The organism is Companilactobacillus bobalius (assembly GCF_009764355.1).
Genome location: NZ_LNUA01000010.1, coordinates 1 through 57,671, shown reverse-complemented (window position 1 = coordinate 57,671; position 57,671 = coordinate 1). Strand labels below are relative to the sequence as shown.

At 34.9% G+C, this 57,671-nt stretch carries 56 protein-coding genes and 2 pseudogenes (1 of these 58 running past the window's edge); 38 read left to right on the top strand and 20 right to left on the bottom strand.

Translation table 11 applies throughout. The annotated features are described in order from the left end of the window. The 5 genes from ATN92_RS01795 to pcp form a co-directional block, all read left to right on the top strand. Positions 1-329: the 3' portion of a zinc metallopeptidase gene (locus ATN92_RS01795; protein WP_025085738.1), read on the top strand. 367 nt of this gene lie to the left of the window's left edge; only the last 329 of its 696 coding nucleotides appear in the window; its start codon lies off the left edge, out of view; it ends in the stop codon at positions 327-329. A 112-nt stretch (positions 330-441) separates the two neighbouring features. After that, complete coding sequence (gene cls / locus ATN92_RS01790) at positions 442-1,908, top strand: cardiolipin synthase (RefSeq protein ID WP_056954715.1); 1,467 nt, start codon at positions 442-444, stop codon at positions 1,906-1,908. A 137-nt stretch (positions 1,909-2,045) separates the two neighbouring features. Then, on the top strand, positions 2,046-2,702 hold the full coding sequence (locus tag ATN92_RS01785) for a DUF969 domain-containing protein (RefSeq protein WP_056954717.1): 657 nt from the start codon (positions 2,046-2,048) through the stop codon (positions 2,700-2,702). 17 nt (positions 2,703-2,719) lie between these two features. Continuing rightward, entirely contained in the window at positions 2,720-3,637 is a 918-nt protein-coding gene (locus tag ATN92_RS01780) for a DUF979 domain-containing protein (protein WP_056954719.1), read from the top strand. A gap of 15 nt (positions 3,638-3,652) precedes the next feature. Continuing rightward, positions 3,653-4,300 (top strand): pyroglutamyl-peptidase I, encoded by a 648-nt coding sequence (gene pcp, locus ATN92_RS01775; protein ID WP_056954721.1) that lies wholly within the window; start codon positions 3,653-3,655, stop codon positions 4,298-4,300. Positions 4,301-4,364: 64 nt separating this feature from the next. On the opposite strand, the gene ATN92_RS01770 is transcribed toward pcp, so the two are convergent. Continuing rightward, positions 4,365-4,643 (bottom strand): hypothetical protein, encoded by a 279-nt coding sequence (locus tag ATN92_RS01770; protein WP_056954723.1) that lies wholly within the window; start codon positions 4,641-4,643, stop codon positions 4,365-4,367. Positions 4,644-4,795: 152 nt separating this feature from the next. Here ATN92_RS01770 and ATN92_RS01765 point away from each other — a divergent pair, with 152 nt between their 5' ends. The 3 genes and pseudogenes from ATN92_RS01765 (at position 4,796) to ATN92_RS01755 (ending at position 8,198) form a co-directional block, all read left to right on the top strand. Next, entirely contained in the window at positions 4,796-5,446 is a 651-nt protein-coding gene (locus tag ATN92_RS01765) for an endonuclease III domain-containing protein (protein WP_056954725.1), read from the top strand. Positions 5,447-5,669: 223 nt separating this feature from the next. Next, a pseudogene (locus tag ATN92_RS01760) lies at positions 5,670-6,592 on the top strand (ABC transporter ATP-binding protein). Next, on the top strand, positions 6,582-8,198 hold the full coding sequence (locus ATN92_RS01755; protein ID WP_056954727.1) for an ABC transporter permease: 1,617 nt from the start codon (positions 6,582-6,584) through the stop codon (positions 8,196-8,198). Before ATN92_RS01760 ends, ATN92_RS01755 begins: the two are co-directional and overlap by 11 nt. A 30-nt stretch (positions 8,199-8,228) precedes the next feature. On the opposite strand, the gene ATN92_RS01750 is transcribed toward ATN92_RS01755, so the two are convergent. Then, positions 8,229-9,026 (bottom strand): hypothetical protein, encoded by a 798-nt coding sequence (locus ATN92_RS01750; RefSeq protein WP_056954729.1) that lies wholly within the window; start codon positions 9,024-9,026, stop codon positions 8,229-8,231. A gap of 127 nt (positions 9,027-9,153) precedes the next feature. Between ATN92_RS01750 and ATN92_RS01745 the strand changes: the two genes are divergently transcribed. Further along, complete coding sequence (locus tag ATN92_RS01745) at positions 9,154-10,149, top strand: aldo/keto reductase (protein WP_056954731.1); 996 nt, start codon at positions 9,154-9,156, stop codon at positions 10,147-10,149. Between the two features lie 443 nt (positions 10,150-10,592). Here ATN92_RS01745 and ATN92_RS01740 read toward each other — a convergent pair whose 3' ends face one another. Further along, positions 10,593-12,179: an ATP-binding cassette domain-containing protein gene (locus tag ATN92_RS01740; protein ID WP_056954733.1), complete on the bottom strand. Its 1,587-nt coding sequence runs from the start codon at positions 12,177-12,179 to the stop codon at positions 10,593-10,595. 222 nt (positions 12,180-12,401) lie between these two features. Then, the gene (locus tag ATN92_RS01735) at positions 12,402-12,722 is read right to left on the bottom strand and encodes a bacteriocin immunity family protein (protein WP_082604605.1); all 321 of its coding nucleotides are present in this window, start codon (positions 12,720-12,722) and stop codon (positions 12,402-12,404) included. A gap of 175 nt (positions 12,723-12,897) precedes the next feature. On the opposite strand from ATN92_RS01735, the gene ATN92_RS19455 reads away from it, so the two are divergent. The 3 genes from ATN92_RS19455 (at position 12,898) to ATN92_RS19450 (ending at position 14,776) form a co-directional block, all read left to right on the top strand. Beyond that, positions 12,898-13,572: a CPBP family intramembrane glutamic endopeptidase gene (locus ATN92_RS19455; protein WP_056954736.1), complete on the top strand. Its 675-nt coding sequence runs from the start codon at positions 12,898-12,900 to the stop codon at positions 13,570-13,572. Between the two features lie 23 nt (positions 13,573-13,595). Then, a complete protein-coding gene (locus ATN92_RS01725) occupies positions 13,596-13,934 on the top strand; it encodes a bacteriocin immunity protein (protein ID WP_056954738.1) in 339 nt (112 codons plus the stop codon). Positions 13,935-14,005: 71 nt separating this feature from the next. Then, positions 14,006-14,776, top strand: coding sequence for a CPBP family intramembrane glutamic endopeptidase (locus ATN92_RS19450; RefSeq protein ID WP_056954739.1), 771 nt, complete (start codon positions 14,006-14,008; stop codon positions 14,774-14,776). Between the two features lie 64 nt (positions 14,777-14,840). Here the strand turns inward: ATN92_RS19450 and ATN92_RS01715 are convergent, their stop codons facing one another. From ATN92_RS01715 to ATN92_RS01705, 3 genes are read right to left on the bottom strand one after another with little or no spacing between them, the layout of a single operon-like run. Further along, positions 14,841-15,182: a bacteriocin immunity protein gene (locus tag ATN92_RS01715; RefSeq protein WP_056954741.1), complete on the bottom strand. Its 342-nt coding sequence runs from the start codon at positions 15,180-15,182 to the stop codon at positions 14,841-14,843. Positions 15,183-15,205: 23 nt separating this feature from the next. Further along, on the bottom strand, positions 15,206-15,499 hold the full coding sequence (locus ATN92_RS01710; RefSeq protein ID WP_056954743.1) for a bacteriocin immunity protein: 294 nt from the start codon (positions 15,497-15,499) through the stop codon (positions 15,206-15,208). Between the two features lie 16 nt (positions 15,500-15,515). After that, complete coding sequence (locus tag ATN92_RS01705; RefSeq protein WP_054642900.1) at positions 15,516-15,830, bottom strand: bacteriocin immunity family protein; 315 nt, start codon at positions 15,828-15,830, stop codon at positions 15,516-15,518. 600 nt (positions 15,831-16,430) lie between these two features. Here ATN92_RS01705 and ATN92_RS01700 point away from each other — a divergent pair. The 3 genes from ATN92_RS01700 (at position 16,431) to ATN92_RS01690 (ending at position 19,044) form a co-directional block, all read left to right on the top strand. Then, complete coding sequence (locus tag ATN92_RS01700) at positions 16,431-17,321, top strand: sensor histidine kinase (RefSeq protein ID WP_158106612.1); 891 nt, start codon at positions 16,431-16,433, stop codon at positions 17,319-17,321. Next, positions 17,318-18,073, top strand: coding sequence for a LytR/AlgR family response regulator transcription factor (locus ATN92_RS01695; RefSeq protein ID WP_056954746.1), 756 nt, complete (start codon positions 17,318-17,320; stop codon positions 18,071-18,073). Before ATN92_RS01700 ends, ATN92_RS01695 begins: the two co-directional genes overlap by 4 nt. Positions 18,074-18,747: 674 nt before the next feature. Further along, complete coding sequence (locus ATN92_RS01690) at positions 18,748-19,044, top strand: bacteriocin immunity protein (RefSeq protein WP_056954748.1); 297 nt, start codon at positions 18,748-18,750, stop codon at positions 19,042-19,044. Positions 19,045-19,270: 226 nt separating this feature from the next. On the opposite strand, the gene ATN92_RS01685 is transcribed toward ATN92_RS01690, so the two are convergent. Continuing rightward, a complete protein-coding gene (locus ATN92_RS01685) occupies positions 19,271-19,738 on the bottom strand; it encodes a hypothetical protein (protein WP_056954750.1) in 468 nt (155 codons plus the stop codon). 274 nt (positions 19,739-20,012) lie between these two features. On the opposite strand from ATN92_RS01685, the gene ATN92_RS01680 reads away from it, so the two are divergent. Next, positions 20,013-21,416: an Nramp family divalent metal transporter gene (locus tag ATN92_RS01680; protein WP_162255723.1), complete on the top strand. Its 1,404-nt coding sequence runs from the start codon at positions 20,013-20,015 to the stop codon at positions 21,414-21,416. A 168-nt stretch (positions 21,417-21,584) separates the two neighbouring features. Further along, a complete protein-coding gene (locus tag ATN92_RS01675; protein ID WP_056954754.1) occupies positions 21,585-22,355 on the top strand; it encodes a TerC family protein in 771 nt (256 codons plus the stop codon). Between the two features lie 14 nt (positions 22,356-22,369). On the opposite strand, the gene ATN92_RS01670 is transcribed toward ATN92_RS01675, so the two are convergent. The 3 genes from ATN92_RS01670 to ATN92_RS01660 all read right to left on the bottom strand — a co-directional run bounded on the left by ATN92_RS01670 (position 22,370) and on the right by ATN92_RS01660 (position 25,202). Next, positions 22,370-23,773, bottom strand: coding sequence for an APC family permease (locus ATN92_RS01670; protein WP_025085911.1), 1,404 nt, complete (start codon positions 23,771-23,773; stop codon positions 22,370-22,372). A gap of 196 nt (positions 23,774-23,969) precedes the next feature. Then, complete coding sequence (locus ATN92_RS01665) at positions 23,970-24,815, bottom strand: helix-turn-helix transcriptional regulator (protein WP_056954756.1); 846 nt, start codon at positions 24,813-24,815, stop codon at positions 23,970-23,972. A 27-nt stretch (positions 24,816-24,842) separates the two neighbouring features. Continuing rightward, positions 24,843-25,202 carry a DUF488 domain-containing protein gene (locus ATN92_RS01660; protein WP_056954758.1) on the bottom strand — a complete coding sequence of 120 codons (360 nt, stop codon included), beginning with the start codon at positions 25,200-25,202 and terminating at the stop codon, positions 24,843-24,845. Between the two features lie 169 nt (positions 25,203-25,371). Here ATN92_RS01660 and ATN92_RS01655 point away from each other — a divergent pair, with 169 nt between their 5' ends. Then, positions 25,372-25,809, top strand: a complete 438-nt coding sequence (locus ATN92_RS01655; protein WP_056954760.1) for an Hsp20/alpha crystallin family protein — start codon at positions 25,372-25,374, stop codon at positions 25,807-25,809. 94 nt (positions 25,810-25,903) lie between these two features. Next, a complete protein-coding gene (locus ATN92_RS01650) occupies positions 25,904-26,341 on the top strand; it encodes an Hsp20/alpha crystallin family protein (protein WP_056954762.1) in 438 nt (145 codons plus the stop codon). Between the two features lie 253 nt (positions 26,342-26,594). Here the strand turns inward: ATN92_RS01650 and ATN92_RS01645 are convergent, their stop codons facing one another. Both ATN92_RS01645 and ATN92_RS01640 read right to left on the bottom strand, forming a co-directional pair. Beyond that, complete coding sequence (locus ATN92_RS01645; protein WP_143444265.1) at positions 26,595-27,977, bottom strand: MATE family efflux transporter; 1,383 nt, start codon at positions 27,975-27,977, stop codon at positions 26,595-26,597. Between the two features lie 172 nt (positions 27,978-28,149). After that, a complete protein-coding gene (locus tag ATN92_RS01640; RefSeq protein ID WP_056951861.1) occupies positions 28,150-30,852 on the bottom strand; it encodes a glycoside hydrolase family 65 protein in 2,703 nt (900 codons plus the stop codon). Between the two features lie 201 nt (positions 30,853-31,053). Here ATN92_RS01640 and ATN92_RS01635 point away from each other — a divergent pair, with 201 nt between their 5' ends. From ATN92_RS01635 to ATN92_RS01615, 5 genes and pseudogenes are all read left to right on the top strand, one after another. After that, a complete protein-coding gene (locus ATN92_RS01635; protein WP_056951862.1) occupies positions 31,054-33,021 on the top strand; it encodes a PTS sugar transporter subunit IIABC in 1,968 nt (655 codons plus the stop codon). A 68-nt stretch (positions 33,022-33,089) separates the two neighbouring features. Then, positions 33,090-33,625: pseudogene (locus ATN92_RS01630) on the top strand (GNAT family N-acetyltransferase). A 458-nt stretch (positions 33,626-34,083) separates the two neighbouring features. Then, positions 34,084-35,619, top strand: a complete 1,536-nt coding sequence (gntK, locus tag ATN92_RS01625) for a gluconokinase (RefSeq protein WP_056951863.1) — start codon at positions 34,084-34,086, stop codon at positions 35,617-35,619. Positions 35,620-35,676: 57 nt separating this feature from the next. Next, entirely contained in the window at positions 35,677-37,029 is a 1,353-nt protein-coding gene (locus ATN92_RS01620; protein WP_056951865.1) for a gluconate:H+ symporter, read from the top strand. Positions 37,030-37,274: 245 nt separating this feature from the next. Beyond that, entirely contained in the window at positions 37,275-37,970 is a 696-nt protein-coding gene (locus ATN92_RS01615) for a LysM peptidoglycan-binding domain-containing protein (RefSeq protein WP_056951867.1), read from the top strand. Positions 37,971-38,044: 74 nt separating this feature from the next. Here ATN92_RS01615 and ATN92_RS01610 read toward each other — a convergent pair whose 3' ends face one another. The 3 genes from ATN92_RS01610 to ATN92_RS01600 form a co-directional block, all read right to left on the bottom strand. Further along, positions 38,045-38,692 carry a TetR/AcrR family transcriptional regulator gene (locus ATN92_RS01610; protein WP_056951870.1) on the bottom strand — a complete coding sequence of 216 codons (648 nt, stop codon included), beginning with the start codon at positions 38,690-38,692 and terminating at the stop codon, positions 38,045-38,047. A gap of 76 nt (positions 38,693-38,768) precedes the next feature. Continuing rightward, a complete protein-coding gene (locus tag ATN92_RS01605; RefSeq protein WP_056951872.1) occupies positions 38,769-39,038 on the bottom strand; it encodes a hypothetical protein in 270 nt (89 codons plus the stop codon). Positions 39,039-39,192: 154 nt separating this feature from the next. Then, complete coding sequence (locus ATN92_RS01600; RefSeq protein ID WP_056951874.1) at positions 39,193-40,050, bottom strand: MurR/RpiR family transcriptional regulator; 858 nt, start codon at positions 40,048-40,050, stop codon at positions 39,193-39,195. A gap of 139 nt (positions 40,051-40,189) precedes the next feature. Here ATN92_RS01600 and gnd point away from each other — a divergent pair, with 139 nt between their 5' ends. The 3 genes from gnd (at position 40,190) to ATN92_RS01585 (ending at position 44,079) form a co-directional block, all read left to right on the top strand. Then, positions 40,190-41,092, top strand: coding sequence for a phosphogluconate dehydrogenase (NAD(+)-dependent, decarboxylating) (gnd, locus tag ATN92_RS01595; protein WP_056951876.1), 903 nt, complete (start codon positions 40,190-40,192; stop codon positions 41,090-41,092). Between the two features lie 28 nt (positions 41,093-41,120). Continuing rightward, positions 41,121-42,656: a gluconokinase gene (gene gntK, locus ATN92_RS01590; protein ID WP_056951878.1), complete on the top strand. Its 1,536-nt coding sequence runs from the start codon at positions 41,121-41,123 to the stop codon at positions 42,654-42,656. Positions 42,657-42,726: 70 nt separating this feature from the next. Next, complete coding sequence (locus ATN92_RS01585; RefSeq protein ID WP_056951883.1) at positions 42,727-44,079, top strand: gluconate:H+ symporter; 1,353 nt, start codon at positions 42,727-42,729, stop codon at positions 44,077-44,079. Positions 44,080-44,135: 56 nt separating this feature from the next. Here the strand turns inward: ATN92_RS01585 and ATN92_RS01580 are convergent, their stop codons facing one another. Further along, positions 44,136-44,504, bottom strand: coding sequence for a hypothetical protein (locus tag ATN92_RS01580; protein WP_056951885.1), 369 nt, complete (start codon positions 44,502-44,504; stop codon positions 44,136-44,138). A gap of 139 nt (positions 44,505-44,643) precedes the next feature. On the opposite strand from ATN92_RS01580, the gene ATN92_RS01575 reads away from it, so the two are divergent. After that, on the top strand, positions 44,644-44,829 hold the full coding sequence (locus ATN92_RS01575) for a helix-turn-helix domain-containing protein (protein ID WP_158106611.1): 186 nt from the start codon (positions 44,644-44,646) through the stop codon (positions 44,827-44,829). Between the two features lie 43 nt (positions 44,830-44,872). Here ATN92_RS01575 and ATN92_RS01570 read toward each other — a convergent pair whose 3' ends face one another. Continuing rightward, the gene (locus ATN92_RS01570) at positions 44,873-45,763 is read right to left on the bottom strand and encodes a helix-turn-helix domain-containing protein (RefSeq protein ID WP_056951889.1); all 891 of its coding nucleotides are present in this window, start codon (positions 45,761-45,763) and stop codon (positions 44,873-44,875) included. A gap of 194 nt (positions 45,764-45,957) precedes the next feature. Between ATN92_RS01570 and ATN92_RS01565 the strand changes: the two genes are divergently transcribed. The 5 genes from ATN92_RS01565 (at position 45,958) to ATN92_RS01545 (ending at position 52,329) form a co-directional block, all read left to right on the top strand. Further along, complete coding sequence (locus tag ATN92_RS01565; protein WP_056951891.1) at positions 45,958-47,148, top strand: MFS transporter; 1,191 nt, start codon at positions 45,958-45,960, stop codon at positions 47,146-47,148. 15 nt (positions 47,149-47,163) lie between these two features. Further along, on the top strand, positions 47,164-48,207 hold the full coding sequence (locus ATN92_RS01560; protein ID WP_179207692.1) for a family 43 glycosylhydrolase: 1,044 nt from the start codon (positions 47,164-47,166) through the stop codon (positions 48,205-48,207). A gap of 60 nt (positions 48,208-48,267) precedes the next feature. Next, entirely contained in the window at positions 48,268-49,830 is a 1,563-nt protein-coding gene (locus ATN92_RS01555) for an alpha-L-rhamnosidase-related protein (protein WP_056951895.1), read from the top strand. A gap of 114 nt (positions 49,831-49,944) precedes the next feature. Then, complete coding sequence (locus ATN92_RS01550) at positions 49,945-51,372, top strand: C69 family dipeptidase (RefSeq protein WP_056951896.1); 1,428 nt, start codon at positions 49,945-49,947, stop codon at positions 51,370-51,372. Positions 51,373-51,480: 108 nt separating this feature from the next. Beyond that, positions 51,481-52,329, top strand: a complete 849-nt coding sequence (locus ATN92_RS01545) for an alpha/beta fold hydrolase (protein ID WP_082604507.1) — start codon at positions 51,481-51,483, stop codon at positions 52,327-52,329. A 278-nt stretch (positions 52,330-52,607) separates the two neighbouring features. On the opposite strand, the gene ATN92_RS01540 is transcribed toward ATN92_RS01545, so the two are convergent. Then, a complete protein-coding gene (locus ATN92_RS01540; protein WP_054643742.1) occupies positions 52,608-53,042 on the bottom strand; it encodes an ACT domain-containing protein in 435 nt (144 codons plus the stop codon). Positions 53,043-53,184: 142 nt separating this feature from the next. On the opposite strand from ATN92_RS01540, the gene ATN92_RS01535 reads away from it, so the two are divergent. The 5 genes from ATN92_RS01535 (at position 53,185) to ATN92_RS01515 (ending at position 56,210) form a co-directional block, all read left to right on the top strand. Then, positions 53,185-53,877: an NAD(P)H-dependent oxidoreductase gene (locus tag ATN92_RS01535; RefSeq protein ID WP_056951900.1), complete on the top strand. Its 693-nt coding sequence runs from the start codon at positions 53,185-53,187 to the stop codon at positions 53,875-53,877. Between the two features lie 2 nt (positions 53,878-53,879). Beyond that, positions 53,880-54,062: a hypothetical protein gene (locus ATN92_RS01530; protein ID WP_056951902.1), complete on the top strand. Its 183-nt coding sequence runs from the start codon at positions 53,880-53,882 to the stop codon at positions 54,060-54,062. A 133-nt stretch (positions 54,063-54,195) separates the two neighbouring features. After that, positions 54,196-55,059 carry an SDR family oxidoreductase gene (locus ATN92_RS01525; protein ID WP_056951904.1) on the top strand — a complete coding sequence of 288 codons (864 nt, stop codon included), beginning with the start codon at positions 54,196-54,198 and terminating at the stop codon, positions 55,057-55,059. 110 nt (positions 55,060-55,169) lie between these two features. Further along, positions 55,170-55,802, top strand: a complete 633-nt coding sequence (locus ATN92_RS01520; protein WP_476728488.1) for a DUF6198 family protein — start codon at positions 55,170-55,172, stop codon at positions 55,800-55,802. 132 nt (positions 55,803-55,934) lie between these two features. Then, positions 55,935-56,210, top strand: a complete 276-nt coding sequence (locus ATN92_RS01515) for a hypothetical protein (protein WP_025086376.1) — start codon at positions 55,935-55,937, stop codon at positions 56,208-56,210. 81 nt (positions 56,211-56,291) lie between these two features. Here the strand turns inward: ATN92_RS01515 and ATN92_RS01510 are convergent, their stop codons facing one another. Continuing rightward, on the bottom strand, positions 56,292-57,542 hold the full coding sequence (locus tag ATN92_RS01510; protein ID WP_056950777.1) for an ISL3 family transposase: 1,251 nt from the start codon (positions 57,540-57,542) through the stop codon (positions 56,292-56,294). Positions 57,543-57,671 lie beyond the last annotated feature (129 nt).

Here is a 57,671-nt window from a genome sequence, read left to right as displayed (position 1 = left end):
TGGTCCCTGCTGTAAATCTTGGATCTAACTTCTCAATTCCAATCATCTTATTAGGTGTTATCTTGGGTGCAAATCAAACTCTGATTCAAATCGGAATTTGGTTATTCGCTTTAGTTGTTTTGTTTCAAGTTGTCACTCTACCAGTTGAGTTCAATGCTTCTGGTCGTGCCGTAAAGATCTTAAGTTCCAGTACACTTGTCGATAGTGACGAAGTGCCAATGGTTAAACAAGTTCTTTTCGCCGCTGCTTTAACTTATGTGGCCGCTGTTATCTCAACTGCCTTACAACTATTACGTTTGATACTAATTTTCGGTGATAACAGAAATTAAGTAAAAGTCGCGAAAGCGGCTTTTTTTATTACCAAATTATATTCAATAATTAGATTTTATTAGTATTTTGAAGTAAACTTTCTTTATAAATAAATAGAGGGGAATTTATTTTATGATTGATACTTGGATCATCTGGCTAATTCTCATAATTCTAACAGTCAATACTATATCCGCACTTATTACTGTTTTCCATAGACCTCGTAATATCGTTACTACTTGGGCTTGGATTTTAGTTCTTGTTCTACTACCAATTTTGGGGTTCCTTATCTATGCATTTCTGGGACGTGGGATTGCTCAAGAAAAGATATTTAATATCAGTAAACAAGAGCACTATAGTTTAAGCCAGCTGAAAAGAATGGCTATTGCCGCTCAAAAACGTCCGCAAAACGCCTCACGTTACGATGAGACACATTATGCGGACCACATAATAAGATTCTTCAATGAGACTGAAGAAGCACCGTTAACTCGTCATAACGAGATCAAACTTTATTTTGATGGACAAGAAAAGTTCAAGGGTATGTTTGAGGACATCCGTCAAGCTAAAGAAACCGTTCATGTCGAATACTATGCTTTTATTAAGAGTGACATTGGAGACAAATTTCTTGATCTCTTAACACAAAAAGCTAAAGAAGGATTAGAAGTCCGTATCCTATATGACCCATGGGGTTCTGGTGGAACTAAGCCAAGATATTTCAAGGAATTTCAAGCTGCTGGTGGTGAAGTCTTACCTTTTATCACTTCTAAAAATGTCATTGCTAAAACTCGTTTGAACTATCACTTGCACCGAAAGATCGTTGTTATTGATGGTACAACTGGTTGGATCGGTGGGTTTAACGTCGGTGACCAATATGTCAATACGACTGAAAAGTTTGGTTATTGGCGTGACACCCACTCCAGAATTTTTGGTGCCGCTACCCTCTTGTTACAGGAGAGATTTTTCCGTGATTGGAATGCTTCCCTAGACCGTAACGCTGAACCTTTAGCTTTCTTGGAAAAATACTTTCCATCCGATAAATTTAATTCTGATGCTAATCTGCCAATTCAGATTATTTCTGATGGACCCGATAGTCGTGAAGAAATTTTAAAAGACGGATTCATTGATATGATTGTCAGTGCTAAGAAGAGCGTTTGGATTCAATCGCCTTACTTGGTACCAGATGATGCTATGTTTACCGCTCTAACAATTGCTGCCCGTTCCGGAGTTGATGTCAGAATCATGATTCCATGTATGCCTGATCATCCCTTCATTTATCGTGCAACGCAATACTATGCCAATTTATTGACTACTTATGGTATCAAGATTTACAGCTACCAAAAGGGATTCTTGCACGCTAAGACTTCTGTCTTTGATGGCAAGATTTGTTCCGTTGGTTCAATGAACCACGATTTTAGAAGTTACTCGCTAAATTTTGAAGCTAATGCCTTTATCTACGATGCTAAAGTGGCTCATCAAATTGCTCGTTCATTTGAGAATGATATGAAAGATTCACTATTATTAACTCCAGAAATTATTAAAGAACAAGGAATGTGGCTTCATTTCAAACAACGCTTCTCTCGTTTGTTATCACCTATCCTTTAAATTCAACTTACGTAAAGACACAACCGATAATATCTTGGTTGCGTCTTTTTTTATTAGACTTTTTTTAATCATTCTAACTTTTATTAAATAATGCGTGCTAAAATAGGGAATAAATTTAATAATTAGGAGGAAACAGAATGGAATATTTAAAATTAATTGGAATCGTTATTATTATTCTTGGCTTTGCTTTCAAATTAGATACTATAGCTGTTGTTGTCGCTGCCGCTCTGGCAACTGGTTTAGTTTCTGGTATGTCCATAACTCACGTACTGACAATCCTTGGAAAAGGGTTTATGGATAATCGTATGGTTTCACTATTTTTCCTCACTCTACCAATGATTGGTGTCGTTGAAAGTCATGGTTTGAAGCAAGCTGCCGTCAACGGTATTAGCAAAATTAAAAATCTTTCTGCTGGAAAAATATTCAATCTTTATTTAGCAATTCGTGAAATTACCGATGCTATGGGTATCGCACTTTCTGGTCAAGTTCAATTCATCCGTCCTTTAATCAATCCAATGGCTCAAGCCGCTGCTAGTGTCAAAAAGCCTTTAACCGATAAACAAGTTGATTTGATCAAAGCTCGTGCCGCCGCAACTGACAACTTTGGTAACTTTTTCTCACAAAATCTATTCATCGCTTCAAGTGGTGTCCTCTTAATGTCTAGTACCATGAAATCACTCGGCTATACTGCCACACCAGCTAACATCGTACTTTACTCAATTCCAATGGCTGTCATCACGTTCTTAATTACCGCTTATTACAACAGACGTTTTGATAAACAATTTGAAGTCTAATAAGCGAGGTTAAATATATGAATGTTAATAATATTCTAGAAATCTTCTACGTTCTAATTGGTTTGATTATGGTCTTCGCCAGTATCGAATCATTCCGTGACAAAGATAATTCAGCTCGCATTGGTACCGGATTATTCTGGTTAATCATGGGCATTATCTTTGCTGTTGGAAAATACTTACCTAATCTTGTCATCGGTCTCTTGATTGTTTTTGTGGGTGTACTTTCCTTACTCAAGCAAATCAAAGTCGGTAAGCTAAAGGAAGTTAATAAAGAAATTGCTGAAAAATCAGCTAAGCGTTTAGGGGCTTGGTTATTCTTCCCTAGTGTTGTTCTTGCTATCTTCTCTATTCTAATCAGTCAGTTCACTAAATTAGGCGGTCAAGTCGGAATCGGTATTGCTTCAGTAATTGCCTTGATTATTGCTATGATCATATCTAAAACTGATGCTAAAACTACTTATCATGATAGTGAAAGAATGGTTCGTTCCGTCGGAACTGCCGGTGTATTGCCACAGTTGTTGGCTACACTAGGTGTTATTTTTACTGCTTCTGGTGTTGGCGATGTTACTTCCAAAGCCATTTCAGGTGTCTTCCCAGCAGGTAATCACCTCTTAGGAGTAGTCCTATATTGTGTCGCTATGGTAATTTTTACCATGGTAATGGGAAATGCTTTTGCTGCCTTTGCCGTTATTACAGCTGGGATCGGTATTCCCTTTGTTGTAGCTCAGGGCGGTAACCCTGCTGTAGTTGCTGCATTAGGTATGACATCTGGTTATTGTGGTACTTTAATGACACCAATGGCTGCTAATTTCAATTCTTTACCTGTAGCATTGCTAGAAATGAAAGATAATCTAGGCGTCATAAAACAACAATATCCAATTGCACTAACTCTATTAGTCGTTCAAATTATATTAATGTACTTTTTAGCATTTTAAGGAGGAAGTTTTATTATGAAAATTCTTGTAACTGGTTTTGATCCCTTTGGTTCTGACAAAATTAATCCGGCTATTGAAGCTGTAAAGAAATTACCCGATACAATTGCTGGAGCTGAAATTATTAAAGTAGAGATTCCAACTATCTTCAATAAATGTGCTGAAGTCGTTCATCAAGCTATTCTTGATAATAAACCCGATTACGTTTTGGACATTGGCCAAGCTGGTGGTCGTTACGCTTTAACACCTGAAAGAGTTGCCATCAATTTTGACGATGGTCGAATTAAAGATAATGCTGGTTACCAACCTCGTAATCAACCAATCCATGAAGATGGACAGACTGCTTATTTCACACAATTGCCCGTTAAAGCTATGGCACAGGCGATTATCGAAGCTGGAATTCCTAGTCAAGTTTCCACAACCGCCGGAACTTACGTCTGCAACCACATCATGTATCAAGTTCAATACATGATTGATAAAGAATTCCCTGACTTAAAGGCTGGTTTCATGCACATTCCCTTCTTGCCTAATCAAGTTTTGAATCGTCCTGAAACACCTTCTCTTTCACTAGCTGACGATGTTAAGGGAATTACTGCCGCCATTACAGCCATTGTTGAGCGCGATGGTAAAGGTGATATTGAAGTTATCGGTGGTAGTTTGAATTAAACGCTATCAAAAAAACAAAAAAAGTTCTAAACAAAGAATTTACTCTTTGCTTAGAACTTTTTTACTATAGATTACTTGATTCATAAACCTTGTGAACGACTCTTTGGTGATACAAGTCGTTTCCTTGTCCCCAGAAAATAAAACTTAGCGATACGTAGATGATCGCAAGTAGAATATTTGTAGCGTTGAATTGCATTAGGCTAGATAACATCAACCAGACGATAAATCCAATTGATAGTACCGGCACAATAGCTCCTAACCATACATGTGAATTATTTGCTAAAACATATTTCTCAAGAATCAAGGAGGCTATTGAACCAATCACAAAAATTGTCCCTAACATAATTACACCCCCTGTAATTAACTCAGCGATAAATATGATAACACTATTTATTTTCTGAAATAAAACCATATGTCTATGAAAACGTCTCCAAGAAGTAATTCCGGACAAATTTAGCCGGCAAGTGGATAATAACGTTTAGGGGGATATTCACTTTGTACAAACAAATTACGATTTATGACTTATTAGATATACTGCACCAAAAATTGGGCGAGCAAAACTGGTGGCCCGCTGAAAATACTGAAGAAATGTTAACTGGTATGATTTTGATTCAAAATACTAACTGGAAAAACGCCGATCGTTCGTTAGCTAATCTCAAGCAAGTAACCAACTTTGAAGTCGATAAAATGCTAGCTGTACCACAAGATCAATTGCAAGAATTGATTCAACCTAGTGGCTTCTTTCATAATAAAGCCATCTACTTACGTTCTCTACTGACGGCCTATCGAAATAATTTTGCTGATTGGGAGAAACTCCCTACCAACTTGTTGCGTAAACGATTAGTTGCTCTCAAAGGCGTTGGCAACGAAACAGCTGATGTCCTATTACTCTACTACTTTCATCGTCCTACCTTTGTCGCTGACAATTATTCCATGAAGTTATTCCGTCATTTGCATACTTTCATTGAAAAACCAACTTACATGCAATTGAAAAATGCCGTTGAACGAGATTTCAAATTAACATCCAAGCAAGCTGAAGAACTTCACGCCTTGATTGATGAATTCGGTAAGCTCAAAAGTGACTTCTTCGACGATTATCAATTACGTTTACCATATTTAACGCCCAATAATACTGTAAAAGAATAGATGAATAACGCCATTTTCATGAGTACTTAACTTGTGATACTCGGGCCTCTTTAGCAATTTCTGCTATAGAAGCCTTTTTGTTTCTGATATCCTCCAAAAAGATCGTCAAAATGATTTATTTCCAACTTTCCTTCTTATTGACATGCTTATTTTCTGGCTCTAATATACTCGATAAATAATGAACTATTCAGGAATATATATTTCATTTTTAGGGGTAATTATTATGGATAATGCAAAAATTCCTACTTTACATATTGAACATCTTCAAAAGAAATTTGGTAAATTTGAGGCCTTAAAAGATATTACTTTCGACATCTATCCGGGAGAAGTATTTGGCTTCATTGGTCCAAATGGAGCTGGCAAGTCGACTACCATTCGTACTTTATTAGGTATTCTACGCGCTAGTGGTGGCAAGGCTACTATTTTTGAACAGGATATGTATTCAAAGATGCCGTTGCCATTCACCGTCGACTTGCCTATGTTCCTGGCGATGTTTATCTTTGGCCTAATCTCAGTGGTGGTGAAATTATCGATCTTTTTTTAAAATTAAGCCACACTAAACATTCGGCAAAAACTGACCAATTGATTAAATCCTTCCAATTAGATCCAACTAAGAAAGCACGTACTTATTCTAAAGGGAATCGTCAAAAAGTAGCGTTAATTGCTGCATTCTCAACTGATGCTGATTTCTATATCTTCGATGAACCGACGAGTGGTCTTGATCCTTTAAACGAAGAAATCTTTCAAAAAGAGGTTCTCCAGTTAAAAACTAAGGGCAAAGCAGTTCTTTTATCCAGCCACATTCTCTCTGAAGTGGAGAAAATGTGTGATCGTATCGGTATCATCCGAGAAGGCAAAATTGTTGAGACCGGTACTTTGGAACAAATGAGACATCTAACTAGAACCATTATTAAAGTTCAAACCAAAGCAGCTATACCCGATATTCAAAACCTAACGGGAGTTCACAATGTGAATTTTGATAATAACGGCGTTACAACTTTGGCGGTTGATTCAGAAGAACTTGATAACATCATGAACTACTTAGCTCAAAAACAGATTCTTTCATTACAAGCAACTCCACCTACTCTTGAAGACTTATTCCTCCGTTATTATGACTCGAATGAGGTGTCAGATAATGCCAAATGATAAATTTCAAAAAACGCTTTTTCTTACTCGATTCAACTTAAAACGTGATTGGGTGAAACTTATACTTTGGGCCATCATCCTTATTGGATTGTTCGTTGGCGTAGCTAGTAAATTCACTAACCTCTATGGTAATAAGTCCTCAATTGATCAAATAATCAAGACTCTGAAATCACCCGCTATGATCTCACTCTTTGGTAAAATGCCAGCTGGTCCTTATACGACTGCCGATGTCTTTGCTTCAGAAATGACTGTCTTTATGGCTATCGTTACTGCCATCATGAACTACTACTTCGTTATTCGTAATACTCGTGGTGAAGAGGAAAACGGCATTCTAGAAATGATTCAGGCCCATTCCGTTGGTCGCTTGTCTAATCTTTCAGCAACTTTACTAGAAAGCTTTATTTTGAATTTTGGAATTGGTTTGGTTTATGCCTTGGGGCTGGAGTTTGCCAATCTGAATGGAACCGATACTAACGGTAATTTTCTTTTAGGACTAGGATTGGGTGCTTGTGGTTTTATGTTTACCAGTATTGCTGCTGTAATATCCCAATTGACGGATAATGCACGAACGGCAACCATCCTCTCCTATATAGTTTTTGGTCTCATGTACCTTCTACGAATGATCACGGATGTGACTAAGCCTAGTTACACTTGGTACGTTCCTATGGGTTGGGTAGAAAAATTCTCAACTTACAAAGATAATAATTGGCTCCCAGTTTTCTTAATGTTACTACTATCGATTTTTCTAATATTGATTGCCTTCACACTTAATGGGCATCGTGATATTGGTTCAGGATTAATTGCCACTAAACCTGAAAGAAAGGAAGCCAGTGTCTTATTGCGCGGACCGTTTTCCCTACTTTGGCGTTTAAATCGACTGAACATCTTAGTTTGGTTCTTTGGTGTGATGATCTTGGGTGCTAGCTATGGTTCAGTTTTCAACACTATCGGGGATATTGTCAAAACCAATCCCATGTTCAAACAATTACTTGATACTAAGGCTATCAATGCGGCCAATATCTTAATCATTAAGCAGTTCCTATCGATTCTAATGATTGTCTTCGCTGTTCTTGCTTTAATTCCGGGAATATCTTTGATCAACTATCTCAAGACTGGAGAGAACAAAGGATACTTAGAAATTATCCATTCAACATCAACCAGTCGTCTCAAACTCTATGCTTCAACCATCTTGCTTGCTACAATTACTAGTTTGCTGATCTTTCTAGCTGGAAACTACGGTCTCTATGCCAGTGGTAACGCCGTTATGAAGCAACACTTAGTCTGGTATATTTTCATGCGTGGATTCTGGGGTTACACTCCTCCAATTATGATTTTTCTCGGAATATCAACCTGCTTAGTCGGTTGGCTGCCAAAACTCATCACTTTAAATTACGGATATTTGATTGCGGCTTTCTTCGTTCAATACTTTGGAAAACTGCTCAAATTGCCCGACTGGTTAAATAAATTAACACCTTTTGGATATATCACTAAAGTTCCCGTTAAGAACTTTGATCCCACTACCTTTTGGTGGCAGTTATCAATAGCAGTTATTTTAATCATTATTGGTTACTTAGGTTATCGACGTCGTGATTTGATTATTAATTAAAAAACTCTCAACTTTTCGGCTGAGAGTTTTTTACTCATTCCAGTAATCGGTCAACGCATAAAGATTCTTAAATTCAATATTATCCTTTAGCTTTTTAAATTCAGGATTATTCAAAACAAATCGTTTCTTATCTTTAACCCACAAATTAGTTCTTGGATTCTTCAATAGATAGAATTGATCAAATTTGATTCCATACTTATTACCATAAATACTTTGACGAGTTGAATCATAAGCCTCACTAGTCATCTTGAAGGATTTAAAAGAACCAATTATCACACTTCCTATCTTAGGAACAGGAATATCTTTTCGAACCATTAATACTTTTTGGTCCGGATCGAATTTTTTATTCAAGTATTCACCTTCAATACTGCTAAAAGCATATTTGGCCTTTGTTATACCGCTTCTAAAGACAGTGTAAATACGCTTATTTTTGACTGACTGGTCGCCATGCCACACTTTTTTAACCAATATAGTTGCTTTCGTCTCAACCATTTCTGACATAGGCTCTAAATTTAATATCACTCCTTCAAAAATAGTTGGATTACCAGTGTAAAAATGATCTTTCAACGAAAACTTATCCTCATACTTTGAACTATGACCATCTTTAGGATTCTCATAATTCATCTGTATCTTTTCTAACAAGGACAAATTATCATGATAAGCAATCTGAGGAATATCTTTAGTTAACCTCTTCCATTGGACTTCGTTCTTAACCAACTCTTCAGAATTCTCACTTTTATTTGCTTCTTTGGTTCCATTAAACTTTGTAATATTTATAGCTAAAATAATTATCAATAAAAATATCAAAGAAATACTAATTTTTTTCAACCTTCTCCACCACCTCCTCAATCAAGTTATCAAAAAGATGTTTAAAGATTGTATAATCGAAATTTGCGTAAACGTTTCCAGTGACATATTATTGAGCTAATGAGTTTTTTTACGAAAGGATGATTCTATGTTTAAAGCTTCAGATAGTCGTTATCAAGGAAAACATATTCGTCATGCTGGTAAAACTGGTTTGATGTTGCCACCAATCTCACTTGGACTCTGGCATCACTTCAGTAGTGCTGATCCATTGAGCGAACGTAAACAAGTTATTTTGCATGCCTTTGACAAAGGTGTTTTCCATTTCGATGTTGCTAACCATTATGGCGACGGCACTAAAGATGGTTTAGGCAGTTCCGAGACATTGTTGGGACAAATCTTAAACAGTGACTTGAAACCATACCGTGACGAATTAGTTATCTCAACTAAGGCCGGTTATGAAATACACGATGGCCCTTATGGTGTTGGGACTTCAAGAAAATCATTGTTACAAGACATTGATGGTTCCCTAGAAAGACTTCAATTAGACTATGTTGATATTTTCTACGCTCACCGTTATGACGATACAACTCCAGTCGAAGAAACCGTCAGAGCCTTAGATGATATTGTCAAATCTGGTAAAGCTCTATATGTTGGAGTTTCCAATTTCGAAGTTCCTGAAATGAAACAAGCTATTAAGATGTTTAAAGAATTAGGCACACCATTTGTTTTGGATCAAATGAGTATGAATATCTTGAATCATCATGTTGAAGATAGTGGTCTAATCGATGTCCTTAAAGATGCTGGTGCCGGTGCTATCGCTTATGGACCTCTATCCGAAGGATTATTGTCAGATAGATATCTTAACGGTATTCCCGAAAGCTTCAAGATTCATCCTACTAACGAAGAACTCTTCGCAGATGGTAAAGATGCTCTAGTTAAAAAACTAAATAAGCTTAACGACATCGCTCAAAGTCGTAACCAAACGCTTAGTCAATTAGCACTAGCATGGTTATTAAGAGATCCTGTTGTTGCCAGTGTCATCATTGGAATAACCAACGTTGATCATTTAGATGACAACCTCAAAGCACTAGATAATCTTGATTTCAGTAGTGATGAAGTATCAGCTATCACAAACATTCTTTAATAAAAAAGAAAAATAATTTAGTCTAATAAGACGAAACGGCCTCAATTAAGAAATTCAAGTAGAAGATATATCTTGAATACTTAATTGAGGCCGTTCTTTTGATTTAATTTCTATATTCGTAGATTAAAAATACTAAAATATCCATAATACTAGAACTAAGGAACCAGTCGGTAGTAAAAAATTTGTGGGCCCTCAGTGGTGCAATTTTACTTAGCTTGCGTAGCAAGGTTAGTAAAAGACCGAGCTTCAAGATCCATGATTTCGCACAAAGTGCGGAATTATTAGCTTGAAGTCGTGTCCACCACGTTCCAGTGGCCCACAGATTTTTTGCGGACGACGGCATATTTCAACCATATTAGTTGGTATTTAGCTACAACCAAATTTAAGAAAGAACCGTAATTTGATTACCTGCTATTATTTGTTTTAAACACAAAAGATTTTTATCACTCAAATTGAATTATACGATCAAACATAGACTTCTCTTGTTCAGAAATTTTATGTGCAACTTCAATAACCGCAATTTGAGGATTTTTCAATATTGTATTGTGGATTGCCAATGATAATTCTGGATCCAAAGCACTAGTTGCTTCATCTGCCAACAGAATTGGTCGTTTAGAAAGTAATGCTCGTGCAATCTCAATTCTTTGAATCTGACCACCAGAAAGATTGGCTCCATTTTCACCAACTTGATAATCCCATCCTTTTTCCCCAACTAAACTAAATAATCCTGATTTTTCAACCACTTCTTCCATTTCAGAATCAGTTACTTTTCTCCCCAAAGAAATATTGAATTTCAACGTATCATCAAAAATGAATGGTTTCTGATTTACATAGCTGAAACTGTCATGAGCCTTTTGCCAATCACCTGTTACGTCCATTTTATCAATATAAATTTTTCCATCGTTAGGTTTGAGTTTACCCAGTATTAATCTCAAAAGAGTCGTTTTCCCCCAACCACTAGGTGCCATCAATAAAACTTTTTCATTCGGATGTACTGAAAGTCCCAAATCCGAGAATAAAGTCTTATCTTTAAGTTTATAAGTTAGATTATCAACATCCAATCCTGTAAACTTCGTATTATTAACTGATACAGGTTTTGCTTCATCAAATTTCAAAGCTTTCTCAACTTTATCCCACATGGGTTTAGTTGATTGAATTGAATTAATCTGTTGAAAAATATTGATAACTGGATTAACAAAATCATTGGAAAGCTGAACAATCATGACCAAAGTACCAGCACCGATATGACCTTGGAACATCAAAATGGCACCGACTAAGAAAGGAATAATAAAACTAAAAATCTCCGCTACGGCCATAATAATTTCACCCGCTACGGCTTGAGTATAATTCAAACTCTTAAGCGCATTTTCCATTCTCTTAGCACCATCAACGACTCTACCGACGATTGGGATTTGAACATCATACAGATCAGCAGTTGCGGCACCATTTAAACCATCGCTGACATTCTGGGTATAACTAGCATTAGCCTTTTCCCAAGCTTCTGATTTGGATTGAATCTTTTTGGTAAAGAATTTCTGAACAAAGCCTGGAATTACCGTTGTAACGATGAATAGTAATGTTAAAATCCAAGAATTAAGTAAACCAACTGTGACTGAGACTACAAAAGACATGAATTCAGTAATTATGGTTAATTCGTTCAATATTTTTAAAGTTTCAATTTGTTTAACGTCATTCGTCATCAGACTCAGACCATCTTTTTGCGAATCATCCTGTTGTTCAATCAGGTAGGCCATTGTCTTTGCTTTCAAATGTACATTGATGTCTTTGACAATATCAAATTTGAGGTAACGATAGGCAAAATTGAAAAACATAATTAGAATAATTGCTAAAGCACCACTTGCTGCGACTGTTATTAATTGTTTGACACTTCCTTGCCGATATTGTGCCATGTTCAACATGATCTTAGTAATATAAGCGATGACCACATTTCCAAAAGCATACACAATCGATAGTAGAAAGTACAAAATCATCTTCCCTTTAGAAGTGAAACGTAACGATAAATTTGCCATAGTTCCCCTTTTCCAAATATCATAACGAGAGATATTTTGCTTCACTTAGCAATCAAGTATTAAAAACATTTAATAATCAATACCCCACAAATACCAATATATAAACATCATCTTGATTTAATTATATATTCTACTACTGGATAATTAGAATTCAAGCAACCATATTAAATTATTTCTAATTACGAATTGTACAAAAAAAGCAAGCCTCAACAGGTTTGCTTTTTAATTTATTGAACCGAAAGTAATATTGGTTGAAATCAATCCATAACCCAGATTCAAATCACGCATTTCTTTTTCACTAGGGTTATGTAACTTATCCTTTATATATTGATACAGTGCTCGATTATTCCTAGGCAATCCCATAGGAACAATGTAATTGTCGTGGCAACTTTGGTAAATATCGGCACATACCTCAACTTCTTTTCCACCAGCTAACAACTTTTGAGCAGCTTTCAAAAGTGAATCCTTGTACTCTTTAGGTTGCTCAGAAAGATCCTCATTATATGCCGTATCGATTAGATCGAACAATTCTTGATTCTCCATACTCACATCCCCAATCTTTAACTTCTAACTATATTATAAATCATGCCAAATATTTCTCACGTTTATACGGCTTTTCCCAACGTTAATATCCTTTTAAATCAAAGGATTATTATTTCTACTATAATTAAACCTATCTTCCTTTTTATCAAAAAAGAACACGGGGTTAGCAATTAATATGAATAAAGTAAATTACAGAGTTTTTCCGATAATACTTATATATATGTTTGTCACAGAATTTCTTCTGAAGATATTAGAGCAATTTTTAAGTCAAACTACTTCAAGTTTGATATTCACAGCACTTCATATTCTTATATGCATATCTTTGATCTATCTATTAAGAAGTAATTTCAAAGATGATTTGAATCATCTATTTAGAAGTTTTAAAGCCATATACATTATTCCAATATTTGTGGTTCTAGATTTGGCCTATCAAATCATAATTCAAAATATCATTCCAGCAAATCCAAGTAATCAAAGCGGATTAGAGAAAGGCGTACATTCCAGTGGTTCTATTGGCGTCTTAATACTATTCATTCTTATCGCTATTACCGGCCCAATAGTAGAAGAGGTAATTTTTCAATATTTTATTCAACATACACTACTCAAAGGATTCCTCTCACGATTCAATTTAAATAGAAAAGCAATCGCCATTATTAGCATCGTAATCACAACAATTCTATTTATGATATTTCATATTAACAAATTGAGAGACATACAAAATATTTCTTTCCTACAATATTCTGATTTGATTTTCTTCGCTATCATATACGAATACTCAGATGATAATTTAATGTATCCAATACTCATGCATATTATTTTAAATATAATTGGATTCATTTCGATATTATAAATAATTACTATAGAAAGGATTCCATGCGTAAATCTCAAAAGATCAACGAAATAAAATCATTAAACAAATTACTCAAAGAACTAAATTCATCTCTACCTCCCAATGCGGACAATCTCAAGTCCACAATTCAAAAAGTATACCTTCAAATAAATAAGTCCGATAACGTCAGTAAAAATTATAACGAAATTCACGATGCCCTTATTACTTTAAATAACGCATTACAGCAGGCTGCTCTAAAGAAGACATACCACTTCAGTCCTGAGCAAAATAAGATTATACATGAGATTAACTCTGTAGAACACAAGTCATTTTGGCAACAAATTTCTACTGTAATAAATGGTCCAGCATTCTTCCACTCCTAAACTATTTAGCAACCCAGTAGCTAGAGTTATCACACAATTATTAAACAACTTAATTAGATTGGTAGTGAATTATGACAAACACAATAAGGTTCCCTAAAAAACAAATAATCTTTTTTGTACTATTAGTAATATTCGACAATTTTATATCCAGACCAATTTTTGATTATTTCAAAATAGATAATTGGCAACATATAATTGCATTTAAACTGGTTGAACTTATATTTGGACTAATTCTAAATAATTTGATATTTCGTCAGAAAATCTACTTTAAATTATCAGTTGGTAAGAATACTAAAATATTTTCAATAACGCTCATATTGATTTCAATATTGTCATCAATATCTAATACCAATCACCTTTTTATTTCGTTACTTATTGGATTATGTGCAGCAATCCCCGAAGAATGCTTATTCAGAGGCATAGTCCTAGGTAGTCTCTTAAATGATAACAATAAAAATATGGACAAAAGAAAGTTACTATTCTGTTTAATTATATCTAGTATCTTTTTTGCCCTTTATCATATCGGAAATATTCATTCACAGAATTTGACCATGACTATAATGCAAGTATTTGAAACATTTGGAATGGGTTGTCTATTTGGCGCCGTATATATACGTAAGGGAAGTATTTTGCTATCTTTCTTACTACATTTCTTCATAGATTTCACTGGAACTATTGGAAACGGACAGATAGTCAATAATTCTCCGTCCCAATATAAATATTCTATCGTTATCTCCCTTATATATATGCTTATCTTTTCCATCATTGCCTTCAATATCTTAAGCATTGATAACAAATCAAAGTGGGAACTGCCTATTAGAATCAGACTTTCAAACCAATAACAAAAAATACTCTTAAAGTCATCAGACACAGGTCTATTAACTTTAAGAGTATTTTTACTATCCATTAACGACGAGGCATTTTTTCAAACAAACCGTAAAATTGAGATTTATCATTAAAGTTTGCTCGATTTCTACCATTGAGTCCCGATCTCTTTGAGAGGTCGCCCAACTCAATCAAAAGATTATCTTCTTCCCTAGAAAAATGAACTCGACCGAAAGCTTCCATATATATGTAATTTACCAGTCTGCTTAACCAAGCTTCAGGATTATCAACTGTATCCAATTTCATATAAACCTGACTTAATACATCCGTGATATTCAATAAATATGGTGATTGATCTGGATGCTCATGTAAAGCGTCATATAACTCGTGAATAACTTTCTTCGTTGTTTTTATATCTAGCATAGACATCTCTCCCCGTGTGTAATTTAGTTAGCGAACCAAGTCAGTATCGACATAAATCCTTTATATTTGTTAGCATCATTTTGCAAAAATTTTGATAGTTCAACAATTGATTTAGGCGCTTTTAAACCATGCGTAAATGTATAAGTACTAATTGCATGTTCCAATTTAGTTGCCACTATATTTTCAGCATCGCCTTTACCTAACTTGAATTGTGCGTTACGTAAAATTTCAGTTAATTCTTCATTATTTTGTACAGCTTCATCGTTCAATGATGAAGTTATTAAATAGTTTAGTTGCGATTCCCGACTTTTTAACATTTATATCCCCCAATTCTTAACTTAAATAACTACTGTTAAAACCTATATATCCCAAGTTAGTTCCAATAGGTTTCATCTTGATCAAAATTGGATTTACTACATCATAAAAGTGAGAAGCATCAGGTGTTAATCCTTTATTCTTTAAGTCTAACTGTTGAAAACTTACAATTATTTGGTTGAGGACAGCTACAGTATATCTTCCCTTTTCCAAATCAGCTTTAGCCATGAGTCCAATCTTACGTTCGTCGTCAGAAATATTAGGATTCAAAACAAAATCATAAAGCTCACTCAATAAAATCTCTTCTTCTTTTTCATTTTTATCAGGCATAATTAATCCTTTCTTGGTCACTTCTTACAATAATTTTAATTCAGTTTTCAGATTTTTTGTGAAAAACATCCTCAAATACCGTTATCAACATCCTCAATGAAAAATTTGTTATTGGTCAACTTCTCTTTTCATTGTTACGATATAAATATACTTTTTTTCACTGGGGGGGAGTGATGAGCATTGATTACTGTGGATACTCGATTGTTTATTTTAAATATGTTTATATCATATCTCTTTTATTTTTTAGCATTTAATTCTGTTTATGACATGAAATTAATTCCACTTTACAAAAAGATACTCTTTCTTCCCGCCTTTTATTTTGCCGCCATTTTTATTGCCGTATTTGTCAACGACACCGTCTATTTAGTGCTTCTAGTAGTCATTTACTTCTCTTTAAGAAACAAAAATTCTAACAAATATTACCTGGTAAATTCCATATTGCTGGCACTTCTATTCGAATTCACTTCTTCAATAATTGCTTCCGTTATTATTACAAAAATCTATCTTGTTTATAAAATAAACGATTTATTATTAATAACTGGTACGCTCTTGATTCAGCTTATTATTTTGCTAATAATCATTTTTATCTTTAAAAAGCTTAAGTTGAATAGTATCATTCAAAATTTCAGTTCACCATCCCTAAGCATAGTTCTAACCTATTCTTCTATGGTCATACTTGCCTTTATGTATTTCATCCAAAAATTCAAAGCTTATTTAGACTTAACAACAGGTATTCTAATTTTTCTGATTGTCCAAGGAATCGCCATTGCCTTCATTTTCATTCATGAGAATGTCCGTCAAAAAGAGATTTACGAAAAGAAATTGATGTCTGAACAATTAGATAATTTAAGCGATTATACTAAACAACTCGATAGTGACCAAAAAGAAATGCATAAATTTCGGCATGATTACAAAAACATTCTTAATAGTTTAAACGAAATTGCTACCGTCAATGACAACAACGACTTGAAAAGCTCACTAAAAGAATTGGAGGGTTACTCGACTACATACTTCAGTAACATTTCTATGGATGACTTCAAAGATTTGGAATACATCTCCAATCCCTATATTAAGTCACTTATGATCAGTAAATTGAAAACCATCAAATCTAACAATATCGACTGCTATTTTGAATGCAAAAGTGATATCGACAATGTGCGTCTTAATATTTTTGATCTCATAAGACTAATGGGAGCTAGTATTGATAATGCCATTGAAGCTGTTAAAGAACAACCAAGTGGCAAGATCCAAATTATCCTGATTAACACTGATGGACAATTAGAAATCTCGATTAAGAACACTATTGTCAAACACATTTCCGTTTCTAAAATTGAACAATATGGCTTTTCTTCCAAGAAGAATCATGACGGGCTTGGTATGATTAACATCCAAGATATTAAAAAGAAGTATAAAAACCTTTTGGTTTCCTACAATACCCGCAATAATTGGTTCAGCATGCAATTTACCATTACAAAATCAGGAGGGAAAAAATGAGTTATCCTATTATTATTTGTGAAGATAATCCAATCGAGCTGAAACAACTCAATACTCTGATTGAAAACTATCTCCTCTTTCATAATAATTTCTTCGAAATTGAACGTACCGCTCAAAGCCCTCGAGATATTCTTCAGTACTTACGAACATCCCAACCTAACCGTGGAATTTACTTTTTGGATATCGACTTACAAGCAAAAATTGACGGTATCGATTTGGCAAAAAGAATTCGAGAATTTGATGTAGAAGCCAATATTATTTTTACTACTACGCATGAGGAGTTAGCACCAGAAACTCTCAAGCGAAAGGTTGGTGCCATTGGTTTTATCGAGAAACAACAAGACCTTGAAGCCTATCGTGACGAAATTTATGACGCACTTGCTTATGTGGAAAAATTAATAAAAAAATCATTAGAATATCATCAGCAAAACTTTGTCTTTGAAATTGGAACACAAATATTTAATTTTAATCAAAATGAAGTTTATTCAATCGAATCGTCCAAAATTCCTCACCAATTAATTTTTATATCCGATAATGGTCAATACGAATTCTATGGCAAACTCAATGATTTAGAAAAGAAATACACTTTCTTATTTAGAATTAGTCGTTCCTGTCTTATCAATCCAATCAACATCAGACAGATTGATTTTCCATCCCGTCAAATTCTATTAAAGAATGGCACCACTAAAAAATTTTCTATGGGGAAAGCTACTAAATTAAAAAAGAAACTGCAATCCATCACTAATATTTAAAGAAAAAAGGATTCGGGCAATCACGCTTGAGCCCTTTTATTTTTACCACTTTCAAGACATATAATCCCCCCATCCAAGACATTTTAATTCTAAATAATCACACAGTTGTTAAGATTATCAGTATAAAGAATCAATTATGATACGGGGTGAATATTATGAAAAACATATTTAGCACACTATTCATTATTATTGGTATCTGGCAGTTTTTCGCAACGATAAATTATTTCAAAACTCTCAAAACATCAGGTGGCAAATCCACATCAGCATTTTCACCGATGGCAATTTGGTTCTCATTTATACTCGCAATCATTTTTATCATCTTGGGACTTGGTTCACTCTTTAATTGGCTCTAAAATTTCTTAACAACACAGGGAGATATCATGCCGCAAAAAATAATCCAACTAATACTCCTTTTACTATTACCGATATTTATACAGCTAAATGCCTTAACCATGGTCTCAAAATCAGGCAATATCGTCTTTACACTAATTATGTTTGGAGCTATCTTATACGTGTTAATCCGCATTGCCAGAAAATACGATTTACCATACCAGCACCTTCCTCACAACTATCTTCGAAAAAACTAAGAATATTTACAGTAATATCCTTTCACATCAATTATTGAATATAATATCGACAACCCTATTTTTCTTATAAAGGAGGTGACAAAACAAATGGCTAAACTAACTTGGTTTGCTGGTGGCAAAGATCGTGGTGATGAAGCAATTGCTATCATCGATGACTTACTTAATAATTTAAATACCGATGCCAACAGACAACCTTTACAAGAGGTACTAATCGAATTCAAAGATGAACTAGAAAAAAGAGAATCAGCCGTTCCCTACATCTTAAGTAGGATGAACATATCAATTTCTAACGCACTTCATAAGAACAAAATCTCATTAACAGAAGAACAACAATCTAAATTACAAAAATTAACTCAATTATCAAATATAAGATACGGCTATTAAAATAAACGACGTCCATTCAGATTAATCAATCCACAAAATTAAAGTGAATTGAGATTCCTGAATAGACGTCGTTTTTTAATTCTAAATTTAGAAGCAGAATCCAGTCTGGAACAAAAAATCATTAGCTTCAAGTCGCGTCCGCTACGTTCCAGCGGCCCACAGATTTTTTGTGGAAGACGACATATTTACCAACTAAAAAAGACCTCAAACGAGGTCTCTTCCATTTCTATATTTGTCCAACTTCAACTGAAACTTCATTGGATAACTTTTTATCTAAGAATTTTTGAATCTCTTTATATGACGTATTAAAATTCATTTCCACTTGTTGTGGTCTCTTCGTGTTAAAAATAACTGCTACTTTTGGTTTACTACCTTGCAACTCGATTGGTATCAAAGTTACGTGAATGATCTGCGAGTAATCCAAAACGCCCGAATAGAATCCATTGATGACGATTTTCTTCGAACCAATTCCTCCAACACCATTCATAATGTTAAGTAACATGAATAAAGCAACCATGATGATGTAAGATAATTGATTTGTTGGTGAGAAAAGTAGCCATGCCCCAATGAAAGCCGCAAAAATCAGCGATGAAACCTTATAAATTGACTTGATTTCAATTTGGGACTGCCAATACACATTGAAGGCTGCACCAAGGAAAAAGATGATATCAACTATTATTAAAATTACATTCATTTGACTTTATCCCTTTTCTAAAAATTTAAAATATTGTTCCCTACCATTTCCATTACACTTATATTGTATCGTAACAATGTGATAAATACATGAAGTTGCGTATTAGAAACGTAAAATTATGCATTTACACATAAATATTTGTTTATTATTAATATAATTGGCACAAAATTATTATCCCATGTCACCATCTATCCCTAGAAAACACGGCTTTTAGTATTATTTTGTTAAGTTGTCCTAATTATTAAGTTTACTGGGTTTAAAAGACACCTCTAACATGATATTATATGTTGAGAATAAAAAGGGGGAGAACAGCTTGAGTGAAAAAAATAAAAAACACGAAAGCCTAATTCATTACGCTAACGGTCCTTCCTTGGAAGAAATTAATGATACCGTTGATGTTCCGACAGACGCAGGTTTCTTTAAAACCTTGTTAGCATATAGTGGACCAGGTGCTTTGGTCGCCGTGGGTTACATGGATCCCGGTAACTGGGTAACATCTATCGCCGGTGGTGCCCAATTTAAGTACAAATTACTATCCGTTATCTTGATTTCTAGTTTAATTGCGATGCTACTACAATACATGTCAGCTAAACTAGGTATCGTGACCGGAAGAGATTTGGCACAACTAACGAGAGATCGAACTAGTCGAGTCGGAGGATTCTGTTTATGGATCATCACCGAATTGGCTATCATGGCAACCGATATCGCCGAAATTATCGGTTCAGCGATTGCCTTGAAATTGCTATTTAATATACCGGTATTATGGGGTGTTATCATCACGGCTTTTGATGTTCTATTACTATTGGTCTTGATGAAACTAGGATTCAGAAAAATTGAAGCTATCGTAGCCACACTTATTATGGTTATTCTATTAGTCTTCTTGTACGAAGTTATTTTGGCTAAACCAGATGTTGGTCAAATGATGGTTGGATTCATCCCCGAACCTAAAATTTTACAAAATCAGAGTATGCTTTATCTATCATTAGGTATTGTTGGTGCAACAGTTATGCCTCATAATTTGTACTTGCACTCATCTATTTCACAAGCTAGAAAATATGACCGTGATGATCCAAAGAGTGTTCATCAAGCCGTTAGATTTTCAACTTGGGATTCAAATATCCAATTAACATTAGCCTTTGTCGTTAATACTTTACTATTACTACTTGGTGCCGCATTGTTCTATGGTACAAATAGTGATTTGGGACGTTTCGTTGATCTATTTAACGCCCTTCAAAATCCAAAGGTTGCTGGTGCAGTTGCTAGTCCCGTACTAAGTATTTTGTTTGCCGTTGCCCTATTGGCATCTGGTCAAAACTCAACTATCACTGGTACACTTTCCGGACAAATTGTTATGGAAGGTTTCATCCACATGAAGATGAAACTATGGGCAAGACGTGTTATTACTCGTCTTCTATCCATTATTCCAGTTATCTCGTTTGCCATTATTTTCCATGGTAACGAAGCTAAGATCGAATCACTTTTGACATTGTCACAAGTATTCTTGAGTGTCGCTTTACCATTTTCAATTTTTCCATTGATCAGATTCTCCAGTAACAAGAAACTTATGGGTGAATTTGCCAATAATAAATTTATTGAATATCTAGGTTACTTTGTTGCAGTGGTGCTAACTATTTTGAATATTTGGTTAATCTATACAACATTTGTACCAACCGCTTAAAAGTTAAAGAGCAGTTTCTTCGAAAATGAGGGAACTGCTTTTTTTATTTACTCCTTATATCAAAATGGAAGTATACTTCCATTTTCTTTTTCAAACCTTAATTGTAAATCGATCCTCTAATCTGGTATCATTTACCCAACAATACAAATAGAAAGCAAGGAATACTGATTGAATGCATTAATAAATATGTACGGTCCATTCTTTGATCTTCATAACTGGGCAACTGTTATTGAATCGGGGGAAGATTGGTTAGTTATCTTATCATTGGTAGTCATGGAGTGTATGTTGTCAGTCGACAACGCGGTAGTTTTGGCCGCTCAAACACAATCACTACCTAACAAAGTTGAACAGGAAAAGTCACTATTTTACGGACTATTCGGTGCTTACATCTTTAGATTCTTAGTTATCGGTGTCGGGGTCTACTTGATTAATTTCTGGTGGATCAAAGTCTTTGGTGCCGCCTACTTGTTCTATCTCTTCTTAAATCACTTTTTCTTCAGTAAGAATAAAAAAGTTGAGGTTCCAACTGAACCTAAAAAAGAGAATGCTCTAGAAAAGCATCTTCACATTTCCAGATTCTGGCAAGTCGTTATCTCAATTGAATTAATGGATATCGTCTTCTCAATTGATTCTGTTTTGGCCTCATTGGCTATTTCTAGTAATCCGGTTATCGTCTTAATTGGTGGTATGATCGGTATCTTAGCTATGAGAGGTATCGCTGAACTAATCATGGGCTTGATGAGTAAGATTCCTGAACTAAACGGTATGGCTTACTTCTTGATCATGTTCATTTCGGTAAAATTATTCTTGTCGATTCCAGCAATTGACATCGAAATACCTAATCTTGTCTTCGTAGGTGTTTTAGTTGGTGCCATCATCGTTACCCTAATTATTCATATAATCAACAACAATAAAGCTCCCAAGAGCAAGAAAAAATAGCCTCCGTCAGGAAGCTATTTTTTATTTTGCAATTTTGAATGTTTCAAACTGTAAGTGAAGTAAACGACGATTCCAATCAAGATCCAAATTCCAACACTGATTTTAGAAATAGCTGGCAACATCAATAAGAAGTATAAACTAGCTACTCCAGCAAAAATTGGTAGGAATGGATACCAAGGCATCTTGAAACCTGTATTAGGAATGTCTTTACGATGACGTAACGGAATAATACCGAAAGAAATAAAGACGAAGGCCAACAAGGTTCCGGCATTGATCAATGATGTTAATTCAGTCAATGGTACCAAGCCGGCAAAGAAAGCTTGAACTACTGTCGCTACTAAAATGGCATTCTTTGGAACTGAATATTTGAAGTCGACTTGTCCCATTTTCTTAGGCAACAATCCATCGCGGCCCAAAGCGTAAACTAGACGAGATCCACCAAAGAACATCGTCAACAATGATGTGAAGATACCAACTAAGGCGCCAATGGTGATCAGTTTATTCCAAGTATCGAGATGTACGACTTTCAACGCATAAGCGGCTGGATCATCAACGTTTAAGTCCTTATAATTGACGATTCCGGTTAAAACAAGTGAGAAGGAAACGTACAAGATTACTGCGACAATAACTGTTCCTAGAATTCCTTTAACCATATCCTTTTTCGGATTAATGGTCTCCGCTGAATTGGCTGCCAAAGCATCGAATCCAACGAAAGCAAAGAAGACTGTAGCACAAGCTGTCGAGATTCCACCTAAACCAAAGGGTTCAGTATGGAACTGTTTAGGATAGAATGGCACATAATTGCTAGTCTTAATATAGAAGAAACCGACCACAACGAAGAGGACGATAATCGCTACTTTGATAACAACCGCAACGTTTTCAACTTTCTTAGAAAGACTGGCACCGTGGGAAATGATGATAGCAATCAATAAGACGATCAATGTGGCTGAAATATTGATTCCACCACCTTCCAGAGGACCTGCCGATAAGAACTTAGGTAGATGTACTCCAAAAGCTCCCAAAATATTGTTGTTAAAATATGAAGCAAAACCAACTGCTTCCGCTGAAACGGTTAAGAAGTATTCCAAAATCAAAGCCCAACCTAGAATCCAGCCGACTATTTCACCGTAAATAATGGAACCAAATGAATAAGCCGAACCTGCGACAGGCATTGCCGAAGAAAATTCAGCATAAGCCATGCCGACTAAGCCAGAGACCAGTGCAGCAATCAAGAATGCTATTGCCACCGCTGGACCGGCATGTAACGCCGCTTCATGTCCTGGTAAGATAAAAATACCAGTTCCGATTACGGCTCCAATCCCAAGTGACAAGAGATCCCTTGCCCCTAAACTCTTTGTTAATCTCGAATCCGCCTTGATATAAGTGTCGACGGATTCCTTCTTAAAGACATTTTTCATAAATATCTCTCCTTAAATTACACAAAAACAAGTAATTTACATTAAGCCTAAATTTTACTACAATTTTTTTCATAAAAAAAGATAATTTGTGCATAAATCCTGTACACACGTCTAGTTATCGCTTACACATTGAAATAATTATCAGGGTAAACAAAAAATGCAGGAAGCATTAGTAAGAATGCCCCCTACATTTTTATTACTCTTTTCCATCAATACGATATTTCGTCGGTGCATAGCCAGTGTACTTTTTGAACGTCTGACTAAAGTAGCTCAATCTAGTAAAACCTAATGCATCCGAAATTTCATTAATACTGTTATCTGATTCCTTTAAGAGAATCATGGCTTTTTGAATTTTTCGGGCATTCAAATACACCGAAAAACTCAAACCTGTTTCCCTCTTAAACAGTTTACTGAAATAATAATCCGACAAATAAACTTTGCCCGATACTTGATCAAGTGTTAAACGCTTATCTAAATTATTATCAATAAACTCAATTGCAGAAATAATCGATTCATTTGAAGTCGACAGATGTCTGATTCTCTTCAATGCACCACTCTCATCATTTTCGAGATCATCGATAGCTTCGTCGACATCTAGTGAATATTTAATTATGAAATCATCAATTCCTCTCTCCTTGATGATCAGCTTTGATACACTCTCAAATAAATATCTTAAATATTCAACTTGTTGCTGTAATTTTTGAATTACTACAATATTACTCGGATCAGTATTTTTCAAAATATCCTGAGCAACACAAATTTTTCCTATTCGTTGATTGATTATAGAAATACGCAACGGTGCATCAGCATATTCCATATCATACTTACATTTGTTAATACTCAACTTAGATAAGTCTCTAGTTTTATTTACCCGTGTTAATTCAGTTTTCCTCGTTAGTTTACCAAAAATTCCAGCCTGTAAATGATCCTCATTGTTTAACACAAAAATAGCTATATCATTGGTCTGTGCATATGATTGCAACAGATGAATCAATAACTTATCACTACTAGATAATAAAGATTGCAAATCAAATTCTTCCATAATTGTTAGCCAACCAATCTACAATACTTAAATATTCGAATTTAGATATTCCATTAGCACTACAGCGTCATTATGTTCTTCATCTTTTGCACTATATAGTATCAGTACGTCTTGTGTTTGAAGAGCCTCTTTTAAGGACTTTAGAAATTCTTTGGTATATGGATTATTGTTAATCTCATCTAAATATTTGTTCTTAAATTCTAAATATTTTTCAGGATCATGTCCAAACCACTTACGCAATTCTGCTGATGGGGCTATCTCTTTTGCCCATAAGTCAAGGTCTGCACGTACTTTAGACATACCACGTGGCCAAAGCCGATCTACCAGCACACGATACCCTGCTGGTAAATCTTTGTCGTAAATACGTTTCATAACTAATTTAGTCATCTTAACATCCTCTTCTTTACTAAGTTAATTGTATCACATAATATACGGTTATTTTTTACTTACTTTTTGCTAAAATTAGCACTCGTTAATTAAGAGTGCTAAATTCTTGAACTTCCATAATTCAGGTTTTATACTGTATTTGTAATTAAGGGAAAGGAAGTAATAAAATATGGCAAATGAAATTATGGACCGTAACGATTTAATGAGAAACTGGTTTAATAGTGACTCTTGGATGAATAGTTTTCCATCTATATTTGACAATAATTTTCCCGAAGATTCAACATTAAAGACTGATATTAAAGAAAATAATCAAAATTATGAAGTACACGTTGATCTTCCCGCAGTTGATAAGAAGAACATTGATATTACGTATGATAATAATGTTTTAACTATTAGTGGTCACCGTGACAGTTTCACTGATCATAATGATAAAAATGGTGATGTAATTATGTCTGAACGTTCAAGTGGTCATTTCATGAGACAATACAGATTGCCACAAGTTGATCAAGATAATATCAAAGCTACATATAACAAAGGTGTTTTGGAAATCACTCTTCCAAAGATAAATAAGGAAGTAGATTCTGGACATCACATCGATATTGACTAACGCTTTAAGCTTATTTTTTTGGAGTTCCATTAGCACTCGTACTCGATGAGTGCTAAAAAACAAATTTATTCTTTTAAAAAGGAGTTAATTATTTATGGTAAATGAAATTATGAATCGTAACAATTTAATGAGAGACTTTTTCAATGGAGACAAATGGATGACTAGTTTTCCATCATTATTCGAAGATAGTGCTTTAGAAGGTTCTAATTTGAAGACTGACATTAAAGAAACAGATAAAGATTATGAAGTACATATTGATATGCCAGCTTTTGATAAGAAGAATATCGACATCAATTATCAAGATGATGTTTTGACCGTTAGTGGCCGTCGCGACAGCTTTAATGATCATAACGATAAGAACGGCGACATGATTATGTCCGAACGCACAAGTGGCCGCTTCATGAGACAATATCACTTACCAGCAGCCGACGTTGAGAACATCAAAGCTAACTATGACAATGGTGTCTTGAAGGTTATCCTCCCTAAGTTAGAAAAGAAAACTAGCTCAGAACACCATATCGATATTGACTAATATAGATGCAGTTCCTATTTAGGTTTTAAAACATCTAAGAAACAAAGCCGGATTTAGTCCGGAACAACAAGAAAATTGGCTCAGCCATGAGATTTATCTTAGCAATTTATTGCTTAGATAAAGGCCAAATTTGAAGATCCATTATTTTGCACGAAGTGTAAAATAATTAGCTCCAAGTCGGCCCATGGCGTTCCAGCCAAATTTTCTTGTTGTGGAGGACGGAATTTTTAACCACAACTAGGTAAGAAATTAGCTATTCTGAAGCTGTTTCCTCGTGATTCAGAAGGTTCTTCATATTTTTCAGTTTCTTAATCTCGATATTCCAAGTACTTACTAATACCAATACTGAACCGGTCCAAGCCAGTGGATTAGCCATGGCAGCACCGTAGAATCCGAAGATACGGATAAGAACGACACCAGCAAAGACTCTCATTAATAGTTCGGCAATACCTGCAATTGTTGGTGCTTTTTGATTGCCCAATCCTTGTAATGTATATCTGACAATGAAGAGAATTGACAAGATAAAGTAGGTCGAACCATTGAAGTAGTAGTAAATTTGAATCAAATTCAAAACTTTTGTTTCACTACCATTCATGAATAGATGAGAAATTGATTGACCAAAGAAAATCAAAAAGATTCCGATGACAAGACTAGAAATTACTGAGACTAAAATTCCATCTTTGACACCCTTCAAGATACGATCAAATTTCTTAGCACCCATATTTTGAGCAGTGAAGTTAACTAGAGCCAAACCAAAACTAAAGGCTGGTAAGGTGGCAATTTGTTCAACTCTTCCTGCAACCGTGTATGCAGCAACCGCATTGGCACCTAAGGTGTTGAGCATGAATTGTAGAATGATTGAACCAATAGCGATGATGGAAGATTGAAAGCCCATTGGCAAACTAATTTTTAACAATTCCTTGATTTCGTCCATATCAATTTTGAAATCATCACGGGTTAAAATTAAATATGGGATGTGTTTTCTAATGTAGAAATAAAGAATTACAAAAGTGATTGTTTGCGCAACAACAGTGGCTAAACCAGCACCAGCTACGCCCATCTTCAAATAGAGAATGAACACTAACTCTAAAAGAATGTTTAAAACTGTACTTACGATTAAAAAGAATAGAGGCACTCTTGAATCTCCAAGTGCTCGCATTGTGTTTCCCAAAAAATCAAAGCCTACAAAAGAAAAGATTCCTGCAAAGATAATCTCCAAAAAGATAAATGAGTCATGTAGCAACACTTTAGGTGTTTGCATGGCGACAAGCAGTGGATAAGCTACTAAAAGAGCAATCGTTGTAAAAACAACGATGATAAATAGAGAAATGATGATTCCTGAAGCAAAACTTTGTCTTACACCAGCCTCATCGTTGGCTCCATATTTTCTTGCGGTTAAAATAGTTAAACCACTGGTCATCCCTTGAGCAAATCCAATGACTAGTGCTGTTAATCCCCCTGTCGCACCAACGCTGGCTAAAGCATTGACACTGATAGTTTTACCAACAATTAAGGTATCAATAAAGCTATAGAATTGTTGGAAAAAGTTACCTAATAGCAAAGGTATGGTATACAGAAAAATAACTTTTATAGGTCTGCCGTTAGTCAGATCTATCATATGTCTAAACCCCTCCATAAAGATTATGAATATTCTATCATTTTATTTTTGATTGGTAAGGGGGTAGAACCGAAAGATTAAGTTATTTTTGAGTAACTTGTCACATCTGGGTGTAAGCGTATAAGTAAAACAAGCCATACTGACCGTAAAAGAACTCCAATTACAGTTGGTATAGCTTGTTTATTGTTATTTAGTAAGTCAATTGAATCTCTTGGTTAGCGGTTAATGGTAATTTTTGGTTAAGAAATTTGATTTCCGTATCCTTATCAGTCGTTACGATAAAAGTATTGTCAGTAACTCTGAATTTGAAATTGACATCCCTAAAAGTCATTTGAAAATCTACTTCTTCCCATTGCTTTGGCATGTGTGGATTAACTTCAAGCATCTTGCCGCGATAGTCTACACCAGCAAAGTAGGAGGTAACGACATTTAATGTTGCACCCATAACACCTAAATGGATACCTTCGGCAGTCGTACCACCTTGAATGTCATAGTAGTCGCTAGTAAGTGCTTCGTAGAATAGTTTCCAAGCTTGTTTGTCTTCACCGATTTTAAGCATCAACATTGAGTAAACGATTCGAGAAAGAGTGGAGCCATGGGTTGTTCTGGCAATATAGTATTTAATATTGTCATGAATAAATTTATTAGGGTTAACAATTGGATAATCTAAATCAAGCATAATTTTTAGAAAGGCACTCTCACGAATATTAAATAGGGCCATTAAAGTGTCAGCTTGTTTAGCAATTTGGTAATTATCAGGAGAATCATGATGGGCTTTGAGAATTCGGTCCATTCTAGAAATATTGCCATATTGTTGACGATACTTGTTAAAGTCGATTTCCTTGAGATCAAAGTAACCTTCAAATTGACCAAGAATGTCACCACTGAAGTCTAATTTGAGGTTGTGTCTGATATTATTCAGATCTTTGATGTTCTCTTGGGTGAAATTAGTTCTCTTGAGATTATCATCGATTACTTTAGCAGGTTCATCTTCAATTAATTTTGCAAGTTTCTTGAAGAACCAACTGACCATGATATTTGTATAAGCATTGTTCTTTAAGCCTTGGTTATCAGTATCACCAGGATAATTTTCGTGGAATTCATCTGGTCCCATGACATCGGAGATTGTGTACTTTCCAGTGTCAGGATCAAATTTGGACATACTAATCCAGAATTCAGCAATATCAAAAAGCATTTCCAATCCATATTGACTCATGAAAGCTTCATCTTGGGTAGCGTTGTAATAATTTAGAACATTATAGGCTACGGCTAAGGAAACGTGACGTTGTTTTCTAGAATTGTCAGGGTCCCAAGTGTTAGTCATGGGATTTAGGTGAACTTCTTGTGATTGTTCGTCACCATACATGCCACTTTGCCATGGGAACATAGCTCCTTTGTAATCGCTAGCTGCGGCATATTCTTCGGCGGCATCTAAACGGTTATAGCGATACATCATTAAGTTTTTAACCAATTCTGGATAGTGTAGGAGATAGAAGTTCATATCAAAGAGTTCATCCCAGAAAATATGTCCACGATAACCTTCACCAGTTAGGCCTCTGGAACCGACTGAAACATCTAAATGTTTGTTAGCAAGTTCTTGTGCAGCAATCGTCATACTGAAACAATTCAAATGTAATAACTTTTGTGCAGTAACGTCCCCAGAAACAATGATATTTTCTTTCTTCCAAACATCGTGCCAAGCCTCTTTTGATGCTTCTTGAGCACCTGCAAAGGTAGGGATGAATTTGTGATTTCTGGCGGTGTCAATCATGTCAGGGTTGGTTTCAAGTGAAGTGAAAATGCTGACGGCCTTTTCTAGAGTGTAAGTGTGGTTTGGTTTGACATTAAAAGCAATAAATTGGCTAGCTACCTCAGATTTATTCTCCATATAATATTGAGCATTGTCGATATCAGGATAGGAAATATTAGTCTTAATAGCTAAATCAATTTGAGATTGGTTAGTGTGAGCTAGCATTAGTATTTCTTTGTCGTTGTTTTCAATATTGTCGACGACTAAGTGTTTATTGGCCAAATTACGATATCTAGCGACATTGCTGTTCACAACTGAAGCGTCTGTTTGAGTCAATAAAGTTATTTTGCCATAGAAATTCAGGGGTGTGACAGAATATTGAAGGTAGTAATCGTGATAATTTTTCAGGTCGGCCAATTTTTTAGCAACTACTTTCAATTCTTTGCCATCATCCAACTTTATAATAGTAGAAATTGTTAAAATTCCATGTTTCATGTCTAGAGAACGTACGGATTCCTGAACCAAATCATCTTTGATTCTAAGATAGTCACCTTCATCTACTTTAAAGCTGATATATTGGGAATTTGGCAGGTTAACGAGGTCTTCATTGATAACTTCACGGCCATTGATTGGAGTAGATAATTGATTGAAGACGCCAGCAACATACGTGGCAGGATAATTGTCGTCATTAGCTTTGGCTTCTAAGTAAGTACCCCTTAAACCTAAAAAGCCATTACCGATTGTTTGCATGGATTCTTGACCGTATTGACGTTTGTCGTGATCCAAATGGTTGTAGTCCAAGTGCCAGCCGGAGTAACTAATCGCATTGTGAATGGCCAAAGCCAGACCATCTTTGCGGATGTCTTCCATATTGACTACTGGAACGTGGAAGATATTTTCCAAATCATTGCGACAATCGATCGTTTGGCCATTATAGGTAATTAAATTTTTATTTAGTAAACTTTCATGTGTATTTGTAAGTATCAAAGAATCGATTGGAGTCGAAAGATTTTTTGCAAAATCCTGAAAATTTTCTTTTAACTCTTGTCCAGGATTAAGCTTATAACTTTGTTGATCAGTTAGATCTTTATTGTCGGAATAAATAATTTCATCATCTGTAAACTTTAAATATAAGGGTTTCATGACTATTTCCTCCATAAATAAAAAGCTATATATTTGTTTAAACACATTATTACAATACGTATTATACACCCCGTCAATACGGTTTTAGTGCGAATTTTATAATAAAAAATGTTCTAACTTGATGTTTATACATGACAAGACGTATTATTATTATGAATGAAAGATGTAACCGGTTACTAAATTTAAGGAGGTGCTATTCTTATGAAGAGTACAGTTAAAATGCTTGCTCCCGTAAATGGTCAGGCTGTACCAATAACTGAAGTTCATGACCCAATGTTTTCTGAAAAAGATATGGGTGACGGATTTGGAGTTATTCCTACTGGAAATGAGATTTTGTCCCCAGTCTCTGGGAAAGTTATGTTAGTAGCTTCAACGAAACACGCAATTGGATTCAGTACTGATGATGGATTAGAAGTTTTGGTTCACATGGGTGTTGATACAGTTGAATTAAACGGTGCTCCTTTTGAACTATTTGTTAAAGAAGGAGATACAGTTACAGCTGGTCAAAAGATAGCTACAATGGACATTGATGCTGTCAAAAAGGCTGGTAAAGTAACAGATGTGATCGTTGCTCTTACCAATACTAATAAGATGGTTAAAGATGTTAACGTCACTAAAGGTGATGTTAAAGCTGGTAACAGTGTTGCTGAAGTTAGTTTGATGGCTCCTGGAGAATCTACTGCTAAACCATCAGGCAAGGTCGATTATGACCAGCTAGGTAAAGATATCGTTAAGAATGTTGGTGGAGTAAGTAACGTTGAAAATGTTATTCACTGTATCACACGTGTTCGTTTCTATTTGAAAGATGACAACAAAGCTAACGATGACACTATCAAATCCATGAAGGGTGTTCTAGATGTCGCTAAAGCTGGTGGACAATATCAAGTTGTTATTGGACCTGCAGTTGAAGATGTTTATGATGCTGTTGTTAAAGCTTTAGGACCTGGATTTGGTGGAGATTCTGAAGTTAAGAAAGAAAAGGTTGAAGCTCCAAGAGGTGTTTGGCCTAAGACAAAGTTTTATTTCAGTGCTTTAATTGGTGTAATCACAGCCAGCATGATGCCTATCATTGGATTGTTAGCTGCATCAGGTATTTTAAAGGGATTATTAGCTTTAATCGTTTCAGCTAAATGGTTATCTGCAACAAGTTCTACATATATGATTATTAGTGCAATGGGTGATTCAGTATTTTATTTCCTACCTATTCTAGTTGGTTTCACAGCTGCTAAGAGATTAGGTGCTAACCAGATCATCATGGGTGTTATCGGTGGTGTTTTGGCATATCCAACCTTGGTACAAGTAGCAACTAAAACAAGTAGTACCGCAATGAATTTCAACAGTAACTTCTTTGGTATTCCTATTCATATCGCAAACTATACTTATTCAATTTTCCCAATGATCGCTGCGGCATGGATTGCTTCAAAGATAGAACCATGGCTCAAGAAACACATTGTTATGTCACTACGTATGATCCTTAGTCCTCTACTAGAAGTATTTATTGTCAGTGCAATTATTATCGTTATCGTCGGACCAGTTATTACACTTCTAAGTTCTTACTTAGCAAATGGTATCGTTGCTCTATTGAAGTTCAGTCCTGCTATTTCTGGATTGTTGATCGGTGGATTCTATCAATGTTTGGTTATCTTCGGTTTACACTGGGCTGTTATTCCCGTTGTTGCTAGTCAAATTGCTACAACAGGACACAGTGCATTGAACGCTATTGTTTCTGCAACAATGGTTGCTCAAGGTGCTGCTGCAATGGCTGTCTTTGTTAAAACAAAGAAGAACATTGATATGAAACAAATTGCCGGTGCCGCTACACTTTCAGCTTTTGCTGGAGTTACAGAACCTGCAATGTATGGTATTAATTTGAAATATGGTCGTATCTTCTGGACAGCAAATATCGGTAGTGCCGTTGGTGGCTTGATTACCGGATTAATGCATGTTGATATGTGGGGCTTCGCCGGTTCATTAATCGGATTTGCTTCATTCATCAATCCAAAGGGTATTGACAGTAGCTTCACAGGATACTTAATCGCATCAGCTGTTACAATTGTTGTTTCATTTGTATGTACATACCTCTTCGGATTCAAAGAAGAAGACCTTGAAAGCAGTCATGCTGTTGAAAAGGTAAGATTAGGTAGCCGTGAACCTGCACAAGCTAACTAATAAAAAAATTAATATTGAACTAGAAAGAATTTGCCATATAATAATGACAAGTTCTTTTTATTTTGGAGATGATTGATTTGTCAAAAGTAGAATTACGCCAAGCACAGCCAGAAGATCTAGAAGAATTTTGGCAATTAGCTTTTAGTGATCCCAATGCGGGGTGGACAAAACTAAACGGTCCATACTTTCACGATGATTTACCTACTAAAGAAGAGTTCATTAATGAACTAGCACCAAAAGTTTGGTTAGGCGATAAGGAACATTATTGATTACAAACGATGGTAAAATCGTTGGTTCCGTTGGTGGACATTTTAAAGATGGAAAATTAGCAAAGTGGTACGACATGGGAATTACCATTTATGAGACAAATACTTGGGATAAACATATCGGAAGTCAAGCTCTAAAACTTTATATTACTTACTTATTCAATCTTTTTGACTTCCCACATTTAGGCTTAACAACATGGTCTGGAAACCCACGAATGATGCACGTAGCCGAAAAAATTGGAATGAAACAAGAAGCAAGAATTCGTCAAGTTCGTTTTTATGAAGGTAAGTATTACGATTCAGTTCAATACGGAATTTTACGTGATGAATGGAAGTAAAAAATAACAAAAAACATCTATTAAGGACACCATAAGTTTGTGTAGTGAAATTAATAGATGTTTTTTGTTTTTGTAAATTTGGTTCTTTTTTGACTATATAGAGTTAAAAAATTCAAAATGCTGCGGTTTTACTTGATAATATTGGAAACGAAAAACTAGTCGGTAGTAAAAAATCTGTGAGCCCTCAGTGGTGATATTTTACTTAGCTTGCGTAGCAAGGTTAGTAAAAGACCGAGCTTCGAGATCCATGATTTCGCACAAAGTGTGAAATCATGGATCTCGAAGTCGGTCTACCACGTTCCAGCGGCTCACAGATTTTTTGCGGACGACGGCAATAGAAGTACATTTTTTTCACGTGATTTCAAAATATCATACTACTACAGTTAAGATTTCTAAAAATTATTTGAAAAATATGCAATAATATTAATAGTCTAGAAAATCACGTGAGGAGTTTAGATATGGAATATATGATTGGCGTTGATATTGGAACGACCAGTACGAAGAGTGTCTTATACGACATGGAAGGAAAGGTCATTGCATACGCTAATAGTGGTTACCAATTATACCAAGATGTCCCTGATATGGCAGAGGAAGATCCAGATGATATTTTCGATGCTGTGGTAGAGGTTCTGGGACAAGTTATTCGTAAAGGTAAAATCAAACGGGGTGAATTGAAGGGAATTTCGTTCTCATCAGCAATGCACAGTTTGATTTTAATGGATAAAGATGATCAACCTTTGACTCGTGCTATTACTTGGGCAGATAATCGAGCTGCTAAATATAGTGAAGAGTTGAAAGAAAATGGATTGGGTGCTGAGATTTACGCTAAAACAGGAACACCAATTCATCCAATGGCTCCGTTATCAAAAATTCTTTGGATAAAGAATGAGAAACCAGAGTTGTTTGCTCAAACTAAGAAGTTTATTGATTTAAAAACTTACATTTTCTTCAGATTATTCGGTGTTTATAAGATGGAATACTCAATTGCTTCCGCAACTGGGATGTTTAATATCTTTAAATTAGCCTGGGAACCACAAGCCTTGGAACTCCTGGGTATTACTACTGATCAATTACCTGAATTGGTTGAACCTACTGATACAATTACTGGGCTTAATCCCAAATATGGTAAGTTGTTGGGTATCTCTAAAAATATTCCATTCGTTTTTGGTGCCAGTGATGGTGTTCTTTCAAACTTGGGTGTCGATGCAATTGATCCTGGGGTCGTGGCTGTCACAATCGGAACAAGTGGTGCCGTCCGTGTTGTCGTCGATAAACCAGTTGTTGATCCAGATGGACATTTATTCTGTTACGCTTTGACAAAAGATAAATGGGTTGTCGGTGGACCAGTTAATAATGGAGGAATTGTTTTCCGTTGGGTTAAAGATCAGTTGTTCGCTCCAGAAAAGATTACTGCTGAACAAATGCAAGTTTCTACCTATGATATTTTGACACAGATTGCTGAAAAGATTCCTGCTGGGTCTGATGGTTTGTTGTTCCATCCTTATTTAGGTGGAGAACGTGCCCCAATTTGGAATGCTTATGCGCGTGGATCATTCTTCGGTTTAACTAGAAAACATACACGTGCCCACATGGTTAGAGCTGCTTTGGAAGGAATCGTTTATAATCTCTACATTGTGATGCTGACGATTGAAAGAGTAACTGGTAAGCCTAAGAGTATTCAAGCTACTGGCGGCTTTGCTCGTTCAGCCCTTTGGAGACAAATGCTAGCTGATATTTTTGAGCAAGATGTTACTATTCCTGAAAGTTTCGAAAGTTCCTGTTTGGGAGCTGCCGTACTAGGCATGTATGCCCTAGGATATGTTGACGATTTATCTGCTGTTAAGGGTATGGTCGGTGTTACAGACGTTCACAAACCTAATGAAAAGAATTTTGAAGTTTATCGTGAACTCTTACCAATTTGGATTCGCTTGTCACAAGTTTTGGAACCTGAATATAAGAGTATTGCGGAATTTCAAAAGAAACATATGAAATAAATTAAAGTGCGCTAATAACGCATTTTTTTATGTCAAAAAATTTAAAGGGGATTACAAATGGCTTTCTTGGTATTGATTTTAGGTGTGGCATTACTGCTGTTCTTGATCATCAAATTAAAATTTAATACATTTCTTTCATTAATAATTACTTCTATAGTAGTGGGAATTGGTTTAGGAATTCCCTTAACCAAAATAGCAACCAGTATTCAAGATGGGATTGGTGGACAATTAGGTGAACTTTCAATTGTCTTTGGATTCGGTGCGATGCTTGGCCGTTTGGTTGCTGACGCTGGGGGTGCCTACCGAATTTCGCACACTTTGATTCAAAAGTTCGGTAAAAAGAAATTACAACTAGCAATTGTTTTAGCTTCATTCATTATCGGAATCGCTTTGTTCTTTGAAGTGGGGATGGTCTTGTTAATTCCTATTGTCTTCGCTATTGCTGTGGAAGCAGGGGTTTCAATTCTTTATTTAGGAATTCCAATGGCTGCGGCTTTGTCAGTTACTCATGGATTCTTACCACCACATCCAGCCCCAACAGCTATCAGTACAGTTTTGAGTGCTAATGCGGGTCAAGTGTTACTTTACGGAATTATTGTAGCTATTCCAGCAGTAATAGTAGCGGGTCCATTGTATACGAAATTGGCGCAAAGAATTGTTCCAGATGCTTTTAATCGTAAGGGAAATTTAACGGCCTTAGGACCTCAAAAGAATTTTAAACTGGAAGATACACCTAGTTTTGGTATTAGTGTTTTAACATCATTGTTCCCTGTAGTCTTGATGGCTATTACAACTATCTATCAATTAGTCATTGATGGAGGTTCAGTTCCTGACAATCCAACTAAATTAGATTCAATCATTGCTTTTATTGGAACGCCAGCTATTACAATGACGATTTCTTTACTACTAGCAATTTACACAATGGGTTGGGCAAGAAGATTCAAAACACCAGATATTATGAAGAGTTTGGAAGATGCTATCAAATCGATTGCCATGTTACTACTTGTAATTGGTGGTGGAGGGGCCTTCAAACAAGTCTTGATTGATGGTGGTGTCGGTAATGCGGTTATGAAATTATTTACTGGCGTTAATATTTCACCTTTACTTTTGGGATGGCTAATTGCTGTTGTATTACGTATTGCTTTAGGTTCTGCAACAGTGGCTTCATTAACAGCTGCTGGCTTGGTTTATCCTCTGATGACCTCAGCAGGTGTAAATCCAGCTTTAATGGTTTTAGCAATCGGTGCTGGATCATTAGCAGTTTCTCATGTAAATGATGCTGGATTCTGGATGTTTAAGGAATATTTCGATTTAACAGTTAAGGAAACATTAATGACTTGGACGGTGCTAGAGACCTTGATATCAGTCGTTGGCATCATTTGTGTAATGATATTGAGTGCTTTTGTTTAATGATTATTATAAGAATACTCTCATATTTTCAGAATAAGTTTTAATTATTTTCAAATTCATAAAAAGTAAAATCTTATTATACCAACGATAGTTAGACCTATTGTTTCAGAATTGTTACTAAAATTACAGAAAAGCCTGCTTTTGTAATTTGACAGACGTAATTGTGTAATAAACACCTGTTAGTATATGCAACATAGCAAATGAGGGCTAGACAATAATTTTAAATATAAGGATGTAATTAATTCATGAAAAAAGTTTTATCTATCGCTTTAGTAAGTACAACAGCTTTAACAGCACTTGCAGCAACATCACAAACTGCTCAAGCTGCAGTACAACTCGACAGTAACCATGTTCAAGTTGAAGCAGGAGACACATACAAGAGTATCGCTGCTAACTCAGGTGTAACAATCGCCGAACTAGAACAAGCAAACGGCCGTGAAGTTGGCGGATTTGACTTAATCTTCCCTGGTGAAACAGTTACATTGCCAGGTGCTACTACAACAACATCAACTACAGATGCTCAACAGACAGTAACACCACAAACTGATGTTCAACAAACAAGTAACCAAGAGACAACTACACAAACACAAAGTACTACACAAGAAAATACACAAACACAAGCAGTTACACAAAGTGCTTCTGAAACACAAACAACAAGCACAAATACAACTGGTACATCACAAGGTACATTCAAGATCAGTTTCTATGATCCAGCCGTATTAGGTTCAAACATGGGTTATAGCGGTGTTGCTGCTAACCTTTCAGTATTCCCTAAGGGTACAACACTTAAGATCACACTTTCTGACGGTACAGTATTGATCAGAACAGTTAATGATACAGGTACATTTGCATACAGTAACCCTAACCAATTAGACGTTGCTATGCCAAATAACCAAATTCCTTCATACGGTGTTACAACAGCATCAGTTGAAGTACTTTAAGAATAATTCTTAAATAAACAAATAAGTCGATGAATGAAAGTAATATTCCATTCACCGGCTTTTTTTGTTTATAACTATTTTGTTGGAGTTAATCCTTTAACGATAAACTCTGTGACGTGTTCTATTTCCAAAGGTTCGTCCCACTTCTTTTCGTCCACGATAATATAATGTTGGATCAAGTATCCTAAAATATTTGAGGCTAGGAATCGAAAAATCTCAAGATTGTCCCAATCAATCAATAAATTTTTTTGCTTTAACTCATCCAGAACCTGATTGAACTGTTTAAATGATTTTTTAGGAATACTTTCAATCAAACGGTCATGTATATCTTGATCGTAGATAAATTCGTTCAAGAATATCTTCATTATTTTATGGTTGTATTTAAAGAGTGAGATACGATCATTTATCATAGTTGTTAAAAAATATTTTAAATTAAGGCTGCCATTCTGATAAGTGGTTTGAGAAAATTGATCTAAATCCTGGGGTAGAATTTTATGGGTCAGGGGTGTCAGAATTGCCATCAATAATTCTTCTTTATTTTTAAACTTACGAAAAATGCTTCCTTCAGAAACTCCAGCATGCTCAGAAATTTCTTTAGTTGAAGTATTGGCATAGCCTTGCTTAGAAAATAAGTCGATAGCTGATTGGAAAATCAATTTTTGTTTTGGCGTTAGCTTTTCAGTTTTTTCTGCTTCACGATAAATATCAAATTGATTGTCCATATGTCATACCTCATTTTTTATTGATAGTTCCATTCTATCCTAAATGGAACACAAGAGGTAAAACTTCGAAATATTTTTAGGCATGTTTGATAGTAGTGCTGTTTCTGTAACCAAAGTAGAACTGAACAAGGGCAACGACAATATTTGCGTAATTCATAATATTGAACCAAGTATCGATACCACTAACTTTGGTGGCTCCGAAGTAAACCCAGAATCCAACGATAACGGCAACTACATTAATCCAAGCAAAAGTCTTTTGAAGTTTTTGATTATCAGTTACGAACCACATCCGAATTACATTGATAATGAACCAAATTGCTAGAATCCAAAACATTGTTGTAAACATAATATCCTCTCCTTTGTATGATAGTGAGTACTCACTATCAATTTACAAATTCGATTATAGTTCTTTCTTTTAAAAATGCAACAAAAAAATGTTTTAAAAAAAAGAATATAAAAATAACCCTGATTTATCAGGGTTATTTGGTATTTGGAATTGATTATTTGTTCAAACGAGTACCATTGATTGTCTCACGAATCTCTTTAAAGACATCAGTCGTTTGTTTGTCATCTTTCATAGCAGTCAAAACAAAGAGAGTATCAATCAAGGAGATTTGGGCAATAATAGCGTGCAAGGCCTCGTCTTGATAGTTTGTTTCTTCGGAAATCGATAGTAAGGTCAAATCAACAATTTTAGTCAAAGATGAATTGCCATAACTGGTGATTCCGATAGTTTTAATTTTCTTTTCGTGTAACTTTTGAGCTAATTTCAGGGCATCCTTATTCTCACCACTGTGTGAAATTATTACGGCACAGGTATCAGATCTCAAAGTAGTTGCCATCATTAATTGCATGTGAAAGTCATTAGCAAATAATGGAGTTTTATCTGATTTCAAGAATTTGTGGTAGCCATCTAAAGCAACGATAGCTGAAGCACCTAATCCGAAGAAAGCAATAGAGTTCTTACTGGCAATTATTTCGATAGCCAATTGTAATTGTTCTTGGGTCAGAGTATCAATCGTAGCATTTAAGGCTGACACATTAGATGTGAAAACTTTTTTCGCCATTTCTTTAAGGGTATCGTCAGAATTGATCTCTTGAAAGAGGTTATTAGATTCTTTCTTGTCTGTTGTTGATGTGAGCAGATTGATTTTTAATTCTTGGAAACTATTAAATCCTAATTTCTTTGCAAAACGAGAAATAGAAGAAATAGAAGAATTAGTCTTTTTAGCCAAATCGGTAATGGTTAGAGCCGAACTAGTTTGGGGATTTTCTAAAAGATAGTCAGCGATATCCTTTGAAGTCCCGGTTAAGTTGTCATAGTAGGATTTGATCAACATATTAAAATTATTTTGCATAGGCTTTACCTCACAATAATAAGATAGCACAATTTTATTTGTCTGAAAAGTTTTTTCTATAAAACTATTGATTTTTAAAAATAATTTTCATATACTATAGTCAATAAATGAAAGCGCTTTACAAAGGGAGACAATAAATATGAATTTAGCAATGATCGGTTTAGGAAAAATGGGAATCAATTTGTGTGAGAATTTAATCAGAAATGACAATCAAGTAGTTGCTTTTGATTTAAACGAAGTGGCTAGACAAAAAGCTAGTGATATGGGCGCTCAAAGTGTTGCTAGTTTGGAAGAGGCCGTTTTAGCTTTGAAGAAACCTCGTATTATGTGGGTCATGTTACCAGCTGGTAAGCCAACTAATGATACGATCGATAAATTAAGTCAACTTTTAGATAACGACGATATTGTGATTGATGGTGGTAATTCATTTTATGAAGATTCACTCAGACACAATCAAATTTTAAAGGCTAAAGGAATTAAATTCTTCGATTGTGGAACATCTGGTGGTAAAAGTGGTGCTAATCAAGATGGTAACTTCATGATTGGTGGCGATGACTATAAAACTTTCCAATATATTGAACCAATTTTCAAAGGTATTGCGATGAAAGATGGTTATCTCTACACAGGTAAAGCGGGTAGTGGACATTATCTCAAGATGGTTCACAACGGTATTGAATACGGAATGATGGAGGCTATCGCTGAAGGATTCGATGTGTTGGAACACAGTAAATTCGAATATGACAATGAAGCCGTCGCTAAAGTTTGGTCCAACGGATCAGTAATTCGTGGCTGGTTGATGGAATTAGCTCAAGATGCCTTTTCTAAAGATAATAATTTACAACATATCAAAGGCACAATGCATTCATCTGGTGAAGGTAAGTGGACTTTAGATGAAGCCTTGAAATTACAAGTACCAACACCTGTTATCGGAATGTCATTGATGATGAGATATCGTTCTATGGAAGATGATACTTTCACTGGCAAAGTTGTTTCAGCGTTACGAAATGAATTTGGTGGACATGCAATCGATAAGAATAAATAATTTTGAGTTTATGTAAGGAGTTTTAATTATGGAATACATGATTGGCGTTGATATTGGAACTACTAGTACAAAGAGTGTTCTCTATGATATGAAAGGAAAAGTCATTGCCCACGCTAACAGTGGTTATCAATTGTATCAAGATGTGCCCGATATGGCTGAAGAAGATCCAGAAGATATCTTTGATGCAGTAATTGAAGTATTGGGACAAGTTATTCGTAAAGGAAAAGTCCAAAAAGGTGAGCTAAAAGGGGTTTCCTTTTCATCAGCAATGCACAGCTTAATTCTTATGGATCAAGATGATCAACCATTGACTCGTGCGATTACTTGGGCCGACAACCGAGCAGCCAAATATAGTGAAGAATTGAAAGCAAACGGTATCGGAGCAGAGATTTACGCTAAAACTGGAACGCCAATTCATCCCATGGCACCATTATCAAAAATTTTATGGATCAAGAATGAAAAACCAGATTTATTTAAGAAAACTAAGAAATTCATTGACCTTAAAACATATATTTTCTTCAGATTATTTGGAACTTATAAAATGGAATATTCAATTGCTTCCGCGACTGGGATGTTCAATATTTTCAAATTGAAATGGGAACCACAAGCCTTGGATCTATTAGGCATTACTACAGATCAATTGCCAGAATTAGTTGAACCAACTGACACAATTACTGGTATTAACTCCAACTATGGTAAGGTTTTGGGAATTACGAAGGATGTACCATTCGTATTTGGTGCCAGTGATGGCGTATTATCAAATCTGGGTGTTAATGCGATTGATCCTGGAGTAGTAGCTGTGACAATTGGAACTAGTGGAGCAGTCAGAGTAGTGGTCGACAAACCAGTGGTTGATCCTAATGGGAGATTGTTCTGTTATGCCTTAACTAAAGACAAATGGGTCGTTGGTGGTCCGGTTAATAATGGTGGAATTGTTTTCCGCTGGGTCAAGGATCAACTCTTTGCGCCAGAAAAAATTACCGCTGAACAAATGCAAGTTTCAACTTATGATATTTTGACACAAATTGCTGAAAAGATTCCTGCTGGTTCTGATGGATTGTTGTTCCATCCTTATCTTGGTGGCGAGAGAGCTCCAATCTGGGATGCTTACGCTAGAGGATCATTCTTCGGTTTAACTAGAAAGCACACTAGAGCACATATGGTTAGAGCTGCTTTGGAAGGTATCGTTTATAATCTGTATATCGTTATGTTGACGATTGAAGGAGTTGCCGGAAAACCTAAGAGTATTCAAGCTACAGGTGGATTTGCCCGTTCAGCTCTATGGAGACAAATGTTGGCTGATATTTTTGAACAAGACGTTACAATTCCTGAAAGCTTTGAGAGTTCCTGTCTAGGTGCCGCAGTATTAGGAATGTATGCCTTAGGATATATTGATGATTTATCAGCTGTGAAAGATATGGTTGGTGTAACTGATGTTCACAAACCAAATGAAGAGAATTTCCAAGTTTATCGTGAATTGTTACCAATTTGGATCAGACTATCAAGAGTCTTGGAACCGGAGTACAAGAGTATTGCCGAATTTCAAAAGAAACATGTGAAATAAAAAAGTGCGTGTGAACGCGCTTTTCTTAATAGATTCACTGTAAGCGGTAACAAAGAGGAGGAGACTAATTATGGCTTTCTTAGTATTAATTTTAGGTGTAGCCCTATTACTATTTTTAATCATTAAATTAAAACTGAATACCTTTGTTTCATTGATCATTACTTCTATAGCTGTTGGGATTGGATTAGGAATTCCAATGACTAAAATTGCCACAAGTATTCAAGACGGAATTGGCGGACAATTGGGTGAATTGTCGATTGTTTTCGGTTTCGGTGCAATGCTAGGTCGACTGGTTGCTGACGCCGGTGGTGCCTATCGAATTTCGCATACTTTAATTGAAAAGTTTGGAAAAAAACGACTACAGTTAGCTATTGTTTTGGCATCATTCATCATCGGAATTGCCTTGTTCTTTGAAGTAGGGATGGTTCTTCTGATTCCAATCGTTTTCGCCATAGCTGTCGAAGCTGGAGTTTCCATTCTTTATTTAGGAATTCCGATGGCCGCCGCACTTTCTGTAACTCATGGTTTCCTACCACCACATCCAGCACCTACTGCAATTAGTGCTGTTTTGAATGCCAATGCTGGTCATGTTTTACTTTACGGAATAATTGTTGCCATACCAGCAGTTATTGTTGCCGGTCCAGTTTACACAAAATTTGCTAAAAAGATTGTACCTGATGCCTTTAACCGTAAAGGTAATTTAACTGCTTTGGGACCACAAAAGAAATTCAAGTTGGAAGATACTCCAGGATTTGGTATCAGTGTATTAACATCATTGTTCCCAGTCATTTTAATGGCAATTACCACAGTCTATCAATTGTTATTCAATGGCGGTTCCGTACCAAAGAATCCAACACTCTTAGATTCAATCATTGCTTTTATTGGAACACCAGCTATTACTATGACAATTTCATTATTAGTAGCGATGTACACTATGGGTTGGGCCAGAAGATTTAAGACCTCAGAAATTATGAAAAGTTTGGAAGATGCCGTTAAATCAATCGCCATGCTACTATTAGTAATCGGTGGTGGCGGTGCTTTCAAACAAGTTTTGATCGATGGTGGAGTCGGTGATGCCGTAATGAAACTGTTCACTGGAGTTAATATTTCTCCATTGATACTAGGTTGGCTGATAGCCGTTGTCTTGAGAGTAGCACTAGGGTCAGCAACCGTTGCTTCATTAACTGCTGCCGGATTAGTTTTACCATTGATGACTTCAGCCGGAGTAAATCCTGCTTTGATGGTGTTAGCTGTTGGAGCTGGTTCATTAGCCGCATCCCATGTTAATGATGCAGGTTTTTGGATGTTCAAAGAATACTTTGACTTAACAGTGAAGGAAACCTTGTTAACTTGGACTGTTTTGGAAAGCTTAATTTCCGTTGTTGGTATTGTTTGCGTTATGATTTTGAGTTTGTTTGTTTAAATGAAATACAAAAAAATCTGAGACTCGCGGTTGCATAGATTGAGTCCCAGATTTTTTCATTTGTGTTGGAATTTTTTATAAAGTACTCCCTCAGGAAGTGAAGTAACAATTAAAGTAAGTAAAACCGGATAAATAATGAAATAAAACATGTGAGGCAGAAGAGAATATACATTTTGCTGTATTATGACTGCCATGAAAATCGCTACTTCAAGTATGTAAATTCCTGGTGTTTTAAACTTTTTATGGATAGAACCTTCTTCGGGAACTGAAATAATAATCAGAATAATTAGGACTAAGCAAGTTACATAATAGGACATCGAGGATAGAATGGTATATTTACTTTGCTCTACAATAATGTCGATTAAAATCATGACTGCAAATAGGTACATTCCTTGTGATAGGTAATGCATTATCTTTTTCATCATACGGTGTTCTCCTTTCATCTCTTAAAGTGACTCCTGTACTCATCTTTTATTATGAAATCGTTTTCTTTATAATTAAAGAAAGGAGTTCTTTCGAAAGAGTTCCTTTCTAATCTTAGTTAGGGAAGGAAAAATTATGGGGATGTCTGAGAAATTGAAATATCAGAGAAAAAAGAATGGATTGTCACAAGGGGATGTTGCTAAGAAATTGAATATTACTAGACAAGCAATATCGCAATGGGAGAGGGGAGAAAGCCGTCCCGATTTAGAAAATTTGCATTTAATATCAGGTATTTATCATGTTGATTTATCTTATTTTTTTGATTAAGTATATAGAATAAAATTATGATTATTACAAAAGAAGGCACTTCTCATTTTGATTGGAGAAGGCCTTCTTTTTTGTTGTTCTTTCTAAATTGAGAGGGACTCATGTTAAATCTAATATAGAATTCTTTCCTAAATTGATGGTACGTAGAGAATCCACAATTATCGATGACCTGCATTATTTCTACATTAGTATTTTTTAGATAATCTTCGGCGTGTTTCATTCTTACATTGGTTAAATATGTATAAAATGTTAATCCAGTTTGTTTTTTGAAAAAATCGGAGAAATAGGCTGGAGATAAGTGAATATAATTTGATATTTCTCTTAATGTTATGGGTGTAGAGTAGTTACTTTCAATGTAACCTATGGCTTGCCCCATTCTTTTGTGATATTTAAAGTTTTTTGAAGCAGATTTAGAGGTCAGAGTTGTATAGAAGTTAGTAGTCAAAAGATAAAGCAGATCAAATAGGGATGATAATCCAGATAAATAAGCATTTGCTTTATGGTTTTTATTAAGAAAGAAATCCATTCTAACGATATCATCTTTTAATTGAGTTATTGCTGGATGTTGATTATTGATCATAAAGTGGTAAGTCGAAAAATTTGGAATGAAATTGATTAAAAAATCATAGGATATTTGTAATACATAATTTTGAATATGTGTTGAAGAACTCATTGTTGAATGAATATCATTGGAATTAATAATATAGACACTTCCTGGATTTAATTCGGTAACTGAATTATTATCAAATATTTTTACATTACCTTTTATTAGATAAATAATTTCAACGTCGTCGTGATAGTGAGGAACTATGTACGAATGATCGGTTGATTTGGGATGTTGATCACTCATGTATATCTTAAAAGGAATATTAGGTAAAAGATTAATTAGTTCATGTTGGACATTATCCCGATTTTCATTATTATTTTTTAGCATTTTACGATCTCCAAAATCAATTTAAAATCTTTAGTTAATTATAATTTTATAAAAATCGAAATATAAGTACAATATTTACCAAACTAATGGGCTAATTTATATTTGAATAGATGCTAGAATTATCAATTGTAAGCGATAACAATAACTTACAAAATCATTAGGCCTAATGATTAATTAGAAAAAGGGGCAAAAAGATGATAAAAAATAAACACAGTTTTTTATTTAAAGCCTCCATACTTGGGATATCTATTGATACAACGGCAGCGGGTGTTATTTCAGGAGCTATTCCCGTTATTAAAGATAGTTTTCCAGGAGTGGCTTCATCAGCTATTGAATCTATCACAACTTTACCTAGCTTGGCAATTTTAATATTTGTCGCCATTAGTCCTTTAGTAACAAAGAAAATTGGGTATAAGAATACAGCATCTTTAGGACTATTAATTTCATTTATTTCCGGAATTGCTCCGGCATTTATAAATAGTATCTATGGAATATTAGTTTGTCGGTTCTTATTTGGTGCCGGAATCGGATTATTAAACCCTCTATCATACAGTATAGTTTCTTACTTCTATGAGGGGGATGAACGTGCGCAGATGTTTGGTTTTATAGGTACTGTTTCAAATTTGGCAAGTACGTTGTTAACTATGTTAGCGGGAATATTACTTCAGATCAGTTGGAGATTTAGTTTCCTGACATATTTCATACTGTTAGTTGTCTTGCTACTAGTTATTGCTTTTCTACCTAAGATGAACATTCAACAAGAAAATAAAAAGATAAGTATAGTTAAAAGCTTAAAGAAATTAAACGGAAAAGTATTTGCATTTTGTGCAGCTATGTTTTTTATGCAGTTTATCTTTATGACATTAATGATTAAATTGTCATTGTTGATTACAGATGTCGGTTATGGAACAGCCACTTCAGCCAGTTTCATATTAAGTTTCACATCTTTAACTGGGATGTTTGTTGGGGTCTTATTTGGAAAAGTTCATCAGTTATTAGGTTCAAAAATGTTCCCGTTGTTCATCTTGATTCTTAGTGGAAGTAGTATTCTCATTACATTTTCGAAGAATCTATTATTCACAGGTGTTCTAGTAATTATTATGGCCGCATCATTCACATTTTTATCACCATATATGTTTTTAAGAATTTCAGAATTATGTCCTAAAGAGTTAACTAATTTTTCTAATTCGTTAGCTTTGGTATTCATCAATATCAGTGTTTTCTTGACACCTTATATTCAACAAATAATTGGTGATGTAATTGGAAATCAAACTCCAGCTGCTGCCATGATAACAAGTGGTGTTGTTGGATTAATAGTACTTATCGTTGTAATTTGGAATTCATTTGGTATGCAAAAGAATTCATTAAAAAATAAAGTAAATTAAAGGAGTAAATTAATTATGTATAATTCATTTCGTCCAGGACAAGTTTGGTTAGATACAGATGGTAACAGAATTCAAGCACATGGTGGTTCTGTTATGTATATAGATGGTACATATTATTGGTACGGTGAAAACAAAGAGAAGTCGGATGGTAAGAATGGAATTTGGCAATGGGGCGTTCGTTGTTACAGTTCTCAAGATTTATATAATTGGAAGAGTGAAGGAATTATTATTCCAGCTAATACTGATGATCCGGAATCACCATTCTATTACAAAAATCAAATGGATCGTCCACATATTATCTATAATAAGAAAACAAAGAAATATGTCTGCTGGGTCAAAGTAATGCATAAGGATGATACTCAAACAGAGACAGTTTTGACAGCTGATAGTATTCTTGGACCATATACAATTGTTAACGAAGATATTTCTCCATTAGGCATGAGTGCTGGTGACTTCGATTTGGCTGTCGCCCCAGATGGCAAAGGCTATTACTACTTTGAAAGAGTTCATTCAGAAACAATTTGTGCCGATTTGACCGATGATTACACTGATCTAACGGGTTATTACACAACTCACTTCCCACATCGTTTCCCACCATATGTACGTGAAGCTACAGCTCATTTCATTAGAAACTATAAACACTATTTATTGACTTCAGGTACTACCGGATACTTCCCAAGTCCTTCAGAAGTTGCTATTGCCGATACATGGCATGGTCCTTACACTGTTTTGGGTAATCCTAGTCCTCAAGACACAACAAAGACTTCATATTATTCTCAAGTAACTTCAGTCTTTAAGGTACAAGGAAAGAAAGATTTGTATATTGCTTGTCAAGATCGTTGGTTACCTAATGAAATGAATCGTAAATATGAAGATTATGCTAAAACATTTGAACAATTCTTCAATCCAGCAATGAAAGATACAAAACCTGATAATTTGGATGATGTAGTTGTTGCGAATACATCAATTGCAGATTATGTATGGTTACCAATTAGATTTGTTGGAGACAGACCATATATTGATTGGCATGATGAATGGTCTTTGGATGATTACGAATAAGCGATAAAAATATAGCAGTGATTTCACTATGGAATCACTGCCTTTTTTGGAGGTAGTTAAATGTCATTTAAGTTTCAGATTAATGAAAATATAAAATTTACACGTAATAAAGAATTTTTAGAAAAAGCGGAAGAGAGTAAATCAATTTTAAATTACGAAAAATATAAACCAGTTCGTTGTATTGAAGTGAATTCTTCTACAGAAATAAAAAACACTCAAATTAAAGATTTGCATAGTAAGCAATTTGGACGGGATGACAGTATTATTTTAGATTTTGGTGAACATCACGTTGGCAAATTTTCTATTGATATTAATAGAGTTGGATCAATGATGGATGCGCCTTTGACGATAAAGTTTCAATTTGCGGAAATTTCTAATGAACTTTTGAGTAATCCTGATGAATATGACGGCTGGTTATCTCGCTCATGGATACCAATAGAAACTTTGCATATTGATGAGTTACCTTGTAAGTTACATTTACCAAGAAGATATAGTTTCAGGTATGTAAAAATTACTGTAATAGATACTTCACCAAAATGGAAGATAGAATTAAATAATCCGATTGTTGAAGCACAGAGTGCAATTTTGAATAGAGAACTATCAAATATAGAATTGTCGGGAAGTACTCAATCATTACAAAATATTGAAAAAGTTAGTCTAAAAACCTTGGCAGAGTGTATGCAAGATGTATTTGAAGATGGACCTAAACGGGATCAAAGATTGTGGCTTGGAGATTTGCACTTGCAAGCATTAGTGAATTATTCAACTTTTAAGAAGAACTCATTGGTCAAAAGATGTTTGTACTTATTTGCAGGAATGACGACCGAAGATGGGAAAGTTAGTGCAAATATTTTTACTAGTAAGGATGAGGTGCCAGATGACACCTTTTTGCTAGATTATAGTTTGTTTTTTGTAAGTACGTTAAAGGATTACTTGGAAAATACTCAGGATCAAGAAACTGTCAGGGAACTTTATCCGACAGCTAAGAAACAAATTGATCTAGCACTCGCATGTGTTAATGGGGATGGAAAATTAATAATTCCAAATGAGTGGCCTTCATTTATTGATTGGGGAGATGGTTTTGACAAAATTACCGCCACTCAGGGTGTACTTATCTATGTGTTAAAAGATTTTCTGGAATTGAGTAAGGGTTTGATAATTGAAGTTGATGATGAATATAATAAAAAATTGCAACTCTTATCTGATTATTCACGAAAGAAATTGTATGACTCTTCTAGACAATTGTTTATTTCAGGTGAGAATGCAGAGTTAAATATTTATAGCCAAGTATGGATGATTCTAGCAGGAGTATTTCCTGAAAATATTGAAAAATCAATCATGCTTGCTACGTATAAAAGATTCTTTCCTATTAAAAATATTGAAACTCCGTATATGTATCATTATGTTGTAACGGCATTATTGAAGGTTAATATGAGAACAGAAGCCATTGATTTAATAAACAATTATTGGGGGTCTATGATCAGTAATGGTGCTGATACTTTTTGGGAGGCATACAAACCTGATGAGCCAAACTTTTCTCCGTATGGAAGTCCTTTAGTTAATAGTTATTGTCATGCTTGGTCTTGTACTCCGGTTTATTTAATTAATGAATATAATCTTTGAGTGAAAATTTAAACGTTTTCTTTAAAAAAATGAAAATTATAATTTTTCTAATAACCCCTCTAGATTAAACCAGACTTTAATTCTATACTGGTTTTATATAAGGGAGGGAACGAAATGAAAAATCCAAGTTCCGATTGTACTGAAATTCTAGTTGGTAAAGCCGCTAGTATGGATGGTTCCACTATAGTTGCCCGTAATGAGGACGGCTATGGCCCAATTAATCCGATCAAATTTGTCGCACATGCTGCTAAAGATCAAGAAGATGCATTTTATATTTCTAAAACGACAGGTGTAAAAGTTCCGCTACCTAATCATGCTTATCGCTACACAGCAACTCCACAAGCTGATCAAAGCGATGGTCAATATGAAGAAGCTGGTATCAATGAATTGAATGTTGGTATGAGTTCAACTGAAACAACTGCTACTAATGCCCGTGTTTTGGGCTATGATCCATTAGTTCATAATGGTGTCGATGAAGAAGCTATGTTAACTTTGGTATTGCCTTATGTAAAGACTGCTAAAGAAGGTGTTCTTCGTTTAGGTGAACTACTTGAAGAATATGGTACTGGAGAATCAAACAGTATTGCCTTTAATGATAAAAATGAAGTTTGGCTTTTAGAAACAGCCGGTGGACATCACTGGGCTGCTATGCGTTTGCCAGACGATGCTTATGCTATTGTTCCTAACCAAACTGTTATGGAAGAGGTTGACGTTAGCGACCCTGAGAATTATTTGATTGCGACTGATTTAATTGATTTTGTTGAAAAACATCATTTGAATCCAAATCCTGACCATTTTAATTTCCGTGAAATCTTTGGAACACAAAGTGAAGCTGATGCATACTACAACACTCCACGTACATGGTATGGTCAAAAATTATTCAATCCTGAAATTGAACAAGAACCTACATCTCAAAAGATGCCTATGGTTAGAAAACCAAGTAAGAAGATTGCAATTGAAGATGTAGAATATTTCCTATCATCACACTATAACGGTACTAAGTACGATCCATTTGGTACTTTTGCTTCTGGTACAGCAAATGAACAACGTCAGTTCCGTTCTATCGCGATGGATCGTAATCAAGCATCATCAATTCTTCAAATTAGAAATGATGTTGATGATAATCATGCTGCTATCCAATGGTTAGCATTAGGATTCTTCGCATATAGTCCATATGTTCCATTCTATACAAACATTACAGATACACCTGAGGACTATAAGAATACGACAAATGAAGTCTCAGTTGATAACATGTACTGGCTAGAAAAAACTTTGTCCGTTATGATCGAACCTCACTATCATGAATATTCAGATATGGTTCACGCATATTTGGATGCTTGTCAATCATATGCTCGTCAAAGAATTGAAGTTACTGATGAAGTGATTGATGGTTTCAACAATGACGTCTCACAATTCTTAACTTCAAGCAATATGAAGACTGCTGCTGAAGTTACAAAACGTACACATCAACTATTCAATGATTTAGTTAAAAAAGGTTTGATGCTATCCAAGACAACTTGGGAAAAAGGTCAAAACTTATAGTATTTATAGATTGATAAATTAAAACCGATCTCAATAGAGGTTGGTTTTTTTGTTGACTAAAATTGGATTTGATTTAAACTTTGATAATAAATCAAATTGGTGATATTCATGAAAAAAAGAAATTTATTAATAAGCCTGTGCATAATTATTTTTGGCCTTGTAACGGTGGAATCATATTCACAGCAAGAAGTTTTAGCTGTCACAAATAATCAAAGTCAAAAGCGGCAGGTGCCTACGCTATTTTTTCATGGCTTTGGAGGCACTGTTCATTCGATGGACTATTTAATCGATCAATCTCAAGCTGATGGTTATGCTACAAGAACCTTAACTATTTTTGTTTCTCCCAAAGGAAAGTTGAGCTTTGATGGAGGGTGGCCTAAATCGGCTAAGAATCCTGAAATTCAAGTTTTGTTTGGTAATAATCACGAATCTGATTATCATCAGACTGCTAAATGGATCGATTCAATTGTGAAAATGTTACATCATAAGTATGGCGTTACAAAATTCAATGCGGTAGCTCATTCTTGGGGTAATAACGCCGTTATGTATTATCTTGAAAAATACAGTGATGATAAGAATCAGCCTCAAATTGATTCACTCGTTAATATTGCAGCTCCAATGCAAGTCTTAAATCATAATATTTATCGTCGTAATGAGTGGCGTTATTCACCGCAACTAACGAAGGATTTTAGATCCTATACTGCTCCCGATTCGGTGATTCATAAATTACATATTCGTGAATTGAATATCATGGGGCAATTATCGATGAAAGATCACTTTGATAAGGCGGTCCCAGTGTCTTCAGCTAAGTCATTAAGAAGAGTCTTTAAAGGTCCGCATCAAACATATGAGGCACGTATTTTCACTGGTCGTAGAGCCGAACATAGCGCTTTAACGAGAAGAAATCCACGTGTACTGCATGATATTGAAAGTTTTCTTTGGGAAAGAAATAAGTAATCAAAATTACATAACAAATTCATTAATTCGTCACATTTCTTTTGTAAAGTTCTTGTTATCGAAACTTAATTAGAAATGATAGGTGACAGGATGAATTTCTTAATAATGGTAGTAATTTTTATAGCAGGGCTGTGTTTAATAATGTCGGGCAGTCATATGAAAAGTAATATTATCTCTAAACTGTTTTATTTCGTTGGCACATTTAGTGTTCTCTTAGCAATGTATATTGCCTGGCCAAAATAAAAAGCATGTTCGTAATTTGAACATGCTTTTTTGTCTTATTCAATTGAAATTAGTTGTACATTATTAACAAAATCAGATTGCTTCAGTTTATCAAGCAAGTCATCAATCGTACCATTTAAATGACCTATGTCTAAAGAAATCACGACAGTGGCAATATTATGGATAGGAATATTTTGGTTGATAGTTAGAATACTGGCATTAGATTCGGAAATGTCCACCAGTACTTTAGATAGAATTCCCTGTTCATGATGCAACATCATTGAAATGACGGCTTTACGATCGTTCATTTCTTCATCAGGTAGAAAGACTAGATCCTTATATTTATAGTAAGTACCACGACTGATACCGACTTCCTTTACGGCCTCACTGACATTGTGGACTTTTCTCGTTTCAAGCAGATTACGTGCTTTAATTACTCTATCGAAGGATTCAGGAAGAATAGAACTGTCGACAATATAGTATTTTTCCATTGCTAATCTCCTTAATTGTGCTTCTTATCTCTTAAATTATATCATTCAACGAAATTCATTTTAGCAAAATTTCAAAAATAAGTTGTTCAACTGTATAAGTCCGCTAATCTTTGCTATTCTAAAGTTGATTGGAGATGTTAATTTGAAAACGTTAATAATTGTTTCTCATCCGGAAATAAATAACTCGCAAACACAGCAATTCTTGATGCAAGGAGCAAAGTTATTTGATGTTACATGGCACCATGTTGAAGGATTGAAAAAAATTGATGTCGATAATGAACAGAAATTGTTAAGAGATGCCGACAGAATTATTTTTCAATTTCCGCTTTATTGGTATGCTGCCCCAGCTGGTTTAAAAGATTGGGAAGATAAGGTTTTGACTCGTAATTTTATTTACGGTGATGGTAATGACAATCTACGCGATAAGGAATTTGGAATCGTTGTTAGTACTGGTATGCCACTTAAAGAATTTAGACGGGGTGGAACGGAAAATATTACAATTGATCAAATTATGGCACCGTTACGTGCTATTGCTGATCGTGCTAAAATGCAAAATTTACCAGTTTTTGTTATTTCGCAATTTCAATATTTAAAAGAAGAACAACAAATGCAAATATTGATTGATTATCAACGATATCTAACTCAGAAGTATCCTGATACATTAGATAATCGTCAAGAATGGTTTGAACAGGAGTTTGCTGATCGATTGAAGACTTTCGATGAAACAAATTGTACTGAGTGTGAAACAATTTTGAATACATTTATTCAACAAAAAGAAGATTTAAGCCAATTAAAGAGCACCATTAGTCTGATCAAGCAAGGGGAGGACGAATAATCATGGCAGAAGATACCGGAATTTGGTTGAGTAAGGAACTTTCCAAATTAGTAGATAAACAGAAGGCCTATGAAAATCGCGCCTTTTTAGTAGCTATGAAAAAAGTTGTCAAAGAGCAAAATGATCGTATGAAATTATTACAGGGTGAAGTAGATGGTCGTCTATGGAATCATGAACAGTGGTAAAAACTAGCGTCTAATAGGATTTGTTATACATATTCACGTGTGTGACGAGTTTATTGGATGCTTTTTTAAACTTTATATTTGTTATCTTGTTATTTATATAGTAACATGTAGTAGAAAGTTGAAGGTGATAGAGATGAAATATATTATAACTGGTGCTACAGGTCATTTAGGTAATCATATTTTTAATGAATTAATCAAATTAGTTCCTAGTTCCTCAATAACAGCTGGAGTTCATACGGTTTCTAAAGCCAGCAAGCTAGCTCAAGCGGGTTCTGAAGTTGTCAGTATCGACTTCTTTAATGAAGATAGTTTGATTAAAGCCTTTCAAGATAAGGATGTTTTAATTTATGTTCCAAGTAAAAGTCACGATAGTTACAGTCGAATAACAGAATTGGAAAATGTTTTGCAAGCAGCTAAAAAGGCTTCAGTTGGTCATATTTTGGCAATGGGCTTTATTGCTGATCAAGTTAATAATCCATTTGATTTATCAGCATTCTATGGCTATTTGCCAAGAAGATTAGCTGAATCAGAAATTCCTTATACGATTATCAGAAACGGACTTTATGCAGATCCTTTAGTTCCATATTTACCAGAATTAATTGAACGCCATAACGTTATCTATCCTATGAAGGATCAAGCTTTGTCCTTTATTAGCCTAGATGACAGTTCTAAAGCCTTTGCTAAAGTGGCTGCTACAAAGTCGTTATTGAAAAATGGTCGTATTTATACTTTGACACAATCAAGAAATTATACGATGCCTCAATTAGCTGAAGTATTGTCTGAAGTTGCAGATAGTGAAATAGGTTATCAGCCAGTAAGTCTGGATGAATTTGGAGCTATGTATAATGAGGGCAACGAAGGTCATATGTTGTCTTCAATGTATAAAGCCGGTGGTATGGGTCTTCTTGATGAAATCAGTTCAGACTATCAAGAAATCATGGGACATCCTGCTACTGATTTGAAGAAATTTTTACAAGCAAATTATCAAAATGATTAAATAATATTCTTATTTTAAATAAAATTTTGTCACTTGGCATGGAATTGTTGTAACATAATCAACATACTGTGAGGAGTGATAGCATCAAAAATTCAATACAAACGAGGGTAATCGGACTAGTGAGTGGTCTGATCCTGAATGCTTTTGGTAATGGTTTGTGCATAACTGCTGATATGGGAAGTGGATTATGGACAGCCGCTGCTGTTAATTTAAATAAATGGTTTTCTTGGAATACCGGGTTAATTTTATTTGCTTTCGGTGTCATTAATGCGATAACTAATCAATTTTTAATTAAAAAATTCGATGGTAAGAGATTGGTTGGACAAATCTTATACGTTCTGTTTTTCAGTTATTTCGTTAATGTGTTTACCGATTTACTGACCTATGCAGGTGTTCCCAATTTACCGATTGTCGTCAGAACAATCTTATCTTGTTTAGGAGTCGTTTGTTTCTGTGTCGCCATTTCACTATATCAGAGAGCTAACATCGTAATGCATCCCAATGATGATACGACAAATATTCTCAGATTCTTCTATTTGAATGGCAATTCAACTAAGGCACAGATTATCGACTTTCTACCACCAATTATTATTATCTTAATTGCTGCGGTTGGTATTCATAATGTCTATTCAGTTAATATTGGGACATTGTTCTCATTTATCTTTAATGGGATTTTGATTGCCTCAGCTGATAAGCTTATCTGGCCACAATTGAAACATAATTTCAAAACACAAACTGATTAATATCTTAAAATTTTGGTTTTGACTGAAATTTTTTACTATAAGTCGTATAATAGAAATACAAGATATAGAAAACGCTTACACAAAGCGATATCTTGCGAGAGATTTTAATAATTAATTAGGTGGTGCGTATTGATGAAATTAAATGACAATACAGAGGCAAAGAGAATTCTATCGGAGCTATATACCGATATTAATAATAATAAAGAAATCGATAAAAACGACTATAGTAAAGATTTTGTTTTGAAAACATATAATTTGTTAGATAAGAATTATTCAGAAACATACTTATTTGGTCGTTTGCGAGATGATCGTCAGGTTCAAAGCGTTTTGAAACATATGGATAATGGTTCAGAATATCAAGAAAGTATTGATCAACTTTCTCGTAATTTAGGTTATGCGGTCAATTAGATACAAAAAATGGGCTCTTTGTCAAATCGTATTGATGAATAGTTTTTGTATAGAAGGCAACCTCATGTAGGTTGTCTTTTTTTATGCGCAAATGAGTCTTATTCTCTTAAGAAAATGGTCAAGATTTCTGAAGCCATAACTGATATGTTTGAGTTTTTTTATCTTTCCAATGGTCCCTTCAAGAGGACCATTGGAGTACGGCATTGTGCAACTATTCTTTACATAATTTAAATTCTTACGTAACGTTGAAATAGATGTATCCATAGCGGTATTATTCTTTTTATATCCATAGATGGTTTCTTTGAGTAATGATATATCGTGTTCATGTATCGCTTTCTGAATACCTTGATAAATATCATAAGTATTTTTAAAAACTGGTAGATTGTCAGTGGCTATATCAATAACGTTTCGCGTTGTAGTATATTCGTTGATTCCAAAAATATATTTTACTTTCTTGTCGTCTACATCTGCCTCAGGCAGATGATAGAGACGCCAATTAGACTTAAGTGCTTTATACAAACGGGAATGTTTATCATTTATTTTTTTAAGACAACTGATTCTAACTTGATCCAATGCCCGGCTACATAGCTGAACTATATGAAATCTATCAACTATTATTTGAGCATTGGGAAAAATTCTATGAATGACCGACTGATAATTAGCATTCAAATCAATAGAGACAGTCTTAACGGCTTGCCGTTCTGACAAGCTATAGTTATTTATAAAGTGTTCAATAACTGTTTTAGAGAGTCGATCATGAATCAGCTCAATTAGATGATGTGTTTGTGCATCAATAGCTATAAAAGTAAATATACCGTTAACTGAACGAAATTCATCAAAACACAGGTTTTTTGGAAGACAATCACATCTATTTGGTAATTTGGTATTGTCATATAAGACTCTGCTTACTGTATTTACTGATACTCCGATGATCTTAGCTATTGATGTTAAAGTAAAGGATTCCTTTGCCATAACGAATATTCTGTTTTGAACTTGTTTAGTCATAGTATGATTTTTGATTAATAAATCACTGTGGGCACCGCAGGTGCCACCACAGTTCTTACAAATATAACGTTGTTTATTGAGCATCAAATGATACTCAATACCGTTAAAACTGGCTAATCTAGCATTAGTTTTTCTTTTTCCATTTTTGACTAATGAATTTAAACCACATTGTGGACATCGATACAGTTTATAAGTTAAATCAGCGTTTACGATCTTTATATGCTTTATAACGCCACGATTTTTAATCGTAGCGTCCTTGACTGAAACATTACTTATATTATTGTCTTTTATATCGAGTGCACATAGTATAGAATTGTCTTGGGACATTATTGTTTTCTCCATGTTTGATTGGGTTTGGTCGCTTAAATCTTAACATGAGAACAGTGATGTTCTTTTTTTATTTTCTAGAGATTAAAAAACTGGTATTGATTATTCATCAATACCAGAAAGTATAGA

Coding starts and splice junctions, on each gene's coding strand:
- ATN92_RS01510 (WP_056950777.1), bottom strand. CDS start 57,542: ATGTCCCAAGACAATTCTATACTATGTGCACTCGATATAAAAGACAAT.
- ATN92_RS01695 (WP_056954746.1), top strand. CDS start 17,318: ATGAGTTATCCTATTATTATTTGTGAAGATAATCCAATCGAGCTGAAA.
- ATN92_RS01785 (WP_056954717.1), top strand. CDS start 2,046: ATGGAATATTTAAAATTAATTGGAATCGTTATTATTATTCTTGGCTTT.
- ATN92_RS01660 (WP_056954758.1), bottom strand. CDS start 25,202: ATGACTAAATTAGTTATGAAACGTATTTACGACAAAGATTTACCAGCA.
- ATN92_RS01710 (WP_056954743.1), bottom strand. CDS start 15,499: ATGTTAAAAAGTCGGGAATCGCAACTAAACTATTTAATAACTTCATCA.
- gntK (WP_056951878.1), top strand. CDS start 41,121: ATGGAATACATGATTGGCGTTGATATTGGAACTACTAGTACAAAGAGT.
- ATN92_RS01585 (WP_056951883.1), top strand. CDS start 42,727: ATGGCTTTCTTAGTATTAATTTTAGGTGTAGCCCTATTACTATTTTTA.
- ATN92_RS01545 (WP_082604507.1), top strand. CDS start 51,481: ATGAAAAAAAGAAATTTATTAATAAGCCTGTGCATAATTATTTTTGGC.
- ATN92_RS01685 (WP_056954750.1), bottom strand. CDS start 19,738: ATGAATGTAATTTTAATAATAGTTGATATCATCTTTTTCCTTGGTGCA.
- ATN92_RS01525 (WP_056951904.1), top strand. CDS start 54,196: ATGAAATATATTATAACTGGTGCTACAGGTCATTTAGGTAATCATATT.
- gntK (WP_056951863.1), top strand. CDS start 34,084: ATGGAATATATGATTGGCGTTGATATTGGAACGACCAGTACGAAGAGT.
- ATN92_RS01565 (WP_056951891.1), top strand. CDS start 45,958: ATGATAAAAAATAAACACAGTTTTTTATTTAAAGCCTCCATACTTGGG.
- ATN92_RS01530 (WP_056951902.1), top strand. CDS start 53,880: ATGGCAGAAGATACCGGAATTTGGTTGAGTAAGGAACTTTCCAAATTA.
- ATN92_RS01680 (WP_162255723.1), top strand. CDS start 20,013: ATGATATTATATGTTGAGAATAAAAAGGGGGAGAACAGCTTGAGTGAA.
- ATN92_RS01615 (WP_056951867.1), top strand. CDS start 37,275: ATGAAAAAAGTTTTATCTATCGCTTTAGTAAGTACAACAGCTTTAACA.
- ATN92_RS01560 (WP_179207692.1), top strand. CDS start 47,164: ATGTATAATTCATTTCGTCCAGGACAAGTTTGGTTAGATACAGATGGT.
- ATN92_RS01755 (WP_056954727.1), top strand. CDS start 6,582: ATGCCAAATGATAAATTTCAAAAAACGCTTTTTCTTACTCGATTCAAC.
- ATN92_RS01715 (WP_056954741.1), bottom strand. CDS start 15,182: ATGCTAGATATAAAAACAACGAAGAAAGTTATTCACGAGTTATATGAC.
- ATN92_RS01555 (WP_056951895.1), top strand. CDS start 48,268: ATGTCATTTAAGTTTCAGATTAATGAAAATATAAAATTTACACGTAAT.
- ATN92_RS01635 (WP_056951862.1), top strand. CDS start 31,054: ATGAAGAGTACAGTTAAAATGCTTGCTCCCGTAAATGGTCAGGCTGTA.
- ATN92_RS19455 (WP_056954736.1), top strand. CDS start 12,898: ATGAATAAAGTAAATTACAGAGTTTTTCCGATAATACTTATATATATG.
- ATN92_RS01650 (WP_056954762.1), top strand. CDS start 25,904: ATGGTAAATGAAATTATGAATCGTAACAATTTAATGAGAGACTTTTTC.
- ATN92_RS01745 (WP_056954731.1), top strand. CDS start 9,154: ATGTTTAAAGCTTCAGATAGTCGTTATCAAGGAAAACATATTCGTCAT.
- ATN92_RS01570 (WP_056951889.1), bottom strand. CDS start 45,763: ATGCTAAAAAATAATAATGAAAATCGGGATAATGTCCAACATGAACTA.
- ATN92_RS01575 (WP_158106611.1), top strand. CDS start 44,644: ATGTCTGAGAAATTGAAATATCAGAGAAAAAAGAATGGATTGTCACAA.
- ATN92_RS01770 (WP_056954723.1), bottom strand. CDS start 4,643: ATGTTAGGGACAATTTTTGTGATTGGTTCAATAGCCTCCTTGATTCTT.
- ATN92_RS01600 (WP_056951874.1), bottom strand. CDS start 40,050: ATGCAAAATAATTTTAATATGTTGATCAAATCCTACTATGACAACTTA.
- ATN92_RS01605 (WP_056951872.1), bottom strand. CDS start 39,038: ATGTTTACAACAATGTTTTGGATTCTAGCAATTTGGTTCATTATCAAT.
- gnd (WP_056951876.1), top strand. CDS start 40,190: ATGAATTTAGCAATGATCGGTTTAGGAAAAATGGGAATCAATTTGTGT.
- pcp (WP_056954721.1), top strand. CDS start 3,653: ATGAAAATTCTTGTAACTGGTTTTGATCCCTTTGGTTCTGACAAAATT.
- ATN92_RS01665 (WP_056954756.1), bottom strand. CDS start 24,815: ATGGAAGAATTTGATTTGCAATCTTTATTATCTAGTAGTGATAAGTTA.
- ATN92_RS01670 (WP_025085911.1), bottom strand. CDS start 23,773: ATGAAAAATGTCTTTAAGAAGGAATCCGTCGACACTTATATCAAGGCG.
- cls (WP_056954715.1), top strand. CDS start 442: ATGATTGATACTTGGATCATCTGGCTAATTCTCATAATTCTAACAGTC.
- ATN92_RS01540 (WP_054643742.1), bottom strand. CDS start 53,042: ATGGAAAAATACTATATTGTCGACAGTTCTATTCTTCCTGAATCCTTC.
- ATN92_RS01550 (WP_056951896.1), top strand. CDS start 49,945: ATGAAAAATCCAAGTTCCGATTGTACTGAAATTCTAGTTGGTAAAGCC.
- ATN92_RS01620 (WP_056951865.1), top strand. CDS start 35,677: ATGGCTTTCTTGGTATTGATTTTAGGTGTGGCATTACTGCTGTTCTTG.
- ATN92_RS01740 (WP_056954733.1), bottom strand. CDS start 12,179: ATGGCAAATTTATCGTTACGTTTCACTTCTAAAGGGAAGATGATTTTG.
- ATN92_RS01515 (WP_025086376.1), top strand. CDS start 55,935: ATGAAATTAAATGACAATACAGAGGCAAAGAGAATTCTATCGGAGCTA.
- ATN92_RS01735 (WP_082604605.1), bottom strand. CDS start 12,722: ATGGAGAATCAAGAATTGTTCGATCTAATCGATACGGCATATAATGAG.
- ATN92_RS01645 (WP_143444265.1), bottom strand. CDS start 27,977: ATGGAGGGGTTTAGACATATGATAGATCTGACTAACGGCAGACCTATA.
- ATN92_RS01640 (WP_056951861.1), bottom strand. CDS start 30,852: ATGAAACCCTTATATTTAAAGTTTACAGATGATGAAATTATTTATTCC.
- ATN92_RS01725 (WP_056954738.1), top strand. CDS start 13,596: ATGCGTAAATCTCAAAAGATCAACGAAATAAAATCATTAAACAAATTA.
- ATN92_RS01580 (WP_056951885.1), bottom strand. CDS start 44,504: ATGATGAAAAAGATAATGCATTACCTATCACAAGGAATGTACCTATTT.
- ATN92_RS01780 (WP_056954719.1), top strand. CDS start 2,720: ATGAATGTTAATAATATTCTAGAAATCTTCTACGTTCTAATTGGTTTG.
- ATN92_RS01610 (WP_056951870.1), bottom strand. CDS start 38,692: ATGGACAATCAATTTGATATTTATCGTGAAGCAGAAAAAACTGAAAAG.
- ATN92_RS01655 (WP_056954760.1), top strand. CDS start 25,372: ATGGCAAATGAAATTATGGACCGTAACGATTTAATGAGAAACTGGTTT.
- ATN92_RS01690 (WP_056954748.1), top strand. CDS start 18,748: ATGGCTAAACTAACTTGGTTTGCTGGTGGCAAAGATCGTGGTGATGAA.
- ATN92_RS19450 (WP_056954739.1), top strand. CDS start 14,006: ATGACAAACACAATAAGGTTCCCTAAAAAACAAATAATCTTTTTTGTA.